Origin of the sequence: Streptomyces sp. NPDC089799 (genome assembly GCF_040684755.1) — a bacterium.
In the GTDB taxonomy this organism is placed as follows: Bacteria; Actinomycetota; Actinomycetes; order Streptomycetales; family Streptomycetaceae; genus Streptomyces.
In genome coordinates this window covers 115,343-158,355 of sequence record NZ_JBFBGR010000019.1, presented here as the reverse complement: position 1 = coordinate 158,355, position 43,013 = coordinate 115,343, and the positions used below count along the sequence as shown (strand labels likewise).

At 72.6% G+C, this 43,013-nt stretch carries 42 protein-coding genes and 1 pseudogene (1 of these 43 cut by a window edge); 22 read left to right on the top strand and 21 right to left on the bottom strand.

Annotated features, from left to right (window positions below):
• Positions 1-398 precede the first annotated feature (398 nt).
• The 4 genes from AB0O36_RS21875 to AB0O36_RS21860 all read left to right on the top strand — a co-directional run bounded on the left by AB0O36_RS21875 (position 399) and on the right by AB0O36_RS21860 (position 4,976).
• Positions 399-1,190, top strand: coding sequence for a hemerythrin domain-containing protein (locus tag AB0O36_RS21875; protein ID WP_365112953.1), 792 nt, complete (start codon positions 399-401; stop codon positions 1,188-1,190).
• A gap of 136 nt (positions 1,191-1,326) precedes the next feature.
• The gene (locus AB0O36_RS21870; RefSeq protein ID WP_365112951.1) at positions 1,327-2,565 is read left to right on the top strand and encodes an MFS transporter; all 1,239 of its coding nucleotides are present in this window, start codon (positions 1,327-1,329) and stop codon (positions 2,563-2,565) included.
• 100 nt (positions 2,566-2,665) lie between these two features.
• Positions 2,666-4,069: a dihydrolipoyl dehydrogenase gene (lpdA, locus tag AB0O36_RS21865; protein WP_365112949.1), complete on the top strand. Its 1,404-nt coding sequence runs from the start codon at positions 2,666-2,668 to the stop codon at positions 4,067-4,069.
• A gap of 121 nt (positions 4,070-4,190) precedes the next feature.
• Positions 4,191-4,976 (top strand): alpha/beta hydrolase, encoded by a 786-nt coding sequence (locus AB0O36_RS21860; RefSeq protein WP_365112946.1) that lies wholly within the window; start codon positions 4,191-4,193, stop codon positions 4,974-4,976.
• 202 nt (positions 4,977-5,178) lie between these two features.
• Here AB0O36_RS21860 and AB0O36_RS21855 read toward each other — a convergent pair whose 3' ends face one another.
• Positions 5,179-6,066, bottom strand: coding sequence for a LysR family transcriptional regulator (locus AB0O36_RS21855; protein WP_365112943.1), 888 nt, complete (start codon positions 6,064-6,066; stop codon positions 5,179-5,181).
• A 155-nt stretch (positions 6,067-6,221) separates the two neighbouring features.
• Between AB0O36_RS21855 and AB0O36_RS21850 the strand changes: the two genes are divergently transcribed.
• From AB0O36_RS21850 to AB0O36_RS21835, 4 genes are all read left to right on the top strand, one after another.
• Positions 6,222-10,271 (top strand): helix-turn-helix domain-containing protein, encoded by a 4,050-nt coding sequence (locus AB0O36_RS21850; protein WP_365112940.1) that lies wholly within the window; start codon positions 6,222-6,224, stop codon positions 10,269-10,271.
• A 545-nt stretch (positions 10,272-10,816) separates the two neighbouring features.
• Positions 10,817-11,650 carry an NlpC/P60 family protein gene (locus AB0O36_RS21845; protein ID WP_365112937.1) on the top strand — a complete coding sequence of 278 codons (834 nt, stop codon included), beginning with the start codon at positions 10,817-10,819 and terminating at the stop codon, positions 11,648-11,650.
• A 91-nt stretch (positions 11,651-11,741) separates the two neighbouring features.
• Positions 11,742-12,125, top strand: coding sequence for a hypothetical protein (locus AB0O36_RS21840; RefSeq protein WP_365112934.1), 384 nt, complete (start codon positions 11,742-11,744; stop codon positions 12,123-12,125).
• A 309-nt stretch (positions 12,126-12,434) separates the two neighbouring features.
• Positions 12,435-14,495, top strand: coding sequence for an MDR family MFS transporter (locus AB0O36_RS21835; protein ID WP_365112931.1), 2,061 nt, complete (start codon positions 12,435-12,437; stop codon positions 14,493-14,495).
• A 106-nt stretch (positions 14,496-14,601) separates the two neighbouring features.
• Here the strand turns inward: AB0O36_RS21835 and AB0O36_RS21830 are convergent, their stop codons facing one another.
• The 5 genes from AB0O36_RS21830 to AB0O36_RS21810 all read right to left on the bottom strand — a co-directional run bounded on the left by AB0O36_RS21830 (position 14,602) and on the right by AB0O36_RS21810 (position 17,484).
• Positions 14,602-15,036 carry a YdeI/OmpD-associated family protein gene (locus AB0O36_RS21830; protein WP_365112928.1) on the bottom strand — a complete coding sequence of 145 codons (435 nt, stop codon included), beginning with the start codon at positions 15,034-15,036 and terminating at the stop codon, positions 14,602-14,604.
• Between the two features lie 48 nt (positions 15,037-15,084).
• Positions 15,085-15,498, bottom strand: coding sequence for a VOC family protein (locus AB0O36_RS21825; protein WP_365112926.1), 414 nt, complete (start codon positions 15,496-15,498; stop codon positions 15,085-15,087).
• A gap of 119 nt (positions 15,499-15,617) precedes the next feature.
• Positions 15,618-16,115 (bottom strand): DUF3291 domain-containing protein, encoded by a 498-nt coding sequence (locus tag AB0O36_RS21820; RefSeq protein ID WP_365112923.1) that lies wholly within the window; start codon positions 16,113-16,115, stop codon positions 15,618-15,620.
• 57 nt (positions 16,116-16,172) lie between these two features.
• Positions 16,173-16,850: a helix-turn-helix domain-containing protein gene (locus AB0O36_RS21815; RefSeq protein WP_365112921.1), complete on the bottom strand. Its 678-nt coding sequence runs from the start codon at positions 16,848-16,850 to the stop codon at positions 16,173-16,175.
• Positions 16,851-16,902: 52 nt separating this feature from the next.
• Positions 16,903-17,484 (bottom strand): GtrA family protein, encoded by a 582-nt coding sequence (locus AB0O36_RS21810; RefSeq protein WP_365112918.1) that lies wholly within the window; start codon positions 17,482-17,484, stop codon positions 16,903-16,905.
• 503 nt (positions 17,485-17,987) lie between these two features.
• On the opposite strand from AB0O36_RS21810, the gene AB0O36_RS21805 reads away from it, so the two are divergent.
• On the top strand, positions 17,988-19,034 hold the full coding sequence (locus AB0O36_RS21805) for an alpha/beta hydrolase-fold protein (protein ID WP_365112915.1): 1,047 nt from the start codon (positions 17,988-17,990) through the stop codon (positions 19,032-19,034).
• Between the two features lie 106 nt (positions 19,035-19,140).
• Here the strand turns inward: AB0O36_RS21805 and AB0O36_RS21800 are convergent, their stop codons facing one another.
• Entirely contained in the window at positions 19,141-20,073 is a 933-nt protein-coding gene (locus AB0O36_RS21800; protein ID WP_365112912.1) for a LysR family transcriptional regulator, read from the bottom strand.
• 70 nt (positions 20,074-20,143) lie between these two features.
• Between AB0O36_RS21800 and AB0O36_RS21795 the strand changes: the two genes are divergently transcribed.
• Positions 20,144-20,851 carry a maleylpyruvate isomerase family mycothiol-dependent enzyme gene (locus AB0O36_RS21795; RefSeq protein WP_365112910.1) on the top strand — a complete coding sequence of 236 codons (708 nt, stop codon included), beginning with the start codon at positions 20,144-20,146 and terminating at the stop codon, positions 20,849-20,851.
• A 47-nt stretch (positions 20,852-20,898) separates the two neighbouring features.
• Positions 20,899-21,993 (top strand): sulfotransferase, encoded by a 1,095-nt coding sequence (locus AB0O36_RS21790; protein ID WP_365112907.1) that lies wholly within the window; start codon positions 20,899-20,901, stop codon positions 21,991-21,993.
• A gap of 25 nt (positions 21,994-22,018) precedes the next feature.
• Here the strand turns inward: AB0O36_RS21790 and AB0O36_RS21785 are convergent, their stop codons facing one another.
• The gene (locus tag AB0O36_RS21785; protein WP_365112904.1) at positions 22,019-22,465 is read right to left on the bottom strand and encodes a glutaredoxin domain-containing protein; all 447 of its coding nucleotides are present in this window, start codon (positions 22,463-22,465) and stop codon (positions 22,019-22,021) included.
• A 101-nt stretch (positions 22,466-22,566) separates the two neighbouring features.
• The gene (locus AB0O36_RS21780) at positions 22,567-22,920 is read right to left on the bottom strand and encodes a hypothetical protein (protein WP_365112901.1); all 354 of its coding nucleotides are present in this window, start codon (positions 22,918-22,920) and stop codon (positions 22,567-22,569) included.
• Positions 22,921-23,186: 266 nt separating this feature from the next.
• Between AB0O36_RS21780 and AB0O36_RS21775 the strand changes: the two genes are divergently transcribed.
• Positions 23,187-23,717, top strand: a complete 531-nt coding sequence (locus tag AB0O36_RS21775; RefSeq protein WP_365112898.1) for a VOC family protein — start codon at positions 23,187-23,189, stop codon at positions 23,715-23,717.
• 76 nt (positions 23,718-23,793) lie between these two features.
• The gene (locus tag AB0O36_RS21770) at positions 23,794-24,402 is read left to right on the top strand and encodes a YciI family protein (protein WP_365112895.1); all 609 of its coding nucleotides are present in this window, start codon (positions 23,794-23,796) and stop codon (positions 24,400-24,402) included.
• Between the two features lie 120 nt (positions 24,403-24,522).
• Here AB0O36_RS21770 and AB0O36_RS21765 read toward each other — a convergent pair whose 3' ends face one another.
• Positions 24,523-24,765 (bottom strand): hypothetical protein, encoded by a 243-nt coding sequence (locus tag AB0O36_RS21765; protein WP_365112892.1) that lies wholly within the window; start codon positions 24,763-24,765, stop codon positions 24,523-24,525.
• Between the two features lie 211 nt (positions 24,766-24,976).
• Between AB0O36_RS21765 and AB0O36_RS21760 the strand changes: the two genes are divergently transcribed.
• Positions 24,977-25,465 (top strand): hypothetical protein, encoded by a 489-nt coding sequence (locus AB0O36_RS21760; protein WP_365112889.1) that lies wholly within the window; start codon positions 24,977-24,979, stop codon positions 25,463-25,465.
• A gap of 114 nt (positions 25,466-25,579) precedes the next feature.
• Here AB0O36_RS21760 and AB0O36_RS21755 read toward each other — a convergent pair whose 3' ends face one another.
• Positions 25,580-25,765 (bottom strand): hypothetical protein, encoded by a 186-nt coding sequence (locus AB0O36_RS21755; protein WP_365112888.1) that lies wholly within the window; start codon positions 25,763-25,765, stop codon positions 25,580-25,582.
• A gap of 172 nt (positions 25,766-25,937) precedes the next feature.
• Here AB0O36_RS21755 and AB0O36_RS21750 point away from each other — a divergent pair, with 172 nt between their 5' ends.
• On the top strand, positions 25,938-26,285 hold the full coding sequence (locus AB0O36_RS21750) for a hypothetical protein (RefSeq protein ID WP_365112886.1): 348 nt from the start codon (positions 25,938-25,940) through the stop codon (positions 26,283-26,285).
• Between the two features lie 58 nt (positions 26,286-26,343).
• On the opposite strand, the gene AB0O36_RS21745 is transcribed toward AB0O36_RS21750, so the two are convergent.
• Positions 26,344-28,008 carry a phospholipase D-like domain-containing protein gene (locus AB0O36_RS21745; RefSeq protein WP_365112883.1) on the bottom strand — a complete coding sequence of 555 codons (1,665 nt, stop codon included), beginning with the start codon at positions 28,006-28,008 and terminating at the stop codon, positions 26,344-26,346.
• A 301-nt stretch (positions 28,009-28,309) separates the two neighbouring features.
• On the opposite strand from AB0O36_RS21745, the gene AB0O36_RS21740 reads away from it, so the two are divergent.
• A complete protein-coding gene (locus tag AB0O36_RS21740) occupies positions 28,310-28,714 on the top strand; it encodes a PPOX class F420-dependent oxidoreductase (protein ID WP_365112881.1) in 405 nt (134 codons plus the stop codon).
• 345 nt (positions 28,715-29,059) lie between these two features.
• Here the strand turns inward: AB0O36_RS21740 and AB0O36_RS21735 are convergent, their stop codons facing one another.
• Positions 29,060-30,235 carry an RNA-guided endonuclease TnpB family protein gene (locus AB0O36_RS21735; RefSeq protein ID WP_365112879.1) on the bottom strand — a complete coding sequence of 392 codons (1,176 nt, stop codon included), beginning with the start codon at positions 30,233-30,235 and terminating at the stop codon, positions 29,060-29,062.
• Positions 30,236-30,261: 26 nt separating this feature from the next.
• Here AB0O36_RS21735 and tnpA point away from each other — a divergent pair, with 26 nt between their 5' ends.
• Entirely contained in the window at positions 30,262-30,678 is a 417-nt protein-coding gene (gene tnpA / locus AB0O36_RS21730; protein WP_365112876.1) for an IS200/IS605 family transposase, read from the top strand.
• A 94-nt stretch (positions 30,679-30,772) separates the two neighbouring features.
• Here tnpA and AB0O36_RS21725 read toward each other — a convergent pair whose 3' ends face one another.
• Both AB0O36_RS21725 and AB0O36_RS21720 read right to left on the bottom strand, forming a co-directional pair.
• A complete protein-coding gene (locus AB0O36_RS21725) occupies positions 30,773-31,363 on the bottom strand; it encodes a hypothetical protein (RefSeq protein ID WP_365112874.1) in 591 nt (196 codons plus the stop codon).
• Positions 31,364-31,534: 171 nt separating this feature from the next.
• Positions 31,535-32,674 carry a hypothetical protein gene (locus AB0O36_RS21720; protein WP_365112872.1) on the bottom strand — a complete coding sequence of 380 codons (1,140 nt, stop codon included), beginning with the start codon at positions 32,672-32,674 and terminating at the stop codon, positions 31,535-31,537.
• Positions 32,675-32,923: 249 nt separating this feature from the next.
• Between AB0O36_RS21720 and AB0O36_RS21715 the strand changes: the two genes are divergently transcribed.
• Both AB0O36_RS21715 and AB0O36_RS21710 read left to right on the top strand, forming a co-directional pair.
• The gene (locus AB0O36_RS21715; protein WP_365112869.1) at positions 32,924-33,475 is read left to right on the top strand and encodes a GNAT family N-acetyltransferase; all 552 of its coding nucleotides are present in this window, start codon (positions 32,924-32,926) and stop codon (positions 33,473-33,475) included.
• Positions 33,475-34,476, top strand: a complete 1,002-nt coding sequence (locus tag AB0O36_RS21710; protein ID WP_365112867.1) for a TIGR03619 family F420-dependent LLM class oxidoreductase — start codon at positions 33,475-33,477, stop codon at positions 34,474-34,476. The genes AB0O36_RS21715 and AB0O36_RS21710 overlap by 1 nt, the downstream gene beginning before the upstream one ends.
• Before the next feature lie 30 nt (positions 34,477-34,506).
• On the opposite strand, the gene AB0O36_RS21705 is transcribed toward AB0O36_RS21710, so the two are convergent.
• The 4 genes from AB0O36_RS21705 to AB0O36_RS21690 form a co-directional block, all read right to left on the bottom strand.
• On the bottom strand, positions 34,507-35,784 hold the full coding sequence (locus AB0O36_RS21705) for an NAD(P)/FAD-dependent oxidoreductase (protein ID WP_365112864.1): 1,278 nt from the start codon (positions 35,782-35,784) through the stop codon (positions 34,507-34,509).
• A gap of 331 nt (positions 35,785-36,115) precedes the next feature.
• Positions 36,116-36,421 carry a hypothetical protein gene (locus AB0O36_RS21700; protein WP_365112861.1) on the bottom strand — a complete coding sequence of 102 codons (306 nt, stop codon included), beginning with the start codon at positions 36,419-36,421 and terminating at the stop codon, positions 36,116-36,118.
• 201 nt (positions 36,422-36,622) lie between these two features.
• On the bottom strand, positions 36,623-37,288 hold the full coding sequence (locus tag AB0O36_RS21695) for a CE1759 family FMN reductase (protein WP_365112858.1): 666 nt from the start codon (positions 37,286-37,288) through the stop codon (positions 36,623-36,625).
• Complete coding sequence (locus AB0O36_RS21690; RefSeq protein WP_365112855.1) at positions 37,285-38,385, bottom strand: LLM class flavin-dependent oxidoreductase; 1,101 nt, start codon at positions 38,383-38,385, stop codon at positions 37,285-37,287. Before AB0O36_RS21690 ends, AB0O36_RS21695 begins: the two co-directional genes overlap by 4 nt.
• A gap of 353 nt (positions 38,386-38,738) precedes the next feature.
• On the opposite strand from AB0O36_RS21690, the pseudogene AB0O36_RS21685 reads away from it, so the two are divergent.
• Positions 38,739-39,125, top strand: a pseudogene (locus tag AB0O36_RS21685) (hypothetical protein); the annotation flags it as partial.
• 157 nt (positions 39,126-39,282) lie between these two features.
• Here AB0O36_RS21685 and AB0O36_RS21680 read toward each other — a convergent pair.
• Together AB0O36_RS21680 and AB0O36_RS21675 are read right to left on the bottom strand one after the other, a co-directional pair.
• A complete protein-coding gene (locus AB0O36_RS21680) occupies positions 39,283-39,717 on the bottom strand; it encodes a VOC family protein (RefSeq protein WP_365112852.1) in 435 nt (144 codons plus the stop codon).
• Positions 39,718-40,008: 291 nt separating this feature from the next.
• Positions 40,009-40,905 (bottom strand): NAD-dependent epimerase/dehydratase family protein, encoded by an 897-nt coding sequence (locus AB0O36_RS21675; protein ID WP_365112849.1) that lies wholly within the window; start codon positions 40,903-40,905, stop codon positions 40,009-40,011.
• A gap of 145 nt (positions 40,906-41,050) precedes the next feature.
• On the opposite strand from AB0O36_RS21675, the gene AB0O36_RS21670 reads away from it, so the two are divergent.
• Both AB0O36_RS21670 and AB0O36_RS21665 read left to right on the top strand, forming a co-directional pair.
• Complete coding sequence (locus AB0O36_RS21670; protein WP_365112846.1) at positions 41,051-42,025, top strand: helix-turn-helix domain-containing protein; 975 nt, start codon at positions 41,051-41,053, stop codon at positions 42,023-42,025.
• A 258-nt stretch (positions 42,026-42,283) separates the two neighbouring features.
• Positions 42,284-43,013: the 5' portion of a 4-hydroxybenzoate 3-monooxygenase gene (locus tag AB0O36_RS21665; protein ID WP_365112966.1), read on the top strand. 443 nt of this gene lie beyond the right edge of the window; only the first 730 of its 1,173 coding nucleotides appear in the window; it begins with the start codon at positions 42,284-42,286; its stop codon lies beyond the right edge, outside the window.

Genomic DNA, 43,013 nt, shown 5'->3' with positions numbered 1-43,013 from the left:
GCGCCCCGGCCGCCCCGGCGACAAGAACCAGTTAGCCAGCCCCCCGACCACCTGGCAACGACCCCACCTACTAGCCCACCCCACACACACCGGCCTGCGGAATCGCCCTCTGACCGGTGAAAGCAGGGAATCGACGGCTACTAGCCCGAGTCGTATGTGACGTGGGCCCTATGGGCCGAGTCACCCCACGGACGCCCCGACCTCACCGCACGTGAGCAGCCGTACCCCTTCCGGAGCGATAACCGTGGGGTTATGGATCGGCCCACGAAGTCCTCGTTGATCACGCGGGGTGCCCGCGAGAACGTAGAAGGGCCCGCAACGCGCCCGGTGAAGGGCTCGTTCCGGCGGGAAGGGGGGTGGGGCTGGGCCGGCCTCCAGGCGGAGGAGAGCAGGCAGCTGTGAGTGACGGGTACGGCAGGCCCGACCGGCTCGGGCAGGTCGACAGGTTCGACAGGTTCGACAGGTTCGACATGACGGTGATGCACACCGTTCACGACGCGCTACGGAGGGAGCTACGGCACATCGGCCGGGCCGGCGCCCTCATCAGCCCGGATCCCCGGCACCTGCTGCGCACGACCGCCGGCTGGGGGATGTTCAGGACGGCCCTGCGCGTCCACCACTCCGCCGCGGACGACGCCCTGTGGCCCGTGCTGCGCGGCGCCCTCCACGGACGGCCCGACGACCTGACCCGGCTCGTCGCGATCGAGGCCGAGCACGATGCGATCGCCGCGATCGCCGGGGTGGTCGACGAGGCGCTGGCCGAGCACGGCACCGGACACGGCACCGAGCACGGCACGCAGCCCGATACCCGTCCCGACACCGGTCCCGGCACCACGCCCAGGACCGATCCCGACACCGAGCTCGATCTGTTCCGCGAGCTCATCGGATCGCTGGTCACGGGGCTTGCCGGTCACCTCACGCATCAGGAGGAGGCCGTGTTCCCGCTGATCCGAACCGCCCTGAGCGAGGAGCAGTGGAAGCACTTCTGTCAGGTCCACACCCAGCGGATCGCGCCGCACGCGCCGCAGCTTCTGCCCTGGCTCCTGGACGGTGCGGACGGGCGGACGGTCGCGGTGGTGCTCGCCGCGTTCCCGGAGCGCGCGCGCCGCGCGTACGGCCGGCGGTGGCAGCCCGCGTACGCCGCGACCGACCGGTGGAGTGCCCTGGCCCCACAGGCCGCCGGCACCTGAGCGCCCCTCCACCCACCTCCTCCGCCTTCCCCCCTTTCCCGGCCTCCCTTCCCGCAGCGTCCTCGCGAACCGCGGTCCGTGCGGTCCGTCGCGCTCGCCAACCCCCCACCCGTACCGAAACGACCGGAGAACGCGCATGACCACCATCGAGCCCCGTCCGGCGACGACCGGCTCCGGCTCGGCCGCCACGTCCGGCCCATCCGCTTCCCCACCCCCTTCCGTGCCGCTGCGGAGATGGCTGGCCCTGGTGGCGGTCGCCGTCGGCACCTTCGCCATGGTGACCGCCGAGCAGCTGCCGATGGGGCTGCTGACTCCCATCGGCGGGGCCTTCGACGTCTCCGAGGGCCGGGCCGGTCTGATGGTGACCGTGCCTGGACTGGTCGCGTCCGCGGCCGCCCCGCTGCTGCCCGTACTGATAGGCCGCCGTGACCGCCGTACGGTGCTGATCGCCCTGCTCGGTCTGATGGCCGCCGCCAATCTGCTGTCGGTCCTGGCCCCGAACTTCACCGTGCTGCTCGCCTCGCGCTTCCTCGTGGGCATCGGCATCGGCGGCTTCTGGGCACTCGCCGCCGGCATCGCGGTGCGGATGGTGCCCGACGCCTTCGTCGGCCGGGCCACCGCCATCACCTTCGGCGGCGCCACGGCGGCCAATGTGCTGGGCGTACCGGCCGGCACCCTGATCGGCGAGTTCGGCAGCTGGCGGACCGCGTTCGCCACGGTCGGCGGCCTCGCCCTCCTCGTGGTCGCCGCCCTGATGGTCCTGCTGCCCTCCCTGCCCGCCACCGAACCGGTGCGGCTGCGCTCGCTCACGCAGCAGTTCCGGAACCGGGCGGTACGGGCCGGAGTGCTGACCACCTTCCTGCTGGTGGGCGGTCACTTCGCGGCGTTCACCTTCGTCAGCCCCGTCCTCCAGGACGTCTCCGGCATCGGCCACGGCATGGTCGGCCCGCTCCTGCTCGTCTTCGGTGCCACCGGCATCCTCGGCAACTTCCTGGCCGGTGCGGTCGTGGGGCGCGACGTGCGCAAGGTGGTCATGGTCATCGGGCTGCTGCTCGCCCTGGTCCTCGGGCTCTTCCCCCTCGTCGGCACCGGCGTGGCCGGCGGGATCGTGCTGCTGGTCGGCTGGGGCCTGGCCTTCGGCGGGGTCCCGGTGAGCGTGCAGACCTGGATCCTGCAGTCGGCGCCCCGCGAGCAGGCCGAGGCCGCCACCGCCCTGAACACCTCGGTGTTCAACCTGGCCATCGCCCTCGGCGCCCTGGTCGGCGGTCTGATCGTCGACGCCGCCACCCTCAGCGCCGCGCTGTGGACCGGCGCCGCGGTCGGCCTCCTGACCACCCTGACGGTCTGGCGCGTCCGCGGGACGTCATCGGCCTGAGGATCCGACGCCCGACAGCCGGCCTCCGACACCGCCGCCCGATCCACCCTCCCCAGACCCCACCCTCCCCACACCTTTTCAACACACTAAGGAAACTCCCATGTGCAGTCGCTTGGACGTCGTCGTACTCGGGGCGGGACCCGGCGGTTACGTCGCGGCCATCCGCGCCGCCCAGCTGGGCCTGCGGGTGGCGATCGTGGAGGAGAAGTACTGGGGCGGGGTCTGCCTCAACGTCGGCTGCATCCCGACCAAGGCCCTCCTGCGCAACGCCGAGGTGGCGCACCTGTTCACGCACGAGGCGAAGACCTTCGGCATCAAGGTGGAGGGCCGGGTGTCGTTCGACTACGGCGAGGCGTTCCGGCGCAGCCGCCGGGTCGCCGAGGGCCGGGTCAAGGGCGTTCACTATCTGATGAAAAAAAACGGGATCGCCGAAATCCCGGGCCGGGGCGTGTTCCTGGACGCCAACACCCTTGAGGTCACCGACGCGGACGGCACCGTACGCACCCTGTCCTTCGACCACTGCATCATCGCGACCGGTGCCACGCCGAGGCTGCTGCCGGGAACCCGCCGCAGCGACCGCGTGGTGACGTACGAGGAGCAGATCCTCGCCGAGGACGTGCCGCAGTCGGTGGTGATCGCGGGTGCGGGCGCCATCGGCGTCGAGTTCGCGTACGTGCTGCACAGCTACGGCGTGCAGGTCACCATCGTGGAGTTCCTGGACCGGATCGCGCCGCTGGAGGACGCGGACGTCTCCGCCGAACTGGCCAGGCAGTACCGCAAGCTGGGGATCGAGGTGCTGACCTCGACCAGGGTGGAGTCGATCGACGAGTCCGGTGAGCGGGTGCGGGTGACGGTCGCCGGCAAGGACGGAGTACCGAGGGTCCTGGAGGCCGACAAGGTGCTCCAGGCGATCGGTTTCGCGCCCAACGTCACCGGCTACGGTCTCGAGGGCACGGGGGTGCGCCTCACCGAGCGCGGCGCCATCGAGGTCGACGGGCGCGGCCGCACCTCCGTACCGCACCTCTACGCCATCGGCGACGTCACGGCCAAGCTGATGCTCGCGCACACCGCCGAGGCGATGGGCGTCATCGCCGCCGAGACGATCGCGGGCGCCGAGACGATGGAACTCGACTACGCGATGATCCCGCGCGCCACCTACTGCCGACCGCAGATCGCCAGCTTCGGCTGGACCGAGGAGCAGGCGCGGGAGCGGGGCTTCGACGTCAAGGTCGCCAAGTTCCCCTTCACCGCCAACGGCAAGGCCCACGGCCTGGGCGACCCGGTCGGCTTCGTGAAGCTGATCAGCGACGGGAAGTACGGCGAGCTCCTCGGTGCCCACCTGATCGGCCCGGACGTCACCGAGCTCCTGCCGGAACTGACCCTGGCGCAGCAGTGGGACCTGACGGTGCACGAGCTCGCCCGGAACGTCCACGCGCACCCGACCCTCGGCGAGGCGGTCAAGGAGGCCGTGCACGGGCTGGCCGGCCACATGATCAATTTCTGATCCCCTCCCAGGCGCCGCATGCACCGCATGCACCCCATGCGCCCCGTGCCCTCCTTGCTCCCCATCCCCCTCGTACCCCCCTACCCCTCATGCCCCTCCACGTGTGACAGGAAAGGCCCACATGTCACTAGAGTTCACGGTCGCGGCGGCCGACACCCGCCTCCACGGGGTCGACACCCCGGGCGACGGGCCTCCGCTGCTCTTTTTGAACGGAGCCTTCTCCACGCAACGGGACTGGAAGCACGTCGTCGAGCGGCTCGGCGGCCGGCACCGGACCGTCACGTTCGACGCGCGGGGGCGGGGACGGTCGGGGACTTCCTCGGACTACTCCATCCGGGGAGCCATCGCCGATGTCGACCGGGTGATCGGAGCGACGATGCTCAGGCGGCCGATCCTGGTCGGCTGGTCCCACGGTGCGACGGTCGCGGTGTGTTACGCGGCCGAATACCCGCAGCTGGTCGGCGGGCTGGTCCTCATCGACGGCGCCTACCCGGTCTCGCTGTACGACGAGGCGGGCAAGGCCGCCGTACGGGAGCAGTTCCGCAGGCTCGGGTGGATCATGCGCGTCCTGGCCCTCTTCGGCCGCTCGGCCAGGCTGACCCCCGCGGAGAGCGCCGAGACCGTCATCGAGACGGACATCGTCAACGGCGAACTGGAGGCGGACTTCGAGGGCCTGCGCTGTCCGGCCGTCTTCGTCGTCGGTACCGGCGGACGCTCCGGGGCGTCCGTACAGGAGACGAGCGCCATGCGGGCCGCCGCCGCCAAGGCCGTGGAGGGCAACGACCGGGTGACGGTCTTCGCGACCACGGCGAGCAGGCACCGGCAGATCCTGGCCGGGGATCCCGACGTCGTGGTCGCCGCGATCGAGGAGGTCAGGAAGCGGGCGGGGCACGTCACCGGCGTCTGACGCAACCTCCTGCCCACCGGGGCGGGTTCTGCAGCACACCACGGCACACCACGACCATCGACTGAGACGGACCGTCTCGGAACCTCTCGGAACGTCTGGGCGTCCTGGGAGGACGTCAGCCGGGCTGCGGAACGCGCGGTCGCCGCGCCGGGATCCGCCGGTGCGGTGGCGGCGGCCTGACGGGGAGGGGCCGGTACCGGCGTCAGAAGTTCACCGGGCCGAGTTCGCGGACCGTGTCGGCGAGGGCGCGGACGAGGTCGTTCTCGGCATCGGTCCGCCAGACCATGACGTAGGACAGGCTCGGCAGGTCCGGGATGGGGATCCAGCGGATGTTCGGCATGCCCCAGTACCGGGTGACGTGGCTGGGGAAGCCGTGGATGATGTCGCCCATGGCGACCAGGTTGATCAGCTCGTCGGCGTTCGACACCTTCTCCAGGCGCTCGATCCGTTTGCCTCCGGGGGTCTGGAAGGGCAGGTACTTGTTCTCCCAGTAGTCCGGGATGCCGATGGGCATGGCGTGCTGGAAGTCACCGAACATCTCCAGTCGCGCCGACGTCCGCCCGGCGAGCTCGTGGTCGGACGTCACCGCGAGGATCCGGGAGTCGGTGCACACGACCGGGCCGACGGTGAGGTCCGGTTCCTCCAGGGGCAGCCACAGGACCATGACGTCCATGTCACCGGCCCGCAGCCGGCCGAACGGGTCGTCGTACGTCAGCTGGCGGACCTGGAGTTCCCACTGCGGGTACCGGGCGCGGAACGCCCTCCAGTAGAAGTGGACGTCGACCAGGTTGAAGGGCATCATGCCCACGCGCAGCCGGCCGGTGATCCCGCGGGCGGCCAGCCGGGCGCGTTCCAGGGAGTCGTGCAGGCCGACGTAGACGGGCTGGAGGTCGTCGCGCAGCTGACGGCCGACGTCGGTCAGGCGCACGGAGCGGCTGGTGCGCTCGAACAGCAGGGCGCCGATGCGCCGTTCCTGCTTCTTGACGGCCTGGCTGACCCTCGCCTGGGAGACTCTGAGCCGCTCGGCGGTACGGCCGAAGTGCAACTCCTCGGCCAGTACGAGGAATATCTCGATGTCCCGCAGTTCCATCACACGCCCCCGTGTCCTACAGCAACGGCCCATCGGTCTTCGAGCCGCGCGCAAGTGTATGTTGAGCAGGGATTCAGCCGGATGAGGGATCGTGGCGCGCGGTCCCGGTGCCCGGATCGCTAGCGTGTGCAGCCGCATCTGCGCGGAGGGCACGTATGGACGGGACAGGCGGAGCCGGCCCGGAGGCGTTCGGCGCGGCACTGCGGCGGGCCCGGGCGGAGCGGGGGCTGTCACTGGCCGCGCTCTCGCGGCTCGTTCACTACAGCAAGGGCTATCTGAGCAAGATCGAGAACGGCGGGAAGCCGGCCACGCCCGATCTGGCCCGGCGCTGTGATGCGGTGCTGCGGGCGGGTGGCGCGCTGGCGGCGCTGGTGCCGGAGGTGCCGCACCCCCGGCAGCCGGAGTCCTCCCTCGAATGCCCCTACCGGGGGCTGGCCGGATTCGGCACCGGGGACGCGGAGTGGTTCTTCGGGCGGGAGCGGGCCACCGCGGCGCTGCTGGAACGGCTGGCCGGGCGGGCGGGGACGGGGCCGCTGGCCGTGGTGGCCCCGTCGGGGGCGGGCAAGTCCTCGTTGCTGCGGGCCGGTTTGGTGCCGGCCCTGCGGGGTGCGGGGGCCGGGGCGGGCAAGGCAGGTGCCTCACACGGCCCGGGCGGAGCCGGTGGTCCGGGCGGGGCGGGTGACCCGGACCCGGCGGATGGTCCGGGCGGGGCGGATGGTCCGGGCGGGGCCGCGGTGCGGGGGCGGGTGGTGGTGTGCACGCCGACCGCGCATCCGCTGGCGGAGCTGCTGGAGGTGCTGTCCCGGGAAGGGGTCGTCCCCCGGGAAGCCCTGCCGGGTGTCCGGGAGCTGGGCGAGCGCCCGGACGCGCTGGCGGCGGCCGTGCGGGCGGGGCGCGGGGCGGGGTCCGGCGCCGGCACCGTGCCAGGACCGGGCGGCGGGGTCGGAGCGGACCGCCGGGTCGTGCTGGTCGTCGACCAGTTCGAGGAGGTGTTCACGCAGTGCCGGGACGAGGCCGAGCGGCGGGCCTTCCTCGCCGTGCTCGTCTCCCTCGCCGTCGGGGCGACGGGCGGGCCCGCCGGTCACCCCCGGGCCGCCGCGGCACGGGTGGTGCTCGGGCTGCGGGCCGACTTCAGCGGGCGCTGCCTGGCGTATCCGGAACTGGCGGAGGTCTTCACCAACGGGCTGTTCGTGCTCGGCCCGATGACCCCCGACGAGCTGCGGACCGCCATCACCCGGCCGGCCGAACGCGCCGGACTGGTCCTCGAACCCGGCCTGGTGGAAGTGCTGTTGCGGGACGCCGGCACCGATGACGGGACCCCCGGCGGCCCGGCCCGTGCCCTGCCCCTCCTCTCCCACGCCCTGCTGGTCACCTGGACGGCACGGTCCGGGCGGACGCTCACCCTCGACGGGTACGAGGCGACCGGCGGGCTGCGCGGCGCCGTGGCCCGTACCGCCGAGGAGGTGTACACCGCCCTCGACGAATCCGGCCGGGAGGCTGCCCGGCGCGTGCTGCTGCGGCTGGTGCATTTCGGCGACGGGGAGGTGGAGACCCGCCGCCGGGCCGCCCCGGACCGGCTGACCTCGGCCGCCGCCGACCCGCGGGCCGCCACCGCCGCGCTGGACTCCTTCGTCCGGGCCCGGCTGGTGACCGCCGGGGAGTCCGCGGTGCAGATCACCCACGAGGCGCTGCTGCGGGCCTGGCCGCGCCTGCGGGACTGGATCCACACCGACCGCGCGGGACTGCTGCTGCACCAGCAGCTCACGGACGCGGCGGCCGCCTGGCTGCGGGAAGGGCGCGACCCCGAACTGCTGTACCGCGGCAACCGGCTCGCGGCGGCCGACGAATGGGCGGAACAGCAGGACGGGCGCAACCCGCCGGGCCCGGTGGAGGCGGAGTTCCTGACGGCGAGCCGCGCCGAGGAGCAGGGACGGCGGCAGCGCGCCCTCCGGCAGACACGGGCCCGCAACCGGCTGCTGGCCGCGCTCGCGGTGCTGCTGGCGGTCGCGGTCGGCGCGAGCGGCCTGGCCTTCCACCAGCGGTCCAGGGCCGTGGCGGAGCGGCGGGTGGCGCAGTCCCAGGCGATGGCGGTGCGGTCCGGGGCGATGGCCTCGGGCCGGCCGGAGGCGTCCATGATGCTCGCCGCCCGGGCGTACCGCACGGCACCGACCACCGAGGCCCGCGGGGCGCTGCTCAGCACGCAGAGCCAGGCGTTCGGCGGCCGGCTGACCGGGCACACGGGTGCCGTCAACGGGGTGGCGGTGGCGCCGGACGGCCGGGTGCTGGCCACGGCCGGCGGGGACGGCACGGTCCGGCTGTGGGGCGGGCCCGGGCACCGTTCCGCCCTGGCGGTGCTCACCGGGCACGGCGGGGCGGTGCAGGCGGTGGCGTTCGGGGCGGGCGGGCGGCTGCTGGCATCGGCGGGCGCGGACGGCACCGTACGGCTGTGGCGCATGCCGGAACGGCAGGCCGCCGGGATCCTGTACGGGCACAGCGGCGGGGTGCGGGCGGTGGCGTTCTCCCCCGACGGCCGGACGGTGGTGTCGGGCGGCATGGACGGCACCGTACGGCTGTGGGACGTGGAGACGCGGCGGCCGACCGCCACTCTGCGGGGGCACACGGACACCGTCCACGCGGTGGCCTACGCGCCCGACGGCCGGACCGTGGCCTCCGGTTCGGCCGACCGCACCGTACGGCTGTGGGACGTACGGGGTGGGGCAGGTGGGAGCAGTGCGGCCGACGGGAGTGGCACGGGTGGTGTGGGTGGTGAGGCCGGGGCGGGTGGTGAGGCCGGGGCGGGACCGGCCGGGAACCCGGCGGCGACCCTGGAGGGCCATACCGACGCGGTGCTGGGGGTGGCCTTCGCGCCGGACGGGCGCAGCGTCGCCTCGGGGGCCGCGGACCGGACCGTGCGTGTCTGGGACACCGGCGGTTCCGGCGGCCCCGGGCAGGCCGGGACGTCGGCCACGGCGGTGCTCCAGGGACACAGCGACGACGTCAACGCGGTGGCGTGGACCCGCGACGGCACCGGGCTGGTGAGCGGGAGCGGCGACGGCACGGCGAAGGTGTGGGACGCCGTCGACCACCACATCGCGCACACCTACGCCGGGCACACCGACTACGTCCTGGCGGTGGCGACCGGGCCGGGGGACCTGCTGGTCACCGGCAGCTTCGACCAGTCCGCGGTGGTGTGGGACCCCGGGCGCGGGGCCCTGGTGGCGCGCCCGTTCGCACAGCTGTGGCAGTCCGCGTTCTCCGCCGACGGTGCTCTGCTGGCCTCGGCCGGCACCGACGGCGCCGTACGGGTGTGGGAGCCGGGGCGCCGCCGGCTCGCCGCGACGCTGACCGGGCATCAGGGGGCGGTGTTCGCGGTCGCGTTCTCCCCGGACCGGCGCACGCTGGCCTCGGCGGGCGCGGACCGCCGGGTGCGGCTGTGGGACGCGGCCGGCGGGCGGCTCCTGGCCACGTTGGACGGGCACGGCGGTTCGGTGTTCGCCCTGGCCTTCTCCCCCGACGGCCGGACGCTGGCCTCGGCGAGCGCCGACCGTACGGTCAAGCTCTGGGACCCCGTGGGGCACCGGTTGCTGAGCACGCTGGCCGGGCACCAGGACTTCGTGAACGCGGTCGCGTTCAGTCCCGACGGCAGGCTGCTGGCCACCGGCAGCGACGACCTGACCGTACGGCTGTGGGACGTCACGGCCCGCGCGGAGCGGGCGGTGCTGCGCGGCCACACCGGGGCGGTGCGGAGCGTGGCCTTCTCCCCCGACGGGCTGCGCCTGGCGAGCAGCGGCAACGACGGCACCGTACGGGTCCGGTCCTGGGCGTCCGGTGCGGACCGGACCGCGGGTGGCGGGGACGCGGCGGTGCTCACCGGGCACACGGGGGCGGTGCGGGCGGTGGCGTTCGCGCCGGACGGGCGTCTCCTGGCGAGTGCCGGGATCGACGGCAGCGTGCGGCTGTGGGACGCCCGGGGCCGGGCGTACGCCACCCTGGCCGGTCATGACGGAGCCGTGTGGGGCGTGGTGTTCGACCCGGTCCGGGGGCTGCCGGCGAGCAGCGGGACGGACGGGACCGTACGGCTCTGGTCGCTCGACCCGGAGTCGAGCGTGCGGGGGATCTGCGCGCTGGCCGGCGGCGCGGGCGGGGCCGGGGCCGGGGACCGGGATCCGTCACCCGCCGGAGGGTCCGGCCGCGGGCCCTGCTGATGCCGGCCGGCCGCGGGCGCAAGCATGGCTGCCGCCGCGGCTGCGGCCGCGGCCGCGGCCGGCGCTGTCCGCACCGCCTCGGCGACCCCGGCCCTTGGCAGTTGCGATCTGCCGGACGGGCGTGCGGCGGCCCCGGCAACCCGCCTGCCCGGTAGGGGGTTTCCCAGGGGTTTCCCGTTTCCTGCCTGGCCGGGCGACGCGTTGGTCCTCGACAGCGGCCCCGGCGGCGCGCGAGTCTCGGAGGGCCGGCGGAACGGTCGGCGAGCACGGCGCTGCAGATGCGAACAGCGCAGCCGACGACGGGGCACGACGGGGAACGGGGAGCGGAGAACACGATGCGAGGGGTCCACGGGGTGAACGGGACGGACGGCGGCACTGACGGGGGCACTGACGGCGGCACTGACGGCGGCACGGGGTGCGGTGCGAGGACCGGGCCTGCGGAGGGGGGCGCGTACGGAGCTCCGGAGGAGGGGGCTCCGGGAGGACCCGGGCGCGGCGGGACGCGAGGGGTCGTCCGCGCGCTGTGCAGGACCGCCGGCGCCACGGTGGCGGCGCTGCTCCTGGTCGCCGGCGGAACCGCGTCCTCCGCGGCGGCGCCGGGTACGGGAGGGCCGGGCGCCGCCGCGGACACGCCGGCCTGCGGGGTGCTCTCCCCGGGCGCCTCCGCGGCGGCCGAGGCCGCCGTCCGCGCCGCCTGCGAGCAGGTCGGCGTCTGGTACACCTGGGGCGGCGGCCACGGGCCCGAGCCGGGGCCGACGTACGGCCAGGTGGACCCGACCGACCCGGCCAGCGAACACGACCCCGAACGGCTGGGTTTCGACTGCTCGGGGCTGGTGCGGTACGCGTACTCCCGCGCCACCGGCCGGGACCTGCTGCCCGGCAACGCCGGCCACCAGTTCGGCACCCCGCACGCGGTGGCCCGGTTCGGTCCCGAACAGGGCACCGGACCGCTGCTGCCGGGCGACCTGCTGGCCTGGGGGCCGCCCGGGGGCGTCCACCACATCGCGGTGTACCTGGGCGCGGGCCGGATGGTGGAGGCCCGGCAGTCGGGCACCCGGATCATGGTCAGCGACGTACGCCTGGGCGGTGACTACGCAGGGGCGGTGCGCATCGGCGCGGACGCCGCGCAGCCGGGCACGTTCAGCACCTGGGGCACGGACGTGTGGACGCATTCCGAGCCGTCCACGGGGAGCGCCCGCGTCCACAGGTTCGCCGGGCCGACCCGGGTCCGCGTGCAGTGCCAGAAGCACGCGGAGACGGTGACGGCCGAGGGCTACACCAACGACGCCTGGTCGTACCTGCCCGAGTACGGCGCATGGATCACCAACATCTACGTCCAGGGGCCGGCCTGGCTGGACGGCGTACCCACCTGCCCCTGAGCGCATCGCCACCACCACGGCAATCACCATCGCAATCACCATCCGCAATCACCACGGCAACCACCACGGAAATCGCAACCAAGGAGGAAGCATGTCCGCACGCACGAAGATCGCCCTCGGCCTGGCCGCCGCCGCCCTGACCTCCGGTCTGGCCACCGCCGCCGCCCCCGCCGTCGCCGCGCCGAACACCGGCACGGCCGCCGCGGCCGAATGCGGCGTACGCTCCGACGGCCGCCTGTGGTGCGGCAACCGTTCCGGAGCCAAGGGCTACGAGCACCGCTCGTACAACTCGGCGGTCCGCGGGCCGCTGAACACGAGCTTCAGCTGGTTCCAGTGCTGGGGCTACGGCGACCGGCACGGCGGTGGCAACAACGTCTGGTACTGGACCCAGCTGGACAACGGCCAGTGGGGCAACGTGCCCGCGGTGGACGTCCACACGTCGGTCGACCCGGCGCCGGGCCTGCGCCAGTGCTGACGTAGCCCATGTGCTTGCCGCATGCCGCGCAGCGGGGCGTGCGTCGTGCCCGGCGGGCCGTCTCCTCCACCCGGGGAGGCGGCCCGTCGCCCGTTGCGCCGCGCGGGGGATCCGGTGCGCCGGGACGGCTCGGGTCCTTCTGTCCGGCGCCGCGGAGGGCGAACATGACGGTCTGTCCGCCGCCCGTGTGCGCCGGCTGTCCCCCTCTCCCCGTCCGGGGCAACGGAGACGAGACGTCCCTTGTCATCACCTGGCCGTGTCCGTCGCGGTGACCGTGACCGTGCCCGGCTCGGCGCCCGGGGCCGGGTGGTGCTCTCCGCGCTGGTGCTGATCACCTTCATCGGTTCCCTGGACTCGACGATCCTCGCCACCGCCCTGCCGACCATCGCCGGTGACCTCGGGGACCTCCGGCACCTCTCGTGGGTGGTGACCGCGTACCTGCTGGCCGTCACCGGTTCGGCCCTGATCTGGGGCAAGCTCGGGGACCTGTTCGGCCGCAAACGCCTGCTGCAGACGGCGATCACCCTGTTCCTCCTCGGGTCCCTGCTCTGCTCCCGGGCGGAGGAGATGCCCGAACTGATCTGCTTCCGGGCCCTCCAGGGCCTCGGCGCGGGCGGAATGTGGGTCATCCCGCAAGCCGTCCTCACCGGCCTGGTCGGCCCCCGGGAGCGGGGCCGCTACCAGGTGTTCGTCGCGGGGGCGGGCGCCTCGGCGGCCGTTCTCGGCCCGCTCATCGGCGGGCTGCTGGTGGAACACGGGTCGTGGCGCTGGGCCTTCTACGTGAACCTGCCGGTCGGCGTGGCCGTCATGACGGCGCTGGCCTTCGGTCTGCGTGACCGGCGGGCCTCGGAGCGGCCCCGGATCGACTACTGGGGCAGTCTGCTGATCTCGGCCTGCGCGGCCGGGGTGACCCTGCTGGTCACCTGGGGCGGCGTCGTCTTCGCGTGGTTCTCGCCCCCGATGCTCGTGCTGTCCGGGACGGTCGCGGTCCTGCTGGTGCTTATCCGGCGGGTCGAACGCACCCATCCCGATCCGCTGCTGCCCGGCCGGGTGGTGCGCGAGCGGGTGTTCCGCATCGCCGTCCCGCTGTCGTTCTTCTTCTGGGTCGTCCAGTCGGGCACGGTGAACTACCTGCCCCTGTTCTTCCAGGTGGTCAAGGGGGCGTCCCCGACCGCCTCGGGCCTGCTGCTGCTCCCGATGTCCCTGAGCGGGCTGCTGGCGTACTCCGTCAGCGGGCAGGCGCTGTCGATGTGGGGGCGCTACCGGCCGTTCCCCATCATCGGCGCCCTGCTGATCATCACGGGGCTGGTGCTGTGCGCCGTACTGGACGACGACGCCTCACCGCTGGCCTACGGCGGCGCGCTGGTGGTGCTGGGGCTGGGGTTCGGGCTCGTGTCCCAGATCGCCCTGGTCGCGGCGCAGAGCGCGTGCGCGTACGAGGACGTGGGCGTGGTGACCTCGGGGGTGATCTTCTTCCGCAACCTGGGCAGCGCCTTCGGGGCGGCGCTGTTCGGCGCGGTCCTCAACCGGAGGCTCGTCGATCACCTGGTCCACGGCATCGACGCCGGGGAGTTCACGGCCGCGGAGACCGCGCTCATCCACCGGGGGGAACCCCTCTCCGGGCCCGGACTGAGCCCGACGGCCCGTCAGACGTACGTCGGCGCCTACGAGCTGGCCGTCGACGACGTGTTCCTGACCGGGCTGGCCGTGTCCCTGCTGGTCCTGGCGCTGGCCTGCGCGCTTCCGGCCGTACCGCTGCGGCGGACGATGACGCAGACCGGTACCCGCAAGGACACCCATGCCATTCCCTCGCTGCCGGCGGGCGACGACCACGTGCGGCAGGCCCTGGAGGAGCTCGCGCGGGGCGGGCTCCGGCCGGTCCGGCTCAGGGCCGAGGTACAGGCCCGGCGTCACGGGATCTCCCTGGACGAGGTCTGGCTGCTGTGCATCGTCGCGCACGGCGGCTCGGTCGACTCCCGCCGGATCGCGGGGGTCATGGCCGTGTCGGAGCGGGCGCTGGACCGCGGCCTCCGGTCGCTGCGGTCCAAGGAGCTGCTGTCCGGCGGTGACCGGCCGTGCGGGCCCACGCCCCTGGGCCGCGAGCTGGTGGCGGACCTCTCCGGCACACTGCGCGCACAACTCGGGCCGGCGGGCCCGGGGGCGGGCCCGGGCCCGGACTCGGCCCCGGACTCGGGTGCAGGCGCGGACTCAGCCCCGGACGCGGGCCCGCGCCGGGCGGGCGGGAGCGCCGCCGCCCGGCCGGCGGCGCCGGCCGACCTGCGCGCCCACGCCCTGGAGATCCTGGCGGAGGGTTCCGCCTTCCGCCCGCGGCGCGAACGCGAACCCGAACGCGAGCGTGAACGCGACTGACGGCGGGGCTCACGGGGTGACCTGGGGCGCGACCCGCGGAGTGGCCCGGGGATTGACCCGCGGCGTGACCCAGGGCATGACCCGCCGCCGGTCTCCCCGTCCGGGGTCAGCCCCGCAGGGTGGCGATGGCCTTCTCGATGCGCCGTAGGCGCGTCTCCGGCTTCTTCGCGCTCTCGATGGCGCGCACGTGCTCGCGCTTGTGGCTGTACGCAAGGCCGTCGTAGGCAGCGCGGGCGGCCGGGTCGTCGTCCAGGGCCCGGGCGAAGTCCGCGGGCTCGACGACGACGCGCGGCTCGGTGTCGAGCTCCAGCTCGACCTCGACCTCGTCACCGGTCTCGACCCCCGCGGCCCGCCGGTTGGCCTGGCTGAGGCCGAGCAGGTTGCGGCCGCGCAGGATGGCGACCCGGCTCTTCCAGGAATGGCCGTTGACCGTGATCGTCACCGGCGGCCGCGCTCCCCCGCCGAGCGCTGCCACCACCTCGGACGGAACCTCCAGCCCCCGCATGGGCTCGGGCGGCTCGACCTGGGCCCGAAACTTCATCGACTTCTCCTTGTCGTCCTGCCGGTTCGCCGCGGATCCCGCCCGCGGCTACTCCGCGTAGGGCTGGTCGGTTCCCTGGGCGCTGTAGCCGAGACTCCAGACGTAGCCCTCCGGGTCGGCGAAGGTGCCGCCGTACCCGCCCCACGGCAGGGCGCCGGCGGGCTTGAGGACCGTGGCGCCGGCCTTCTGGGCCTCCGCCATGATCTCGTCGACCCGTGTCTCGCTGCGGACGACGTAGGTCATGACCAGACCGCTGAAGCCGCTGCCCTCCTGGTCCGTGCCCACCTGCTGGGCCAGGCCCTCCCGGCTGTAGAAGCCGACGGGGGAGGCGCCGTCCGATGCGAAGAACACCGAGATGCCGAAGTCGTTCTGGATCTTCCAGCCGAGTCCCTCGGTGTAGAACCGCTTGGCCCGGTCCATGTCCCGGACGCCCAGAAGGATCGAGCTGACGTGCGCCTTCATGCCGTGCTCCTTGCACTGTGGGTGTGTACGTGGCGGACATCCGGGCCGCGGCCCGTCTGCCATGAGCAGGCTATGGGCGGCTCCGTCGACGGCGCTTCTCGATTTCTGATCGATGCGGTCTACGGCTGCGGGGCGGGCCGGAGGTGTTCCGCGGATTCGGCGGGGGTGTAGGAGGAGGTGAAGGTGAAGGCGCGCGGGGACGGGCCGTGTGCGCGGAGGTCCGCGAGCCGCTCCATGGCCTCGTCGACGGTGGGGACGTGGCCGGCGGGGATCCACCAGAGCACCAGGTGGTGCTCGACGTGCCGTTCGAACCATTCGCGGCGCCGCCGCATCGCTTCCAGGTGCCCGCTGCGGTAGGTGAAGTCCCAGAGGGCTTCCAGGGTCTCCCACACCGACATGTTGACGATGGCGTTCTCGCCGGCCGGGCGCAGGCCGGTGGCGTCCCGCTCCCCCTCCCCCACGAGCCGCCACACGAAGCCGGGCGTGCCGTCGGCTGCGGTGTTGACCGGATCGAGCAGCTCGACGAATCCGGCAGAGAGCGGGTCTTCGAGGGGCTGGAGGAGGGTTCCCACGTTGAACTGGGCGAGATGGGCAGCGGGTTGCGTGGATGCGGTCATGGGTTCATCCCAGCACGGCCCCGCTTTCTATGTCAACGATCGTTGTTTTTAGAATGTTCAGGAGGGCTCGACCACCACGCAGCACTGCCCCGGCCGGGCGTCCATGCGTGCGCGGACAGGGCCGTCGGTACCGAGCAGCCCTTCGAGCAGCGCGAGGTTCATGCCGCAGACGAGCGGCGGGAAGCGTTCGGCGACGGCGTGGAAGGGGCAGTTGCGCATGCGGATGACGGCAGCGTCCGCGTCCGCGTCCGCCTCCGGGGCGGCTTCGACGGGCTCCAGGTGTGGTTCGTAGCCGCGGGCCGCCAGCACCTCCATGGCTTCCGCGATGCCGCCGCAGGGTGCCGCCGTACCGCGCAGCGCCTCGCCCCGGCTGCGTGCGGCCGCGCGGAGTCCGGCGTCCAGCCCGGCCCGTTCGGCGGCCTCGGCGAGCAGCTCGGCGGCGGTGCGGTAGTCGCGGGCGGGCAGCGACACCGAATGCTCGGCCCGTGCCCGCGTGTAGACCTTGGCGGGGCGGCCCGCCCCCGGCCCCGTACGTCCCGTCAGGCGCCGGCTGCCGCTCTCCAGCAGTCCGGCCTCGGTCAGCTTGTCCAGGTGGTGTGCGGCGAGCGTGCGCGCCACCCCGGCCGCCTCGGCGGCCTCGTTGCGGCCCACTTCGCGGCCCTGGGCCGCCACGTACTCGTACAGACGGCGCCGTACCGGATCCTGCAGCACCGCGATCGCGTTGATGTCCTCCACCCGGCCATTCTAGGAACGACGCAGGTTGGAGATAGAAAGCCGTGGCCGGAGGTCAGGCGGCGCGGCAGAGTGCGGCCGGATCGGCCGGAGCCGTGCCGCGGGCCACCATCGCCGCATGGACCGGGCGCCGGGTGCGGGCCGCGGGGAGGGCACCGGCCGGGAGGGCGGCGACGGGGAGGGCAGCGACGGGTGCGGCCTGCGAGCGGCTCCGGGCGAAGACGACGAGGCGCAGCACCACGAACCGGGCGACCCCGGCGAGCGCGGAGGCCGACAGGTAGACGGCCTGCTCCAGCGCCGCACCGGGCGAGGTCACGAGCTGGTGCAGGACGAACATCGCCAGGCAGGTCACCGCGTACGCCGCCGCCGCGGACCCGGCCGACTGCAGGTGCTGGTTCCAGGTCGCGCGGCTGCCGGCGCCGAAGGTGAAGCGGGCGTGCAGTTCGGTGGCCAGGAGCGTGGAGACCGCGGTGATCAGGGCGTTGGCCAGGACCCAGGGCATCCAGCAGGCGAGGGCCGCCACGGCGAAGCTGGAGGCGAGCCCCACTCCGCCGCCGCAGAGCACGAAGCGGGCGAAGGCGGCGAACGCGCCGGGTGCCGGCTGCTGCCGGTCCTGTGCTGCCTTCGTGTCCTGCATGTCCCGCTCCCCCTTGGTGATGATCCGCCCCGCGGTGCGCGCACCGTCCGGTCCGGTCGACCGACGGGGGTTGCGCGCCGCCCATGATGCCATCATGGCACATCCATGGCGCCATCGCGAGCTATTTCTGGCGCCGACCTGGCGTCGGATCGGCGTCGAGTTGGCGTCACCGACGCCGCGACCTGGCCGATGATCATGAAAGGGCAGGTCAGAGGCTGTTCCCTGACCGACGGCACGGTGATCGGACCGGCCACATCTCCGGAGGTTCATCGGCTCCGGTCCGGGCCCGGTGGGGTCCTTGGCGCCACTGGAGGCGCTGGAGGCGCCACTTTGGCGCCCACCGGGTGGCCGCCTCGGCAGGATGGGCCGTCGGCGTGGCTGCTTGCCCCGGTGTACGAGCCGGGCGTGTCATGTCGAGTGCCCGTGACGTGTCCTGCCGTGCCGTCCGTGGCGCGGCGATGGCGAGGTGACCCTGGTGAGGCAAGCGTGGTGAGGGGAGCGTGGTGAGACGTCCTGCGCGCCGATACCTGCTGGCGGCCGGGGCCGGCGCATCGGCCGCGGTCCTCGTCTCCGTCGCCTTCCCGTTGCGGAACGGCGCCGGGGCACCCGGCCCGGAGCCGCCGACCACCCCGGCCACCCCGCCCGCCTCGCCCGCTCCGTCCGCCTCCGGGACCGGCTCGCTGCGCACCGACCTGTCCGTACGCAGCCGGGTGCTCGGCCGGGAAGTCCCGTACAGCCTCTACCTGCCCGCCGGGGTGCTCCCCGCACCCGGCGGCCGCAGGCCGGACGGCCCGCTCCCGATGCTCGTCCTGCTGCACGGTTCGAGCGGGAAGCACACCGACTGGGTGGTCAAGGGCGGCATCGTGCCGACCCTGGAACGCGTCATCGCGGCGGGCCGGATCCCGCCCTGTGCGCTCGTGATGCCCGATGCCCGGCGCGACCCCGGCCGACCGGGTTCGGAACAGGACGAAACCTTCTACGTCAATGACGCCGCCTCGCCCGACGGCGACGCCCAGCGCTTCGAGGACATGTTCGTCAAGGAGTTCGTCCCCGCCGTCGAGCAGGCGCACGGGCTGGGCGGCCGGACGGAGAGGCGGGCCGTCGCCGGGCTCTCCATGGGCGGCTACGGCGCGCTGATGTACGCGCTGCGGTACCCGGGCCTGTTCGGCGCGGCCGCCGGGCTCAGTACGGCGCACTTCACCGACGAGGGCTACCGCGCGATCCCGATGAAGGAGTGGAACCGCTTCTACGGCCGTGCCTTCGGCCGGGACCTGTCCGGCTCCGCCCGGCTGACCGACCGCTTCCGGGAGTACGACCTGGCCGACGTCATCCGGCGCACCCCGCCCGAGCGGCTACGGCGCGCCCGCTGCCACCTCGCCTGCGGGACCGAGGACGCCAACCACCTGCCGGGGACCGAAGACCTGCGCACCGCGTTCGCGGCCCGTGGCGTGGCGGCCGACGTGGCGCTGGGGCCGGGCGCGCACGGCTGGGCGTACTGGACCGTCGCGGCCGAGCCGATGCTGGAGTTCTTCGGACGGCAGCCCGGCTGAGGGCGGCAGCCCGGCCGAGGGCGGCAGCCCGGCCGATGGCAGCAGCCCGGCCAAGGACGGGAGCCGACTGCCGGCGGCAGTTCAGCCTACGGCCCGGGCGCACGGGTCACGCCCGACCGCCACCCGCGGGCAGCTTCGGCAGGGCCTCGCAGAGCCGGTCGAGGAGGGCCCGGGCCGCCGGGCTCGACGGTCCGCCGGTCTGCCAGGCGACCGCGATGCGGGCACGCATCCCGGGCCGGACGATCCGCAGGGTGCGGAGCGGGCCGTCGGGGTCCGGCGCGTCCTCTCCGGCCGGCAGTACGGCGACCCCCAGGCCCCGCGCGGCGAACTGCGCCAGCACGTGCGGGGCCGCCGCCTCGAAGGTGACCCGGGGGTGGAATCCCTCCTGCGCACAGCCGCGTTCGAGCGCCGCCCGCACCCCGGTGCCACGCGGCAGGCAGATCAGCGGCCGGTCGCGCAGGCCGGCGAGCGGGACGGTGGTGCCCTCTTCGGCGAGGCCGAGCAGCGGATCGCCGGGCGCGACGGCCGCGACCAGCGGAACGTCGACCACCGTACGGAAGGCCAGTCCGGGCGGAGCCGTCTCCTCGGTCGGCCCGAGGACGGCGATGTCGAGCTCGCCGCCCAGCAGCGCGGCCTGCATCCGTTCCGTGGTGTCCTCGGTGAGCGCCACCTCCAGAGCGGGGTGGGCCTGGTGGAAGTCCGCGAGCAGACCGGCGATGTCGAAGGCGCGACCGGTGGCGCCGGAGACCAGTCCGAGCGTGACCCGGCCGCGCAGCAGCCCCGTGTACGTGTCCACGGTCTGCCGCACCGAGTCCGCGGCGGCCAGTGCGGCACGGGCGTAGGGCAGGACCGCCCGGCCCACTTCGGTCAGCGTCACCGACCGGCCCGATCGGTCGAGCAGGGGCTGTCCCAACTCCCTCTCCAGCTGGCGGACCTGGGCGCTGAGGCCGGGCTGGGCCAGGTGCAGCCGGGCGGCGGCGCGGGTGAAACCGCCCTCCTCGACCACGGCGACGAAATAGCGCAGCTGGCGAAGTTCCATAAGCGGTGATTCTAGGTACCGGAAGAACCGTCTACTGGTGGTACGGGCAGGTCGGCCGCAGGCTTGACCCATGGAGAAGCGGACTGCACGCAAGGGGAACGGGGCCGGGTCCCGGGACGATGTGAAGGCCGCCATCGCGGCGGAACGCCGGGAACTGGCCGACCTGTTCGACACGCTGGACACCGGGCAGTGGAACGCGCCCAGCCTCTGCGAGGGATGGCGGGTGCGCGAGGTCGTGGCGCACATGTCGATGGGGTTCCGGCTGTCGCTGCCCGCGATGCTCGGAGAGATGGCCCGGGCGCGCGGGAACCTCGACCGGATGACCGACAGGGACGCCCGCAGGGACGCGGCCGCCCGTTCCACCGCCGAACTGGCCGCCCTGATCCGGGACAACGCCCACCACCCCTGGACACCGCCGGTCGGCGGACCGCCCGCGGCACTCGGTCACGACGTCGTGCACGGGCTGGACATCACCGTCGCCCTCGGCATCGACCGGCGGGTCCCCGCGGACCGGCTGCGCATCCTGCTGGGCGAGGTCCGGCCCTTCATCACGCGGTTCTTCGGTGCCGGTCTGGGCGGGGTGCGGCTGTGCGCCGACGACCTCGACTGGTCGTACGGATCCGGGGAGCCCGTGTACGGCACGGCCCAGGACCTGTTGCTGCTGGCCTACGGCCGCAAGGTTCCGGAGGGCCGGCTCCGCGGGGAACCGAGCGGCCGCTTCACCCGCCCCTCCGGAGAGGCCGGAGGGGGTGAAGCGGCGGCGTCGGGGGAAGCCTGATCGCGGACCCGTACGGGTCGTCGGAGAAGAGCGAGGAGAGGGAGGAGATGGGGGAGATGGACGCCGTGCGCACCCTGACCTTCGTCGTCGGCACGGGCCGCAGCGGGTCGACCGCGCTGTCGGGCATCGTCAACGCCCATCCGGACGTGCTCAGCCTGAACGAGCTGCTGTCGTCGGTGCAGAGCCGGGGCTTTCCGGAAGGGCGGCTGGACGGGGCGGAGTTCTGGCGGCTGCTGTCCGCCCCCAATCCGATGTTCGAGCGGATGATCCGCAGCGGCGTACCGATGCCCGAGTTCCTGTACACGCGCCGTCCCGGCCGCTTCACGACCGGCACCACCGGGACGACCGGCACCACCGGCACCACCGGGATCCCGGCCCTGTCGCTCATGGTGCTGCCGCACCTGACGGAGGACCCGGACGGCCTGTACGACGAGCTGGAGAAGCAGGTGCCGGGCTGGCCGTCCCGGACCGCCGCCGGCCATTACGAGGCCCTGTTCGCCCTGTTGGGTGAGCGGTTCGGGCGGACCGCGGTGGTCGAGCGGTCGGGCTACTCGCTGGAACGGGTGCCGCTGCTGCGCCGGGTCTTCCCGCAGGCACGCTTCGTACACCTGCACAGGGACGGGCCCGACTGTGCGCTGTCCATGAGCCGGCACACGGGCTACCGGCTGATCTTCCTGCTGCGGGAGATCCTCGCGCGGACCGGTGTCCAGCGCGTCGAGGACCTGACCGAGGAGCAGGTCCGCTCCCTGCCGCCCGAGTTGTCCCGGCTGCTGGCCGAACGCTTCGATTCCGCCCTGGTCATGGGCCGCGAGCTGCCGCCGGCCGGCTTCGCCGCACTGTGGTCGGAGCTCGTGGTCCGGGGCGTGGCCCATCTGGACCGGGTGCCGGCGGCGGCGAGGACCACGCTCTCCTACGAGGGTCTGCTGGACGAGCCCCGCGAGGAACTGACCCGGCTGGCGGGTTTCATCGGCGTCGAACCACTGCCGGAGTGGCTCGACGTGGGCGTCGCCCGTCTGGACGCCGGTCGCCGCGGCGCCTCCCGGCGGCTGCCCGCAGCCGAACTGGCGGCCCTGCGGGAAGCGTGCGCGCCGGGCGCCCGGGCCCTGGCGGGCAGCGGCGCCGGGGCGCGCTCACACCCCTGACTCGCTCACCCGGCTGCCCGGTCGCTCAGGCGCCCTCCCGCCTGCGGGAGACCTGTTCACGCACCCACGCCGGGTCGGGGTTGGTGTGCGGGCGGCCCGCGACGACCACCGTGGGCACCGTCTCGTTGCCGTCGTTGGCCTGACGCACCACTGCGGCGCCGGCCGGGTCGCGCCAGATGTCGACCCAGTGCACACGGCGGGCGGTGCGGCCGAGCCGGAGACGCAGTCGCAGGCAGTAGGTGCAGCCCGGCCGCCAGTAGACGACCGGCCGCCCGTCGACCGCGCTGCGCTGCTGCGCCTCCAGGGCGCCGATCGACCGGGGGAAGACCAGCGGTGAGTTCAGGCCCGCGAGGAGGACGAACACCAGCAGCAGCGCCACGGCCCGGGCCGGGTCTTCGCGGAGGAACAGCCCGGTCGCCACGACCGAGCCGCAGAGCACCAGCAGTACGGGCAGGATCCACGCGCGCGTCATGACCGTGCAGCCTACCGATCGTTCGAAACCGGACTCGAACGGACTCCGTCCGGGGCGGCCGGTGCCGTCCCGGCCCGGTCGACTCAGTCGGCTGGGTCGGCTCAGCCGGCCCGGTCGTCCTGGAGCTGCCTGAGCCTGGCGGCGTAGCGGGCGGCGATGCGTGCGACCCCGTCCGGGTCCTCGGTCTCCAGGCGGTCCAGGTCGTCCACGGCATCGTCCCGGGCCGTGAGCCACGCACCCACCAGGTGGGCACCGCCCGGGCTCCGGCGGGCGGATGCCAGGCGGGCGTTGTAGTGGGCGATCACCTGCTTCAGCGTGGTCACGGCCTGCTTGGTGTCGCTGTCGGTGACGTCGGTGGCACCATCGGCGCCGCCGGTGCTGTCGGTGCCGTGGTGGCCGTGGTGGTCGTGGTGCGGCCGCTGGTGGGGGTCTTCGGGGGCGACGGCGCCGGCCACGGCTGACAACTCCTCGGCTCGTGCCGGCGTGCTCGGCCGGCCGTGTTTGCTCGGCCCGCCAGGCGTCGGCGCCGGGCGGTTCCGAGCAGCGATCATGGCGGGCCCGCACGGCCGGCGCAGCACCGGGCGCGGAACCTTGACGCATCCCTAACGCGGTACGGCCCCCGCGCGTCGCCCGAAGTAGGACACGTCCTGACCTGGTTGGCGCATAGCGTCGTCGTACCGCGCAGGGAGTCGCGTACGAACGGCTACGGAAGGGGACACCGATGAAGATCGCCGCGCCCGAGGGGTACACCACGGTGGCGCCGTGGGTGGTCACCGACGACACCGGAGCACTGCTCGACTTCGTCGCCGCCGCCTTCGACGGCGAGGAGCTGGCCCGGGTGAGGGTGGAGGACGGCAGCATCGGCCACGGCGAGATCCGGGTCGGTGACACGGTCGTCCTGGCTTTCGACCGCAGGCCCGACTGGCCGGAAATGCCCTCGCTGCTGCGGGTCTACGTTCCCGACGCGGACGCGGCGATGGCCGCGGCCGTGGCCCACGGTGCGGAGGTGATCACCGAGGCGGGCAACAGCGCGTGGGGCGACCGCGGCGGCCGGGTCCGCGATCCCTTCGGCAACATCTGGTGGGTGATGAGCCGTGTCGAGGAGGTCGACCCGGACACCGCCTGGCGGCGCCTGTCCGAGCCGGAGTACGCGGAGTCGATGCGCACCGCGCAGGAGACCCTGGACGCCGCGCTGGGCGGGAGGGAGTCGGGAACGTCCAGCACGCCGCTGCGGCCGGCCACGGCGGAGTGAGCGAACCCGCCGCCCGCGTGGCGGGAGGGGGTGGATCCGGTTGACCCGCGGACGGTTCCGGGTGAGGGTCCGGGGCATGGAGTTCTTCTGCTATCACCGTGACCGGGCCGGTTCGGCGGCTCTTCGTATGGAGCTGCTGGAGCGGCACTGGTCCTACATGGACCGGTACGAGAAGGAACTGATCGCCCGGGGCCCGACGTTCGGCGAGGACGGTGAGACGCCGACCGGCAGCGTGCACATCGTCGACCTGCCCGATGCCGCCGCGGCGCGGGCGTTCGCCTTCGAAGAGCCCGGTTACCAGGCCGGGGTGTACCGGGACGTGCTGCTGCGCCGGTGGCGCAATCTGCTGGGACGCACGATGTGGGAGTTCCCGGGCGGCCGGAGCGGAGGGAACCGGTACCTCGTGATCGGCCTCGGCCCCGCCTCTGGAGCGGGGCCGACCGTCGGCCTCGACGTTCCCGCCGAGCGGGAAGATCTGATCGCGTACGGGCCGCTGCTGTCGGACGACGGCGCCACCCGGGTGGGTACGGCGGCGCTGGTCCGGGCCCCGGATGCCGATGCGGCGCGCGCCGTCCTGGCCCTGGAGGGCTGCGGGGACGGGCACGGGACCGGGAACGGGGGCGGGAATACGGGCCGGTACGCGGACGTCGAGGTTCACGAGTGGGAGTTCGGCGGGCGCCGCTGACGGCGCGGGGTGTCTCCGGCCCGCGTTCCCCCGCGTGCGAGCCGGATCAGCCGCCGATGCCCGGGCGCCGGTGGTTCAGGCGCCCGTGTCCCGGGCGCCCGTCTCACGGGCGCCGTTGACTCAGGCGCCCAGGTGCCCGGCCTTCGCCCAGTCCTTGTCGCCCGTGAGGAGGCAGGTGGTGGTGTAGGTGGGCCCGGTCAGCGGGGGAACGGCCACCGCGGTGGCGCAGTTGGAGGTGTAGGCCGAGTGGCCGCCGTAGAACTTGTCGATGTCCACGTGTCCGTCGGCGGCGGCGGCACCGGCACCGGCCAGCAGGATCCCGGCGGCCATGAACGAGGCGGTCAGGGCGGAGCGGATACGCATGACTCTCCTAAGGATGTCGGAAGGACGCTCGGCGAACGCGTGCGTCGGCCGGTTAAACATCACGAAGGGGCGATGCGGAACTGTCATTCACTCCAATGCCAGCGCAGTATCGATTCGCCGCAGATCTGCGGGCCCTGACGCGACCCGGGCGCCCCGCGTGCCCGGCGTGGGGCGGCCGTCGGCCACGGCATCGCTGCCACGCTCGACGTCCATGGACGTGAACACCTTTTACGCGCTCTTCTCCGCCACCTGCTTCACGCTGGTGGGGCTGTGGTGGAACGTGGTCCAGAGCCACCCGGAGTGGATGCGGGAGCCCGGCCTGCGGCGCATCACGGGCGGGATCTACCTGTCCTTCCTGCTGCCCGCGCTGATGGGGCTCTTCGCCCAGGTCGGCGGTGCCGAACAGCCCGAGATCTGGCGGTCGGCCTTCGTCGTACTGGCGCTGGTCGGCTGCCTGAGCACCATCCGCCTGCTCTCCCGGACCCACGGCGACCGCCTCGTCGTCGGGCAGCAGGCCTGCGCCACGCTGCTGTACGCCCTGGTCGCCGTCGTCGGGGCCTTTCCCGGGCCGGCGGGACAGATCGGCCTGCACCCGTTCCAGGCCGAGGCGTTGCTCCTGATCGTGCTGATCGTCCTGGGCCACGCGCTGGTCTGGCACTTCATGGCCGGGGAGGGCCGCCGTCCCGAAGAGCGGGCGTGACGTGCCCGGTGGACGACGGGGGCGCCGGTGGCGGCGGAGGACCCGGTGACGGCCCCGGGGCCCCGCCCCTGGTGGCCGGTCCCGGGCCCCCGCCCCTGGTGGTCGGTCCCGGCGCTACTTGCCGCCGAAGTTCAGCATGTTCTCCAGTACGTCCTCCAACGGATCGTCGATCTGCCCGGTGTTGAGCAGCGCCACCACCGGCGCGTTGTGCGAATCGCGGTGCTGTTCGTCCGCGGAGGCGGGGCCGGCCGCGCCGGCGGCGAGGGCAGCCACGAAGGCAGCCGTAATGATCTTCCTCATGTCCGGACCAACGACGTCCCGCCCCACGGGATGCGGCCGTGGCAGCGCGATCCGGCCCGCCCGCACCGAGGTTCCCCGAACGGGTGTCGGCGGATGTCAGCGGGTGCCAGAATCCCTGGTCGGGGATGATCATCGCGCACGGGCGGTGACGGTGGACCTTCAGGGAGTCGGCATGGCACGTTCGCTCGACGGGCTCGTCTTCGTACCCGTCGCCGATCAGGCGGCGGGGCAGGTCGGGCGGCAGACCCGGTTCACGTACCACGAGGACGACGCGGACGGCCGGGTCTGGGCCGAGTACGCCGGCGGGGACGTGGTCAGGGGGTATCTGGTCGGCACCCGGGCCGGGGACGCCGTCGACTTCCGTTACGTACAGCTCCGGACCGACGGGAGCACCGCGTCCGGGCACTGCGTCTCGCTGGTCACGGAACTCCCCGACGGGCGCCTCCGGCTGGAGGAGACGTGGTCGTGGGAGTCCCAGGACGGCAGCGGGACCAGTGTCGTCGAACAGGTCGCGGGGTAAGGGCCGAGCCGCGCCCCCGCCCCCGCCACCGCCCCCGTCGGCCGGTGGTCCGGCGCCGTCAGCCCCGGCAGATGCCCCGTTCGTGGTCGTACGTGGCGGTGGCCTGCGAGTGGCGCCACTGCGGGGCCAGCAGGTCGTCGTTCAGCTGGGCGGCGGCCGCCGGGCTCTCCACGACGTAGCCGAAGTCCTGGAGCCAGGACGGGTAGAGGTTCTTGGAACCGAGGTAGAAGGCGGAGCCGTCGACCGAGACCAGCTTGTGGTGCTGGGCGTACGGGTGCCCGTCGGCCCAGGTGGGGCTGTCGGAGGCGCGGAACGTGGCCAGTTGGAGGTTGGCGCACATGGCGGTCCGGGCCTTGGCCGGGTCTCCGGTGAGGGTGGTCAGACGGCCGCGGAGCACGTCGCTGATCTCGTTCAGGGACTTGATCTGCGAGTAGCCGCCGCTGCCCACGGCTCCGCGGTTGGCGGGGTCGCTGACGACGATGCGGACCTTGACGCCGCTCGCGAGCTTGGCGGCGAGGGTGTCGTAGAGGCGGACGTCGTAGCGGGGCAGCGGCGGGCAGGTGGCGTTCATGTCCTGCTGCGAGATGTCGATGCGGCGGGTGGCGGAGCCGACCAGGGAGCGCAGGGCGCTCTCCTCCGGGTTGACGGTGTCGTAGTCGCGGTCCGCGTTGGTGTTGTCGTGCAGGCCCATCACGCACTTGGTGTCCGGTGCGGTGGGGAGGACGGGCGCGAAGCGGGAGGACGGGTCGCGGTCCTTGATGCCGACGCCGAGGCCGCCGACGGCCACGACGGGTACCCCGTCGCCCGTGTTCGTGCCCGTGTTCGTGTTCGTGTTCGTGTCGGGGCCCTGGCCGGTGTTCGCGGGAGCGGTGTCGCGGGGCAGGGTGGTCATGCAGCCGGCGCCGCCCGACGAGGCGAACCAGACGCTCGCCCAGCTGGACTTGTTGCGGCAGGTCCAGTCCCACAGGGTGTCCAGGTAGGCACCCGCGGAGCCGGCGGCCGGGCCGGTCAGGGCGAGGTCCACGTCCGCCACGGGGTGGGCGGTGTCCAGGTAGTCGCCCTTCCAGCCGTTGATGCCGCCGGTGATCACGGAGGTGCCGTCGACGACCAGCAGTTTGGAGTGGTTCCAGGAGAACGCGGTCTTCGACGTGGTCATGGAGGCGACGTTGAGGGTGATGTTCCGCGCGGCGGCCGGCCCGAGCCTGGCCACCAGCTCGTCGCGGTAACGGGAGGGGATGACCGTCGAGTGGTAGACGGGTGCGGCGCCGACCAGGATCCGTACGTCGAGCCGGTTGCCGGACTCCGCCGACCGCTTCAGGCCCGCCACGATCGCGTCCTGGAAGGCGCCGTCGGGGAACGGCGCGAGGGTGGAGATGTCGACGCTGCGCCGGGCCCGGGAGATGTTCTCGGTGGTCTTCTCCAGCAGGCGCCGGGTGCCGGGCCGGTCGGCGCAGGCGGGATCGCCCCAGCAGCCGGGCGTCTGGAGCAGCCAGTCGGCGCCGCCGGGGGCCGAGGCGTCGAGACGGTTGCCGGCCGTGCGTTCCCACACGCTGCCTTCGAGGCCGGGGGACACCTGGCGCAGGGTCTGCTCGACCGCGTCCAGGTGCGGGGTGGCCCGGGCGGACGGGCCGTCGGCGGTGGGTGCGGCGACGGCGGCGGAAGCCGGCAGCAGGGTGAGGGCGAGGGCGAGCGCTGGTACCGCCGCGAGGCGCGGACGTATCACGGTCTGGTGTTTCCTTCGTGCGGGTGCGGGTGCGGGTGCGGTTGCGGTTGCGGTTGCGAGTCCCGGAGCGGGTGCCGATGCAGGCGGGGGCGCAGGTGAACTGCGGGTGAACCAAGATCGACTCGCGGAAGTTACCAGCAGGTAAGGGTAGTTGCGTACTTCGAGGGACAGATCCGGCCACGCCGGGCTCCCGGTTGCCGCCACGGCGATGTTTCGCCGGTTGCCGCGAAAGTGAGGTGGGCTGCGGTAGTAGGTGGAGCAGCATTCCGTAGCATCCGAACCCCGTCCGAAGGGACCCGCCGTGTCTGCTGAGCTCAGCGCCAGGCTCAAGGAACTGCTCGACAGCCCCGTCTTCGTCACCATCGCCACCGTGCAGCCCGACGGTAGCCCCCAGGTGTCACCGGTCTGGGTGAAGCGCGACGGCGACGACGTACTGATCTCGACGACCATCGGCCGGCGCAAGGAGAAGAACATGCGGCGCGACCCGCGCGTCACCGTGCTCCTCCAGCCCTTCGACGCCCCCTACGAGTACGCCGAGATCCGCGGCACCGCCGAGCTCACCACCGACGGCGGACAGGAACTCATCGACGAGCTCTCGGTGAAGTACACCGGCAAGAAGTACCGCGAGTTCAACCCGGCTGCCGCCGACGACGCCCCCCGCGTGGTCGTCCGGATCTCCCCGCGGAAGATCGTCGGAGCCCTCTGAACCCCCTGCCGCCCGGGTCCCGTGCCCCCGTGACCTGCAGGAATCGCGGGGCAGGGGGCCACCGGCGCCACAGCCCTTGCCACGCATTCGCGTCTACGCGGGTCGGGTGGGGTGGGCAGATTTGACCTCCGCCTCCCCGGCCTGAAGGCCGGGGATTCTCCGCCTGTGGGTGGTGCCGGTTGTTGCCGGACCACCCGCTTCGGGTGGGTTCCTGGTTCCTCCCCACCGAGGTGGGGGTTGTGCGCGCTGCCGGACGAGGTCCGGTCTTACGTGCGCTCCGCAGGCATTTACCGTCACCGTTGCCGGTGCCGGGCCCCCGGTCCGGGGGTGGGTGGTGATGGTTGTTCAGGCCGTGAGGATGCGGCGACCTTGGTAGAGGACGTTCCGGCCGGCATTCCAGTCCCGGTCGTGCCGGATCTCGCAGTTCGGGCAGGTCCAGGTGCGGACGTTGAGGGGCTTGGGGCCGTCGCGATGTCCGCAGGCGGAACATATCTGCGAGGACGGGAAAGCCCGGTCGACCTTCGCGAAGTCCCGGCCGCGGCGTGCGGCCTTGTATTCGAGCATGGTCACGAACTGGGACCAGCCCGCGTCGTGGACGCTCTTGGCCAGGCGGGTGCGTGCCAGTCCTCGCACGTTCAGGGTCTCGGTGAACACCGCTTGGTTTTCGCTGGTGAGCTTGTGAGACCACTGGTGGTGGAAGTTCCGGCGCGCATCGGCTACGGAGGCGTGAGCGCGGACGACTCGGATGCGGGCCTTGTCCCGGTTGTTCGACCCCTTCGCCTTCCGCGACAGCTCCCGCTGCCGCTTCTTCAACTTCTTCTCCGCCCGCCGCAGGTACTTCGGGCTCGCGATGTGCGTGCCGTCGGAGAGGACCGCGAAGCGGGTCAGGCCGAGGTCAATGCCCTGTTCCCCGTCGGTGGGCGGGAGGATGTCGGCGGCCGGGTCAGTGTCCACGACGAAGGAGACGAAGTACCTGTTGGACCGGTCCTTGATCAGCGTCACCGACGTCGGATCGGAGGGCAGGTCGCGGGTCCACTTCACCCGCACGTCACCGATCTTCGGCAGGCGCAGCCGACCGTCCTCGGTGATCGACCAGCGGTCCGACTTCGTGAACCGCGCGGCCTGCCGGCTGTCCTTCCGGCTCTTGAACCGCGGGGGCTGGACCTTCGGCCCCTTGCGCTTACCCGTCTTGGAGTCCTCGTGCGCCTTCCACGCAGCGTCCAGGTCCCGCAGAGTCTGCTGCATCACGCCGACCGGAGCATCGGACAGGAACGCCCGCTCGGCGGTCTTCTTCGCGTTGGTGATCAGCGCCTTGGCCAAGTCCGGGTTCTTCGGCACCCGCAGATACGGGCCCTCAGCTCGGCGTTCCTTCGGGTTCCCGAGGAGCTTGTTCGCGCCTTTCACCGGCTTGATCCGGGCCAGCGCATCGTTCCAGACCACGCGACGGCACCCGAACACCCTGGCCGCGCTGATGCGCTGACCGGGCGTCGGGTAGACGCGGTACTGGTAACGAAGCTGCATGATCGCGATGCTAATACAGTTGGGTTATGGCTGAGTACGAGAACATCCGCACTGGTAGACACTGCACCTTTCTCATGCACGCCCACTTGGTTTTCGTGACCAAGTACCGGCACAACGTGTTCACCGACACCCACCTGACGCGCATGGAAGAGATCATGCGAGCCGTGTGCGCCGACTTCGAGACCGAGCTGGTCGAGTTCAACGGCGAGGCCAACCATGTCCACCTGCTGGTGAACTTCCCGCCCAAAGTCGCCATCTCCAAACTGGTCAACAGCCTGAAGGGAGTCAGCTCCCGCAGGCTCCGCCAGGAGTATCCCGAACTGGTCCAGCACTACTGGCGAGCCCAGCGCCTGTGGGCTGGCTCCTACTTCGCCGGATCGGTCGGCGGTGCCCCTCTCGCGATCGTCCGCCGCTACATCGAGCAGCAGAACCGGCCCGTCTGACCGTCAAGACGGAGGCGGAGAACTCCGGCGCTCCGCGCCTCCCCCCAAGGACGCATTCCCTACCGCCCTAAAGGGCGGTACTCCCTGCGAGAAATCAGGTGGCGGAGGTCCGGTGCCGGAGCGGGGCGAAGGCGAGGAGGTACAAGAGTCCGCCGAGGGGCAGCAGGTCGAGGTTGGCCGCGATCGCGGCCGTGCCCAGCAGGAAGAGTGCCGACGCGCGGACGGAGTCACGGCCCCTGAGGGCCGCGAGGAGGATGATCATCCCCAGGTAGAGGAAGAGCGGTCCGACCGTGTAGACGGCCGGTTCCACTCCGGGGACGTCCTGGATCCGGGCGAAGAGCTCCCGCATGTGCGGCTTGTCCGTCGCGCGGAGTCCCACGTACAGGTCGATCAGCGCCTGTGCGGCGGCGGCCGCCATCCCCAGCAGGCCCGTCACGAGGCCGGCCCGGGCCAGGCGCCGTCGGACCGGGCCACCGCCGTCATCCGTCACCGTGCGGTGCAGTCCCGTGCATATCGCCCCGAAGGAGAGGACTCCGAGGAGGAATGCGAGGTGGCCGATGGTCCAGGCGGCACCGGGCTCCTTCGAACCCTCCACCAGCAGGCGTACGGAGCCGTAGGCGATGAGGAGGATGGGGGCCGTGATGAAGGAGAGGCCGGCGCGGCGTCCGGACGCGTTCGATGTCATGGCTCCACCCTGGCGGGCGGGCCTTCGGCCGCACCATCGGTGATCACCCTTACAACGCCCCCATATGGCTGGGGGATTGGGCCGGGGGTGGGTTAAGGGTTTCCTCAGGGTGGGCCGCCCAGCCCCGGCTCGCCGGGCACCGACCGGTGCCCGACGAGGATGGGGGTGCGGCTACGCGGCTTCCTCCGTGGGGTCCAGCTCCTCGTCGAGGTCTGCGCCGGGGAAGGCGCTCTCGTCGGGTCCGCCGTCCTGCATCATGCCGCCGGCGAAGCCGCCCAGGAGCTCGTCCGGGTCGAGTTCGGTGGCGCCGGCCGGGGCGGTGGGAGAGGTGCCCTCGGTCATCTTCAGCACCAGGCCGAACTTCCGGTCCTTCGCCTTCTCGGTCAGCTTGGCGAGGTCGACCCTCACCTCGGTCAGCTCACCCTTCTTGAGGGTGAAGTCGGCCGTGACCGTGGTGTCGGGCACTTCCTTCAGCTCCTCGTCCGTCGGCAGGTCCATGCCGGGCGGCAGGTCCTTGGCCAGCGGACGGATCTCCCCGACCAGCTCCGTGATCAGGCTGCGGAACGGGGCCGTGGCGGTGATGCGGTCGGTGCCGCCCTCACCTCCGGCGGTCTTGAAGTCGACCTTGCGGGCAATGGCCCCGCGCAGCGCCTCGGCGAGCTTCTTCTGGGTCCTGGCGTCCAGCGAAGGCTCCGGCGACGGCTTGGCGCCGGGTGCCCGGCCCTTCTCCTGGCCCGCCTTCTCCATCTCCTTGGTGTTGTACGTGACCCACTGGCCCTCCAGCACCTTCTTGAGGCCCTTGGCCTCCGGAGGGAGTTCACCGGCGGGCGGCACGGGCACGTCCATGGCCTTGGTGAGGGCTTCGGCGTTCAAGCGGAGGTAGGTGTGGTCGCCGATGACCCGGTACTCGACGAGGTCGCCCTCGGGGGCGCTGACCTTCATGGCCATGCCCACCAAGTCCTTGTCCTCGGACTCGTCGAACGGCTTCTTCGACTCCATCGTGACACTGACCTTCGCGCCGCTGATCAGCTCGGCGGCCGCATCGGGCAGCTCCTCGCCGGGCTCCGGGTCCGACTCGGCATCGAGCTCCTTGAGGGTCTTGGCGTCGACGTCCAGGTCCAGCTCGAAGGAGATCGTCTTCTCCTTGCCCAGCTTCTCGAAGGCCCGGTCCAGTTTCCGGCCGGCGGACAGCTGCTCGACCGTGCCGCAGGCGGCCGAGCCCATCAGCACGGCGCCGACGACTGCGGTGGCGGTGAGGGTCTTGCGTATGGCGGTGATGGTCTTCTCCTCCTGGGTCCGATCACGGTGCACGGTGTGATCGGTAAGGAGACTCACGGCCCCACCGGAGGGTTGCCCTGCTGTTCCGCATTCATCCGTGGCAGCGGATGCCGCATGGGCCCGTGCCGACGGCAACGAACCGTCATCCCGCCTGTGTAATATCCGATTTCAAGCTGCGGTCGTTACTTGGAGGGTGTCTCGATGTGGGATCTCGCGCGCTCGTGGGTCGATGGATGGGTCGTCTCGCGGAGGGCGCCGAAGCCGGTGGACGCTCCGTGGGGGTTGAGCATCCGGGTCGGGCTGCCGACCCAGACGGTCCGTCACGTCCTGCTCGACACCGATGCCGGGACCGCCCGCGGGCTCGTCGGCACGATCACCGAGCCCGCCACCTGGATCAAGGGCTTCGTGGAACCGGACGTGATGGAGCCGTGGTTCACCCGCGGGTGGGAGCCGGACGATCCCGGCTTCCTGATGGCCGTCGACCTGAGCCCGTCCGTCGTGCGCGCACCTGACGGCTACACGGTCACGGCCGGGACCGCCGACGGCGTCCTGAGCGTGCGCGTCCTGGCCGGCGACGGTGAGCTCGCCGCGCGCGGTCAGGCCGGTCTGGCCGGCGGCGCCTGCGTCTTCGACCAGATCATCACCGAGGAGGCCCACCAGCGCCGCGGCCTCGGGACGCTGGTGATGGGCGCGCTCACGAACGCGGCCGTCGAGAACGGTGCGGCCACGGGCGTCCTGGGCGCGACCGTCCAGGGCCGGGCTCTCTACGAAACGCTCGACTGGAAGGTCCTCGCCCCGCTGACCGGATTCATCCACCGGCCGGTCGCCGCCTGATGCGCATCGGATTCTCCGTCCCCCAGTTCGGCCCGTTCGCCGACCCCGACCGCAGCGCCCGGATGTGCACGGCGCTGGAAGGGCTGGGCTGCCACAGCCTCTGGGTGGCCGACCGGCTCCTGGCCCCGCTCGCCTCCCCCGAGGGCTATCCGGGCGGGAAGGGGATGCCCGCCCGTTACGCCACCCACCTCGACCCGCTGCTCACCCTGGGCGTGGCGGCCATGGCGACCGAGCGGGTACGTCTGGGCAGCAGCACGCTCAACGCCCTGTGGCAGCCGCCCCTCGTGCTCGCCCGGGCGCTGACGACCCTCGACCTGATCAGCCACGGACGTCTGGACGTGGGCCTCGGGCTGGGCTGGATGCGCGAGGAGTACGAGGCTGCCGGGGTGCCCTGGCGGGGCCGCGGCGCACGGCTGGAGGAGACCCTCGACGTGCTCGATGCCGTATGGCGGCCCGGTACGGTCGCCCACACCGGCCCGCTGTGGACGATCCCCGAGTCGACCGTCCTCCCCAAACCCGTCCAGGTCCCCGGGCCCCCGGTGCTGCTGGGCGGCTTCACCCCGACCGCCCTGGAGCGGGTCGGCAGGCGGGCGGACGGCTGGCTCTCGGCCTCGATGCCGCTGCCCCACCTCACCGGCCTGTGGTCGGTCGCCGTGGCGGCCGCCGAGCGGGCGGGGCGGGACCCGGCGGGGCTGCGCCGGGTGTTCCGGGTGAACCCCGAGGTCACCCGGGCCGGAGCCACCCCCGCGGAGAGCCACCGCCGCGGGACCGTGCGCCGGATCTGCGACCACCTCGAGGCCATGTGCGAGGCGGAGACCGACGAGGTGCTCGTGGACCTCCAGCTGACGACGGACTCGCCCGAGGAGTTCCTCGATCTGGCGGCCGCGTTCATGGCCGAACTGGACGGGGGTTCCCCGGCGCCGGCCCGGGATCAGCCGGTGCCGGCCCGGGATCAGCGGGTGTCGGCCGAGGATTCCCCGGGGCGGCCGCCCCGGGCGTGAGGGGTGGCTCCACCTGTGGGCCGGCGGGGGTCAGGCGTCGTCGCGCGGTGGTGCCGGGGGGTGGCCGCGCAGGTCGGCGAGGACTTCCCGGGCGGCCCGGGTGCCGGAGGCGAGGGCGCCCTGGAGCGAACCGGTCGCCCGGTGGTCGCCGCAGACGTAGCGGCCCGCCGCGAAGCGGGTGGTCCGGGACAGCCGCAGGGGCGGGGGCATGGCCGGGAGGGCGTCGTGGACGGTGACGCGGTGGACGGGTTCCCAGTCCGTGGTGTCCGTGCCGTACACCTCGCCGAGGGCGGCGCGGACCGCCGCCTCTCCCGCCGGGTCCGGCGAGCCGAGGACGGAGGTCGACACCAGCGCCCGTCCGTCCCCGGAATAGCCGGGGTGGAGCTCGGTGAGCACACAGGTGTTCAGGAACCTGCGCCGGGCGTCGACCACCAGGGTGGGCTCGGCCAGCGGGGAGCGCCCTGCCGCGTGGTAGAGGGTCGTGACGGTCCGGGCGCCGGGCACGTCGAGGCCGGGGAGCAGGCGCGCCGCGGCTCGCAGGCCGGTGGCGACGACGACCGTACGGGCGGTCAGTTCGCCGCGGTCGTCGGCGAGGGTGACGCCGGCGGCGGTGAGGGCCGCGACCGGTGCCCCGGTGCGCAGGACCCCCGGAGGGAGCCGGGAGGCGAGCTGGTCCGGTACGGCGCCGATGCCCGCGGCCGGCAGGCACGCGGTGCCGCGGAGCAGTGAGCGCCACACGAGGTGGAAGAAGCGGGCGGAGGTGTCCAGCCGGTCCTCCAGGAAGACTCCGGACAGGAAGGGCCGGAAGAAGGTCTCCACGAAGCCGGGCGTGAACCGGGCCCCGGTCAGCGCGGCGAGCGTGGTGGCGTCCGGCCGGGCCTTCATGCGGGTGACCGGGGTCAGCACGTCGCGCGCGGAGAGCAGGGCCAGGGCGGCGAGGTCGCGGCCCGGAGCCAGTCGGCCCGGCAGCAGGTCTCCGCTCTGCCGGAGGCGGCGGGTGGGGTCGGTGAACCTGCGCAGGCCGCTGCCGGTGTGCACCAGCACACCCGGCGTGAACGGCCGCAGGCGCAGGGCCCGTAGCTCCAGGCGGTGCTTGACCTGCGGGTAGGAGGTGTTGAGCACCTGGAACCCGCGGTCGACGGTGAAGCCGTGCACCCGGTCGGTGCGCATCCGTCCGCCCGCGGCGTCACCGGCCTCCAGCAGGACGACCCGCAGTCCCGCCCTGACCAGGTCCGCGGTGCAGGCCAGTCCGGCGGCGCCTGCCCCGACGACCACGACGTCCGCATCGGGGCGCTCTGCCTTCCGCATGGCCGCAGTCCTCCTTGCCCGGGTGGATGGTGCGCGGTTCCGCCAGGGTACGCAGGGCCGGGTACGGCAACGGGCGAGGCGCGCGCACGCCCCCGCCGTCCGTGCTCCCCGCTCCCGGGCCCCGAGGGGTCGTGGTCGAGGGCACGGGAGGCGGCGGAGGTGCACGATTTGAGGTGATATTCCCAGCCCGTGCGCGATGTGGCACGACCAATTCCGGATGTGGGTCGCTTCGGTCGCTCCGGTCGCTCCGGTCGCTCCGGTCGCCGACCATCCGTCCCGCCGTGCGGCCACCCCTCCCGCCGCGCGAGGGTCCGGTGGCGGGGCCTCGCCGTCAGGCGATGAACAGGCTCATCCCGGGGGCCGGCCGTACGGTCTGACCCGGCAGGACGGCACCGGTCACCCGCCCGTCACAGAAGGGCCCCGACCACACGAAGGCCACCTCGTCCGTGAGGTTGACGACCTCCGAGGGCACGAAGTCCCCGAGCGGGTGGCACCCCGACGGGTCCGTGTGCGGCACTCCGTCGATGATCAGCAGCCCGTTGGCCGCCTGTGCCGTGCCGCCCGGCACCGCCACCGCCAGCACCAGTGCCGCCGTACACGCTCCGAGCACCCGCGCCGCGCGTCGTGTCCCACGCATCTTCCGCCCACCCGCCTCTTCCGTCACGCCGGCACCGCCGACGCCACTCTCGTCACCGACGCAGCTCTCGTCACCGACGCCACTCTCGTCACCGACGCAGCTCTCGCCGCCGGCGTCGCCATCGTCACCGACAGTAGGGAATCGGCCCCCACGGTGACACGGCGTGTGGTGGTGAAAGGGGGCGCGCGATGCTTCGGGGCGCTATTCGGCCCGCAGCGCCGCCAGCCGCTGTTCGAACGGGACCACCCGGAAGCCGTCGGCCGGAAGCGTGGACGTGATCGCCCCCGCCGGCGAACGGGGTGCGATCGCGGCCGCCGTGTCGAGGTCGGGGGCGTGAACGGCGGCGGTGGTCCGGACGGCGGGAGTCATGAAGCGGGCCAGTTCCGCGCCCGCACGGGTGATGCGGTGGGAGAGGCCGTCCTCGCCCCAGTCCTCGGAGGCGGCGTAGACGGCGGTGGGGAGGACGAGCGCGCGGAGGTAGGTGAAGAGGGGGCGCAGGGCGTGCTCGGTGACCAGGGAGTGACGGGCCGTGCCGCCGGTCGCGCCGAGGAGGACCGGCGTGCCGGTGAGGGCGTCCTTGTCGATGACGTCGAAGAACGACTTGAACAGGCCGCTGTAGGAGGCGGCGAAGACCGGGGTCACGGCGATCAGGCCGTCCGCGGCCGCCACCGCGTCGAGGGCGGCGGCCAGTCGGGCGGGCGGGAACCCGGTGACGAAGTGCCCAGCGATCTCCGTCGCCAGGTCCCTCAGTTCGATCACTTCGACCTCGGCGTCCACGTTCCCGAGCGTCGCGGCGGTGAGGCGGTCGGCGAGCAGGCGGGTCGAGGAGGGCGAGCTCAGTCCGGCCGACACGACGGTGAGCTTCATGCCCGTGCCTCCTGCTCCGTGGCCGCCCGGGCCGCGGCCACGCGGGCCGGGTGGGTGGGTGCGTCCGGTACGCCGGCGGGGCGCAGGCTCGCGAACTCCTTGCGGAGGACCGGCACGACTTCCTCGCCGAGGATGTCGAGCTGCTCCAGGACGGTCTTCAGGGGCAGGCCCGCGTGGTCCATCAGGAACAGCTGGCGCTGGTAGTCGCCGGCGTAGTCCCGGAAGGAGAGGGTCCGCTCGATGACCTGCTGCGGCGAGCCGACGGTCAGCGGGGTCTGGGAGGTGAACTCCTCCAGGGAGGGGCCGTGGCCGTAGACGGGCGCGTTGTCGAAGTACGGGCGGAACTCGCGGACGGCGTCCTGCGAGTTCTTGCGCATGAACACCTGGCCGCCGAGGCCGACGATGGCCTGCTCGGGGGTGCCGTGCCCGTAGTGGGCGTAGCGCTGCCGGTAGAGGTTCACCATCTGCTCGGTGTGGGAGGCCGGCCAGAAGATGTTGTTGTGGAAGAAGCCGTCGCCGTAGTACGCCGCCTGCTCGGCGATCTCCGGAGAGCGGATGGAGCCGTGCCATACGAAGGGCGCGACACCGTCGAGGGGGCGGGGGGTGGAGGTGAAGGACTGGAGGGGCGTGCGGAACTTGCCCTTCCAGGTGACGACGTCCTCGTCCCACAGGCGGCGCAGCAGGGCGTAGTTCTCGACGGCGAGATCGATGCCGTCGCGGATGTCCTTGCCGAACCAGGGGTAGACCGGGCCGGTGTTGCCGCGGCCCATCATCAGGTCGACACGACCGTCCGCGACGTGCTGGAGCATCGCGAAGTCCTCGGCGATCTTCACCGGGTCGTTGGTGGTGATCAGCGTCGTGGAGGTGGAGAGGATCAGGTTCTCGGTGCGTGCGGCGATGTAGCCGAGCATCGTCGTGGGCGAGGAGGGGACGAACGGCGGGTTGTGGTGCTCGCCGGTGGCGAAGACGTCGAGGCCGACCTCCTCCGCCTTCTGCGCGATGGCGAGCATCGCCTTGATGCGCTCGTGCTCGCCGGGCGCACGCCCGGTCGTCGGATCGGCCGTGACGTCACCGACGGTGAAGATCCCGAATTGCATGGCTGAGCTCCCCTTGCCCTTCCCCGAGGTTGTTTACAATTCAACTATATGCCAAGAGTGGGGCTGCTGCCAAGGTGCGGGCTCGGCGGATCGGCGCCGACGCGCCCTGCGCGACATGACCGGCGTGCACGGGCGAAATCTTGCGTTTCGCCGGCTTGTCGCGTCAGTCACTTCGCCGGGAGAAGACCGATGCGCCGGCCCCTCCCGTCCACTGCACGCGGACGCGCCGCGTGGTGGTCGTCCCTGGTCCTCGCCACGCGTACGGCGATCGCAACGGAGGTCCGGAGCAGTCGCTCACGCTGTGGGGCGACCCCGGCCGGTGCGTGCTGTGCGACTACGGAGCCTCCGAGGTCATGATCCACACGTTTGCGGAGCGGTACGGACGCGGCTTCGTCAGGGATCTGCTCTTCGAGGGCGGCGGCTCCGTCACCGTCGACCCGGCCGACCCCACCCTCTCCTTCGACGCCCGCCGGGACATCGAGCCGGGTTACGACATCGGCGCGGTCCGGGCGTCGACGGACGGGGGCGCCACCTTCACCTCACGCCGGAGCGCCGGGATGGTCACCGCCCTGGCGAGCGACGCAGAACAGAACGTCGCGGCCCTGCTGCCCGGCTTCAACGGCGACTCCGGCGGCTGGACCCACCAAGGCATCGACCTGTCCGACCTCGCCGGCCGGACGGTGCCGGTGGCCTTCCGCTACAAGACCGACTTCCCCGCCGGCCACCCGGGCCTGTGGGTCGACGACATCAGGTCGGGCGGCACACTCGTGTCCGACGGGACCGGCTCACCGTCAGCGGAGCGCTCCAGGCGGGCGGGAGCTGACCGACGGGGGCCAGGGGAACAACTCCTCCCCCTGGCCCGGCCGCCTCTTCCGCCCCTCTCCGTCCCGGAAATGCTCAGTCGAGGCAGAACTCGTTGCCCTCGACGTCCTGCATCACGATGCAGGACTCGTCGAAGCCGTCGGCGATCAGCACGTTCTCGCACTTCGCGCCGAGCGCGACCAGCCGGTCCCGCTCGGCCTCGAGCGTGGCCAGGCGCTCCGCGCCCACGAGACCCGTGGCGACCCGTACGTCGAGGTGCACCCGGTTCTTGACGGCCTTGCCTTCGGGGACGCGCTGGAAGAACAGCCGCGGACCCTCGCCGGACGGATCGACGCAGGCGAAAGCCGAACCCTGCCGCTCGGGCGGCAGCGACCCATCGAACGCGTCCCAGGAATCGAAACCCTCCGGCGGCGGCGGTACGACGTACCCCAACACCTCGCACCAGAAGCGGGCGACGCGCTCGGGTTCCGCGCAGTCGAACGTCACTTGGAACTTCTTGATCGATGACATCGGCGCACCATAGCAGGGGGACTGCGCAGCTCATCTCCCTTTTCGGAGCGGCACGTTACGAATGGAGCCGCGTCCAGGACCCCGCCGGCGCCGTGTCCCTGGCCGAGCTTCTCCTCACCTTGCGCCGCCGTGTCCCGGGCAGCCGTCACCAGGAGGCACCGGCCCTGCCGACGAAGCGCCGCGACGCGCTGGAGGAACAGTGACCCACATGTGGTCACGCCGACCGCGACGGCTGAGTCGGCCGTCCCCGCGGGTCGGCGGGCCTGGAGTCCCGGCCCGCCCACCGCCGCATCAGGCCGCCAGTGCTTCGCGGAGCGTGGAAGGCTTGAGTCCGAAGGTGTCGCGGATATCGCTGTCGTCCACGATGAACGGACGCTCGGACATGTAGCTCATCTCCGCGAACTCCCGCCACAGTGGATCGGTGAAGGACAGCAGCGCCAAGTCCCGTTCGGTGAGGGGCTCCAACCGCGGTTCGGGCGCTCCGTGGAGTTCGGCCAGATCGGTCGCGGCCTGACGCATGGTCGTGGTGATGACCGGGGCGTGCCAGGCCCGTCCCCAGGCCCGCTCGTCGTCGCTGACCGCCACCAGTGCCGCTGCGACGTCCTCGGTGTAGGAAAACGAATGCGCCGCATCGGGGTTGCCGTGGACGAGAGCCAGTTCACCCTCGCGGACCCGGGGAGCGACCAGCAGCGTGAACGGTGAGACTGCGCCTGAGCCCAGGTACTGGCCGGCTCGGACTTCGGTGGCCCGCAGCCGCCCTTCGTCGTGCGCGCTCTCGGCCCGCTGCCACAGTTCGGCCCTCACCCGGCCCTTTCGGGTGTGCGGGGCCATCGGGGTGCGCTCGGTGACCGGCCCGGTGGTCTGCTGATAGCCGTAGTGGTTGCCGAGCATCACGTAGTCGGCCCCGGCCCGCTCGGTCGCGGCGAGAATGGAGTCGAACAGCGGCGGCATGGTCTCCGGCCAGGTGTGGTAGGCGGTCATGGCGGCGTTGAAGACCGTGCCCGCTCCGGCCAGAGCCTGGGCCAGCTCGTCGGTGCGGCCCGCGTCCAGGGCGACCCGTTCGATGGCAGGGTGGTCAGGACCACTGCCGCTGCGGGTGATGAGGCGGACCCGCTTGCCGCTTTCCGCCAGTTGCCTGGCGGTCGCGACCCCGGTCGCACCTGCCCCGATGACGGCTGCTCCACCCATGGTCTGTCTCCGTTCACCTTCGAAATGGAACGCTTCCCCGAAGGGGAAACGTGGTTCACGGAGGGCCCGTCCGTACGCCCGACTCTGCCGTTCGGACGCGGGGTAGGTTAGTGACCTGAATGCCATGACCTCCAAGGATCCAGCCATGCACCGTGTCGCCGTCCTGGCCGTTCCCCCGGTCAAACCCTTCGACCTGTCCATGCCGTCCGCGCTGCTCGGCGCCGCCGAGCTCGACGGACGTCCCGGCTATGAGGTGACGGTGTGCACCGCCACGCCAGGCGTGATCGCCGCTTCCGGCGGCATCGAGGTGGTGGTCCGGCACGGCCTCGATGCGGTCGCGGCGGCGGACACGGTGATCGTCCCCTCGACCGCCAGCCGGCACGACGCCGAGCCGGCCGCACTGGACGCCTTGCGGGAGGCGGCCGCCGCGGGCAAGCGCGTTGCCTCGATCTGCAGTGGCGCCTTCGTCCTCGCCCAAGCCGGGCTCCTCGACGGCCGTGTCGCCACCACCCACTGGGGCCTGGCCGAGGAAATGCAGCGCGCCTTCCCCTCGGTGCGCGTGGATGCCGACCGGCTGTTCGCCGAGGACGGACCGGTCATCACCGGTGCGGGCTCGGCCGCCGGGATCGACCTGTGCCTGCACCTGATCGGTTCCGATTACGGTGCGGCCGTGGCCAATGCGGCGGCCCGTGCCGCCGTCGTCACCCCGGTCCGCCACGGCGGGCAGGCGCAGTTCGTGCAGACCCCGCTCCCGGCCGAGATCGACTCCTCATTGGATGCGGCCCGCATCTGGGCACTGCAACACCTGGACCAGCCGATCCCCCTGCGCGACCTGGCCGGTCAGGCCAAGGTCAGTGTGCGGACCCTGACCCGCCGATTCACGGCCGAGACGGGTATGACTCCGTTCCAATGGCTGCTCCAGCAGCGGCTGCTGAGGGCTCGCGAGCTGCTGGAAACCACCGACCTCACCGTCGACCAGGTGGCCGGCCGCAGCGGCCTCGGTTCCGGCGAGTCGCTCCGCCAGCACCTGAGCCGCCAGATCGGCATGACCCCAGCCGCCTACCGGGGCGCCTTCCGCCACCCGCGCGGGAAGATCGGACGGAGCCGCCCAGGCCGGTGAGCGCCGGGCCTTCATCGAACCTGCCTCCCCGCGTACACAGGGATGGCCCTTCGGCGGTCAAGGCGTGATCGTCGCACGGGATTCGGCATGTTCGAACAAAAGGGGGAATATTCGCACCCGATAGGGCGGTGGAAGAATCCTTTTCTCGGGCTTCGGCGCATACGGGTGATCTTGAAGAGGTCGGTCGGAATTCGATGTTTATGATCCACCGTTGTGACAGATCGTCGGTACGACCGGGTCGTCGAGGACTCGGCTGATGTGATCATCCTCGGCGCGGGTCCGGCCGGGCTGGTGCTGGGGAACCTCTTATTGCGCGGCGGGGTCGACTGTGTGGTCCTGGAACGCGCCGATCGCGAACACGTACAGCAGCGGACGCGGGCCGGTTATCTCGCTCCGGAAACCGTGCGCATTCTGGAGCGCAACGGCCTGGCCGAAGGGCTGCGGGCGCGCGGGCGGGAGCACGGCGTCTGCGAGTTCCGGACCGAGGACGGGCGCTTCCGCCTGGACTACCGGACGCTGGGCCGGGGCGAACCGCACACCGTCTACCCCCAGCACGAGCTGGTCAGCGACCTGCTGGCGCAGTTCATCGACGCCGGCGGGCGGATCCGCTTCGGCGCGGAGGCGGTCACGGTGGCCGAAGCGGACGGTCCCGATCCGTCGGTGACGGTGCGGGAGGGGGACGGGCGCCCCGGGCGGTGGCGGGGCCGGTACGTCGCCGCCTGCGACGGGCGTCACGGGGCGGGGCGGCGCTCGCTGCCGCCCGGCGCGGTCCGGCGGCACCACCGGGACCACGGCGTGTCCTGGCTCGGCCTGCTCGCCGAGGCGCCGCCGAGCCTCGACGCCGTCGGCTACGCGATCCATCCGCGCGGGTTCGCCGGGCACATGGCCCGTTCCACCGGGATCACCCGCTACTACCTGCAGTGCGAACGGGACACCGCGGCCTGCGACGCATGGAGCGACGCGCGGATCTGGGACGAGCTCGACCTGC

Excerpts from the sequence above, each read along its gene's own strand:
- AB0O36_RS21800 (WP_365112912.1), bottom strand. The coding sequence starts at position 20,073 with ATGGAACTTCGCCAGCTGCGCTATTTCGTCGCCGTGGTCGAGGAGGGC.
- AB0O36_RS21735 (WP_365112879.1), bottom strand. The coding sequence starts at position 30,235 with ATGCAGCTTCGTTACCAGTACCGCGTCTACCCGACGCCCGGTCAGCGC.
- AB0O36_RS21700 (WP_365112861.1), bottom strand. The coding sequence starts at position 36,421 with ATGCGTGGGACACGACGCGCGGCGCGGGTGCTCGGAGCGTGTACGGCG.
- AB0O36_RS21710 (WP_365112867.1), top strand. The coding sequence starts at position 33,475 with ATGCGCATCGGATTCTCCGTCCCCCAGTTCGGCCCGTTCGCCGACCCC.
- AB0O36_RS21705 (WP_365112864.1), bottom strand. The coding sequence starts at position 35,784 with ATGCGGAAGGCAGAGCGCCCCGATGCGGACGTCGTGGTCGTCGGGGCA.
- AB0O36_RS21695 (WP_365112858.1), bottom strand. The coding sequence starts at position 37,288 with ATGAAGCTCACCGTCGTGTCGGCCGGACTGAGCTCGCCCTCCTCGACC.
- AB0O36_RS21680 (WP_365112852.1), bottom strand. The coding sequence starts at position 39,717 with ATGTCATCGATCAAGAAGTTCCAAGTGACGTTCGACTGCGCGGAACCC.
- AB0O36_RS21850 (WP_365112940.1), top strand. The coding sequence starts at position 6,222 with ATGGACGGGACAGGCGGAGCCGGCCCGGAGGCGTTCGGCGCGGCACTG.
- AB0O36_RS21825 (WP_365112926.1), bottom strand. The coding sequence starts at position 15,498 with ATGAAGGCGCACGTCAGCTCGATCCTTCTGGGCGTCCGGGACATGGAC.
- AB0O36_RS21775 (WP_365112898.1), top strand. The coding sequence starts at position 23,187 with ATGAAGATCGCCGCGCCCGAGGGGTACACCACGGTGGCGCCGTGGGTG.
- AB0O36_RS21755 (WP_365112888.1), bottom strand. The coding sequence starts at position 25,765 with ATGAGGAAGATCATTACGGCTGCCTTCGTGGCTGCCCTCGCCGCCGGC.
- AB0O36_RS21870 (WP_365112951.1), top strand. The coding sequence starts at position 1,327 with ATGACCACCATCGAGCCCCGTCCGGCGACGACCGGCTCCGGCTCGGCC.
- AB0O36_RS21785 (WP_365112904.1), bottom strand. The coding sequence starts at position 22,465 with ATGACGCGCGCGTGGATCCTGCCCGTACTGCTGGTGCTCTGCGGCTCG.
- AB0O36_RS21795 (WP_365112910.1), top strand. The coding sequence starts at position 20,144 with ATGGAGAAGCGGACTGCACGCAAGGGGAACGGGGCCGGGTCCCGGGAC.
- tnpA (WP_365112876.1), top strand. The coding sequence starts at position 30,262 with ATGGCTGAGTACGAGAACATCCGCACTGGTAGACACTGCACCTTTCTC.
- AB0O36_RS21765 (WP_365112892.1), bottom strand. The coding sequence starts at position 24,765 with ATGCGTATCCGCTCCGCCCTGACCGCCTCGTTCATGGCCGCCGGGATC.
- AB0O36_RS21670 (WP_365112846.1), top strand. The coding sequence starts at position 41,051 with ATGCACCGTGTCGCCGTCCTGGCCGTTCCCCCGGTCAAACCCTTCGAC.
- AB0O36_RS21725 (WP_365112874.1), bottom strand. The coding sequence starts at position 31,363 with ATGACATCGAACGCGTCCGGACGCCGCGCCGGCCTCTCCTTCATCACG.
- AB0O36_RS21790 (WP_365112907.1), top strand. The coding sequence starts at position 20,899 with ATGGGGGAGATGGACGCCGTGCGCACCCTGACCTTCGTCGTCGGCACG.
- AB0O36_RS21810 (WP_365112918.1), bottom strand. The coding sequence starts at position 17,484 with ATGCAGGACACGAAGGCAGCACAGGACCGGCAGCAGCCGGCACCCGGC.
- AB0O36_RS21855 (WP_365112943.1), bottom strand. The coding sequence starts at position 6,066 with ATGGAACTGCGGGACATCGAGATATTCCTCGTACTGGCCGAGGAGTTG.
- AB0O36_RS21690 (WP_365112855.1), bottom strand. The coding sequence starts at position 38,385 with ATGCAATTCGGGATCTTCACCGTCGGTGACGTCACGGCCGATCCGACG.
- AB0O36_RS21760 (WP_365112889.1), top strand. The coding sequence starts at position 24,977 with ATGGACGTGAACACCTTTTACGCGCTCTTCTCCGCCACCTGCTTCACG.
- AB0O36_RS21675 (WP_365112849.1), bottom strand. The coding sequence starts at position 40,905 with ATGGGTGGAGCAGCCGTCATCGGGGCAGGTGCGACCGGGGTCGCGACC.
- AB0O36_RS21860 (WP_365112946.1), top strand. The coding sequence starts at position 4,191 with ATGTCACTAGAGTTCACGGTCGCGGCGGCCGACACCCGCCTCCACGGG.
- lpdA (WP_365112949.1), top strand. The coding sequence starts at position 2,666 with ATGTGCAGTCGCTTGGACGTCGTCGTACTCGGGGCGGGACCCGGCGGT.
- AB0O36_RS21770 (WP_365112895.1), top strand. The coding sequence starts at position 23,794 with ATGGAGTTCTTCTGCTATCACCGTGACCGGGCCGGTTCGGCGGCTCTT.
- AB0O36_RS21820 (WP_365112923.1), bottom strand. The coding sequence starts at position 16,115 with ATGACCGCATCCACGCAACCCGCTGCCCATCTCGCCCAGTTCAACGTG.
- AB0O36_RS21830 (WP_365112928.1), bottom strand. The coding sequence starts at position 15,036 with ATGAAGTTTCGGGCCCAGGTCGAGCCGCCCGAGCCCATGCGGGGGCTG.
- AB0O36_RS21750 (WP_365112886.1), top strand. The coding sequence starts at position 25,938 with ATGGCACGTTCGCTCGACGGGCTCGTCTTCGTACCCGTCGCCGATCAG.
- AB0O36_RS21840 (WP_365112934.1), top strand. The coding sequence starts at position 11,742 with ATGTCCGCACGCACGAAGATCGCCCTCGGCCTGGCCGCCGCCGCCCTG.